The sequence below is a fragment of the Streptomyces sp. NPDC056296 genome, assembly GCF_042268605.1.
Taxonomy (GTDB): domain Bacteria; phylum Actinomycetota; class Actinomycetes; order Streptomycetales; family Streptomycetaceae; genus Streptomyces.
In genome coordinates this window covers 96,447-154,117 of sequence record NZ_JBHJRX010000004.1, presented here as the reverse complement: position 1 = coordinate 154,117, position 57,671 = coordinate 96,447, and the positions used below count along the sequence as shown (strand labels likewise).

At 71.6% G+C, this 57,671-nt stretch carries 43 protein-coding genes and 3 pseudogenes (1 of these 46 only partly in view); 17 read left to right on the top strand and 29 right to left on the bottom strand.

Annotated elements, in window-relative coordinates:
- A protein-coding gene (locus ACFCZF_RS04790) for a DUF2254 domain-containing protein (RefSeq protein ID WP_376670414.1) crosses the window boundary here: on the top strand, window positions 1-381 show its end. The gene continues 951 nt to the left of window position 1, outside the view; the window shows 381 of its 1,332 coding nt (coding positions 952-1,332); its start codon lies beyond the left edge, outside the window; its stop codon occupies window positions 379-381.
- 69 nt (window positions 382-450) lie between these two features.
- Here the strand turns inward: ACFCZF_RS04790 and ACFCZF_RS04785 are convergent.
- Window positions 451-1,979 (bottom strand): annotated as a pseudogene (locus ACFCZF_RS04785) (aldehyde dehydrogenase family protein); the annotation flags it as partial.
- A 293-nt stretch (window positions 1,980-2,272) separates the two neighbouring features.
- Window positions 2,273-2,796 (bottom strand): annotated as a pseudogene (locus ACFCZF_RS04780) (succinate--CoA ligase subunit alpha); the annotation flags it as partial.
- A 1-nt stretch (window position 2,797) separates the two neighbouring features.
- Between ACFCZF_RS04780 and ACFCZF_RS04775 the strand changes: the two are divergent.
- Window positions 2,798-3,349, top strand: a pseudogene (locus ACFCZF_RS04775) (MFS transporter); the annotation flags it as partial.
- A gap of 78 nt (window positions 3,350-3,427) precedes the next feature.
- Here the strand turns inward: ACFCZF_RS04775 and ACFCZF_RS04770 are convergent.
- The 19 genes from ACFCZF_RS04770 to ACFCZF_RS04680 all read right to left on the bottom strand — a co-directional run bounded on the left by ACFCZF_RS04770 (window position 3,428) and on the right by ACFCZF_RS04680 (window position 27,371).
- A complete protein-coding gene (locus ACFCZF_RS04770; RefSeq protein WP_376670413.1) occupies window positions 3,428-4,657 on the bottom strand; it encodes a sugar phosphate isomerase/epimerase family protein in 1,230 nt (409 codons plus the stop codon).
- A 114-nt stretch (window positions 4,658-4,771) separates the two neighbouring features.
- The gene (locus tag ACFCZF_RS04765; protein WP_376670412.1) at window positions 4,772-6,169 is read right to left on the bottom strand and encodes a nucleotide pyrophosphatase/phosphodiesterase family protein; all 1,398 of its coding nucleotides are present in this window, start codon (window positions 6,167-6,169) and stop codon (window positions 4,772-4,774) included.
- A complete protein-coding gene (gene eboE, locus ACFCZF_RS04760) occupies window positions 6,166-7,338 on the bottom strand; it encodes a metabolite traffic protein EboE (RefSeq protein WP_376670411.1) in 1,173 nt (390 codons plus the stop codon). Before eboE ends, ACFCZF_RS04765 begins: the two co-directional genes overlap by 4 nt.
- Window positions 7,339-7,341: 3 nt before the next feature.
- Window positions 7,342-8,190 carry a TatD family hydrolase gene (locus ACFCZF_RS04755; RefSeq protein WP_376670410.1) on the bottom strand — a complete coding sequence of 283 codons (849 nt, stop codon included), beginning with the start codon at window positions 8,188-8,190 and terminating at the stop codon, window positions 7,342-7,344.
- The gene (locus tag ACFCZF_RS04750) at window positions 8,190-8,957 is read right to left on the bottom strand and encodes an EboA domain-containing protein (RefSeq protein WP_376670409.1); all 768 of its coding nucleotides are present in this window, start codon (window positions 8,955-8,957) and stop codon (window positions 8,190-8,192) included. The genes ACFCZF_RS04755 and ACFCZF_RS04750 overlap by 1 nt, the downstream gene beginning before the upstream one ends.
- 14 nt (window positions 8,958-8,971) lie before the next feature.
- Window positions 8,972-9,958 (bottom strand): sugar phosphate isomerase/epimerase family protein, encoded by a 987-nt coding sequence (locus ACFCZF_RS04745; protein ID WP_376670408.1) that lies wholly within the window; start codon window positions 9,956-9,958, stop codon window positions 8,972-8,974.
- Entirely contained in the window at window positions 9,955-11,115 is a 1,161-nt protein-coding gene (locus tag ACFCZF_RS04740; RefSeq protein WP_376670407.1) for an SCO3242 family prenyltransferase, read from the bottom strand. The genes ACFCZF_RS04745 and ACFCZF_RS04740 overlap by 4 nt, the downstream gene beginning before the upstream one ends.
- Complete coding sequence (locus ACFCZF_RS04735) at window positions 11,112-12,296, bottom strand: inositol-3-phosphate synthase (protein WP_376670406.1); 1,185 nt, start codon at window positions 12,294-12,296, stop codon at window positions 11,112-11,114. Before ACFCZF_RS04735 ends, ACFCZF_RS04740 begins: the two co-directional genes overlap by 4 nt.
- A gap of 109 nt (window positions 12,297-12,405) precedes the next feature.
- Complete coding sequence (locus ACFCZF_RS04730) at window positions 12,406-16,047, bottom strand: ThuA domain-containing protein (RefSeq protein ID WP_376670447.1); 3,642 nt, start codon at window positions 16,045-16,047, stop codon at window positions 12,406-12,408.
- A 359-nt stretch (window positions 16,048-16,406) separates the two neighbouring features.
- Window positions 16,407-17,405: a sugar phosphate isomerase/epimerase family protein gene (locus tag ACFCZF_RS04725; protein WP_376670405.1), complete on the bottom strand. Its 999-nt coding sequence runs from the start codon at window positions 17,403-17,405 to the stop codon at window positions 16,407-16,409.
- 16 nt (window positions 17,406-17,421) lie between these two features.
- The gene (locus ACFCZF_RS04720; RefSeq protein WP_376670404.1) at window positions 17,422-18,699 is read right to left on the bottom strand and encodes a Gfo/Idh/MocA family protein; all 1,278 of its coding nucleotides are present in this window, start codon (window positions 18,697-18,699) and stop codon (window positions 17,422-17,424) included.
- Window positions 18,700-18,787: 88 nt separating this feature from the next.
- Entirely contained in the window at window positions 18,788-19,831 is a 1,044-nt protein-coding gene (locus tag ACFCZF_RS04715; protein ID WP_376670403.1) for a substrate-binding domain-containing protein, read from the bottom strand.
- A 17-nt stretch (window positions 19,832-19,848) separates the two neighbouring features.
- Complete coding sequence (locus ACFCZF_RS04710) at window positions 19,849-20,868, bottom strand: ABC transporter permease (protein WP_375905028.1); 1,020 nt, start codon at window positions 20,866-20,868, stop codon at window positions 19,849-19,851.
- Complete coding sequence (locus ACFCZF_RS04705) at window positions 20,865-22,382, bottom strand: sugar ABC transporter ATP-binding protein (RefSeq protein WP_375905031.1); 1,518 nt, start codon at window positions 22,380-22,382, stop codon at window positions 20,865-20,867. The genes ACFCZF_RS04710 and ACFCZF_RS04705 overlap by 4 nt, the downstream gene beginning before the upstream one ends.
- Window positions 22,383-22,595: 213 nt before the next feature.
- Complete coding sequence (locus tag ACFCZF_RS04700; RefSeq protein ID WP_376670402.1) at window positions 22,596-23,777, bottom strand: ROK family protein; 1,182 nt, start codon at window positions 23,775-23,777, stop codon at window positions 22,596-22,598.
- A gap of 239 nt (window positions 23,778-24,016) precedes the next feature.
- Window positions 24,017-24,694 (bottom strand): GntR family transcriptional regulator, encoded by a 678-nt coding sequence (locus ACFCZF_RS04695; RefSeq protein WP_376670401.1) that lies wholly within the window; start codon window positions 24,692-24,694, stop codon window positions 24,017-24,019.
- A 130-nt stretch (window positions 24,695-24,824) separates the two neighbouring features.
- The gene (locus ACFCZF_RS04690; RefSeq protein WP_376670400.1) at window positions 24,825-25,772 is read right to left on the bottom strand and encodes a beta-ketoacyl-ACP synthase III; all 948 of its coding nucleotides are present in this window, start codon (window positions 25,770-25,772) and stop codon (window positions 24,825-24,827) included.
- 146 nt (window positions 25,773-25,918) lie between these two features.
- Window positions 25,919-26,062, bottom strand: coding sequence for a hypothetical protein (locus ACFCZF_RS04685; RefSeq protein ID WP_376670399.1), 144 nt, complete (start codon window positions 26,060-26,062; stop codon window positions 25,919-25,921).
- Complete coding sequence (locus ACFCZF_RS04680) at window positions 26,031-27,371, bottom strand: OFA family MFS transporter (protein ID WP_376670398.1); 1,341 nt, start codon at window positions 27,369-27,371, stop codon at window positions 26,031-26,033. The genes ACFCZF_RS04685 and ACFCZF_RS04680 overlap by 32 nt, the downstream gene beginning before the upstream one ends.
- A 155-nt stretch (window positions 27,372-27,526) precedes the next feature.
- On the opposite strand from ACFCZF_RS04680, the gene ACFCZF_RS04675 reads away from it, so the two are divergent.
- The 4 genes from ACFCZF_RS04675 (at window position 27,527) to ACFCZF_RS04660 (ending at window position 32,386) form a co-directional block, all read left to right on the top strand.
- Window positions 27,527-28,474, top strand: coding sequence for a 2-dehydropantoate 2-reductase (locus ACFCZF_RS04675; protein ID WP_376670397.1), 948 nt, complete (start codon window positions 27,527-27,529; stop codon window positions 28,472-28,474).
- Window positions 28,471-29,331 carry a 2Fe-2S iron-sulfur cluster-binding protein gene (locus ACFCZF_RS04670; protein WP_376670396.1) on the top strand — a complete coding sequence of 287 codons (861 nt, stop codon included), beginning with the start codon at window positions 28,471-28,473 and terminating at the stop codon, window positions 29,329-29,331. Before ACFCZF_RS04675 ends, ACFCZF_RS04670 begins: the two co-directional genes overlap by 4 nt.
- 20 nt (window positions 29,332-29,351) lie before the next feature.
- Window positions 29,352-30,200, top strand: a complete 849-nt coding sequence (gene fdhD / locus ACFCZF_RS04665) for a formate dehydrogenase accessory sulfurtransferase FdhD (protein WP_376670395.1) — start codon at window positions 29,352-29,354, stop codon at window positions 30,198-30,200.
- Window positions 30,201-30,460: 260 nt separating this feature from the next.
- Window positions 30,461-32,386, top strand: coding sequence for an exo-alpha-sialidase (locus ACFCZF_RS04660; protein WP_376670394.1), 1,926 nt, complete (start codon window positions 30,461-30,463; stop codon window positions 32,384-32,386).
- Between the two features lie 16 nt (window positions 32,387-32,402).
- Here ACFCZF_RS04660 and ACFCZF_RS04655 read toward each other — a convergent pair whose 3' ends face one another.
- The gene (locus tag ACFCZF_RS04655; protein WP_376670446.1) at window positions 32,403-33,470 is read right to left on the bottom strand and encodes a bile acid:sodium symporter family protein; all 1,068 of its coding nucleotides are present in this window, start codon (window positions 33,468-33,470) and stop codon (window positions 32,403-32,405) included.
- Between the two features lie 181 nt (window positions 33,471-33,651).
- Between ACFCZF_RS04655 and ACFCZF_RS04650 the strand changes: the two genes are divergently transcribed.
- The 3 genes from ACFCZF_RS04650 (at window position 33,652) to ACFCZF_RS04640 (ending at window position 37,532) form a co-directional block, all read left to right on the top strand.
- On the top strand, window positions 33,652-34,533 hold the full coding sequence (locus ACFCZF_RS04650) for a LysR substrate-binding domain-containing protein (protein WP_376670393.1): 882 nt from the start codon (window positions 33,652-33,654) through the stop codon (window positions 34,531-34,533).
- A 252-nt stretch (window positions 34,534-34,785) separates the two neighbouring features.
- Complete coding sequence (locus ACFCZF_RS04645) at window positions 34,786-36,612, top strand: AMP-dependent synthetase/ligase (protein ID WP_376670392.1); 1,827 nt, start codon at window positions 34,786-34,788, stop codon at window positions 36,610-36,612.
- Between the two features lie 83 nt (window positions 36,613-36,695).
- Window positions 36,696-37,532 (top strand): aldo/keto reductase, encoded by an 837-nt coding sequence (locus ACFCZF_RS04640; protein WP_376670391.1) that lies wholly within the window; start codon window positions 36,696-36,698, stop codon window positions 37,530-37,532.
- Between the two features lie 51 nt (window positions 37,533-37,583).
- On the opposite strand, the gene ACFCZF_RS04635 is transcribed toward ACFCZF_RS04640, so the two are convergent.
- Window positions 37,584-38,516: a class I SAM-dependent methyltransferase gene (locus ACFCZF_RS04635; RefSeq protein WP_376670390.1), complete on the bottom strand. Its 933-nt coding sequence runs from the start codon at window positions 38,514-38,516 to the stop codon at window positions 37,584-37,586.
- 151 nt (window positions 38,517-38,667) lie between these two features.
- A complete protein-coding gene (locus ACFCZF_RS04630; protein ID WP_376670389.1) occupies window positions 38,668-40,398 on the bottom strand; it encodes a glycoside hydrolase family 6 protein in 1,731 nt (576 codons plus the stop codon).
- A 512-nt stretch (window positions 40,399-40,910) separates the two neighbouring features.
- Here ACFCZF_RS04630 and ACFCZF_RS04625 point away from each other — a divergent pair.
- The gene (locus ACFCZF_RS04625) at window positions 40,911-43,832 is read left to right on the top strand and encodes a glycoside hydrolase family 48 protein (RefSeq protein WP_376670388.1); all 2,922 of its coding nucleotides are present in this window, start codon (window positions 40,911-40,913) and stop codon (window positions 43,830-43,832) included.
- A 286-nt stretch (window positions 43,833-44,118) separates the two neighbouring features.
- On the opposite strand, the gene ACFCZF_RS04620 is transcribed toward ACFCZF_RS04625, so the two are convergent.
- From ACFCZF_RS04620 to ACFCZF_RS04610, 3 genes are all read right to left on the bottom strand, one after another.
- On the bottom strand, window positions 44,119-45,996 hold the full coding sequence (locus tag ACFCZF_RS04620; protein ID WP_376670387.1) for a rhamnogalacturonan lyase: 1,878 nt from the start codon (window positions 45,994-45,996) through the stop codon (window positions 44,119-44,121).
- 86 nt (window positions 45,997-46,082) lie between these two features.
- Window positions 46,083-46,823, bottom strand: coding sequence for a class I SAM-dependent methyltransferase (locus tag ACFCZF_RS04615; protein WP_376670386.1), 741 nt, complete (start codon window positions 46,821-46,823; stop codon window positions 46,083-46,085).
- 5 nt (window positions 46,824-46,828) lie between these two features.
- A complete protein-coding gene (locus ACFCZF_RS04610; protein WP_375905089.1) occupies window positions 46,829-47,134 on the bottom strand; it encodes a 4a-hydroxytetrahydrobiopterin dehydratase in 306 nt (101 codons plus the stop codon).
- Between the two features lie 146 nt (window positions 47,135-47,280).
- On the opposite strand from ACFCZF_RS04610, the gene ACFCZF_RS04605 reads away from it, so the two are divergent.
- A complete protein-coding gene (locus tag ACFCZF_RS04605) occupies window positions 47,281-48,096 on the top strand; it encodes a helix-turn-helix domain-containing protein (protein ID WP_376670385.1) in 816 nt (271 codons plus the stop codon).
- Here the strand turns inward: ACFCZF_RS04605 and ACFCZF_RS04600 are convergent.
- Window positions 48,078-48,503 carry a hypothetical protein gene (locus ACFCZF_RS04600; protein WP_376670384.1) on the bottom strand — a complete coding sequence of 142 codons (426 nt, stop codon included), beginning with the start codon at window positions 48,501-48,503 and terminating at the stop codon, window positions 48,078-48,080. The two genes, ACFCZF_RS04605 and ACFCZF_RS04600, sit on opposite strands and share 19 nt — an antisense overlap.
- A 217-nt stretch (window positions 48,504-48,720) precedes the next feature.
- Between ACFCZF_RS04600 and ACFCZF_RS04595 the strand changes: the two genes are divergently transcribed.
- From ACFCZF_RS04595 to narI, 6 genes are all read left to right on the top strand, one after another.
- Window positions 48,721-49,584 (top strand): helix-turn-helix domain-containing protein, encoded by an 864-nt coding sequence (locus tag ACFCZF_RS04595; protein WP_375905097.1) that lies wholly within the window; start codon window positions 48,721-48,723, stop codon window positions 49,582-49,584.
- Window positions 49,585-49,661: 77 nt separating this feature from the next.
- On the top strand, window positions 49,662-50,477 hold the full coding sequence (locus ACFCZF_RS04590) for an SAM-dependent methyltransferase (RefSeq protein WP_376670383.1): 816 nt from the start codon (window positions 49,662-49,664) through the stop codon (window positions 50,475-50,477).
- 105 nt (window positions 50,478-50,582) lie between these two features.
- A complete protein-coding gene (locus ACFCZF_RS04585) occupies window positions 50,583-54,278 on the top strand; it encodes a nitrate reductase subunit alpha (RefSeq protein WP_376670382.1) in 3,696 nt (1,231 codons plus the stop codon).
- The gene (narH, locus tag ACFCZF_RS04580; RefSeq protein WP_376670381.1) at window positions 54,278-55,873 is read left to right on the top strand and encodes a nitrate reductase subunit beta; all 1,596 of its coding nucleotides are present in this window, start codon (window positions 54,278-54,280) and stop codon (window positions 55,871-55,873) included. Before ACFCZF_RS04585 ends, narH begins: the two co-directional genes overlap by 1 nt.
- 4 nt (window positions 55,874-55,877) lie before the next feature.
- Window positions 55,878-56,372 carry a nitrate reductase molybdenum cofactor assembly chaperone gene (gene narJ / locus ACFCZF_RS04575; protein WP_217253969.1) on the top strand — a complete coding sequence of 165 codons (495 nt, stop codon included), beginning with the start codon at window positions 55,878-55,880 and terminating at the stop codon, window positions 56,370-56,372.
- Window positions 56,369-57,091, top strand: coding sequence for a respiratory nitrate reductase subunit gamma (gene narI, locus ACFCZF_RS04570; protein ID WP_376670380.1), 723 nt, complete (start codon window positions 56,369-56,371; stop codon window positions 57,089-57,091). Before narJ ends, narI begins: the two co-directional genes overlap by 4 nt.
- A gap of 21 nt (window positions 57,092-57,112) precedes the next feature.
- Here the strand turns inward: narI and ACFCZF_RS04565 are convergent, their stop codons facing one another.
- A complete protein-coding gene (locus tag ACFCZF_RS04565) occupies window positions 57,113-57,538 on the bottom strand; it encodes an OsmC family protein (protein ID WP_043377849.1) in 426 nt (141 codons plus the stop codon).
- Window positions 57,539-57,671 lie beyond the last annotated feature (133 nt).

The following is a 57,671-nucleotide window of genomic DNA, read 5'->3' as shown; positions in this document are numbered from 1 at the left end:
AGCGCGGTCAACGACCCGACGACGGCCGTGCAGGCCCTGGACCGCGTCGTGCAGATCCTGGCCACCCTGTCCCGGCGGCCGCTGGACGCCGTCGTGCACCGGGACCGGCGCGGGGCGGTCCGGCTGGTGCAGCCCGTGCCGGGCTGGACCGAGCTGGTGGATCTGGGGTTCGCCGAGATCCGCGCCTGCGGCGCGGGAATGCCGCAGGTCACACGGCGCATGCTGGCCGGTCTTGACGACCTGCTGCTGCTCGCCCCGCCGGACCGGCGCGAGCCGCTGCTGCGCCACCGCGAACTGCTGCGGCAGGCCGTCGAGCGGTCCGCACCGACTCCGGCGGACCGGGCCTTCGGCCTTCAGCCGGACCGACAGGGCATCGGCTGACCGTCGGACGCCTCGTACGCGCGGCTCACGGCCGTCACGGCGGCGCGGATGTGACGGCCGTGACAGCCGTTACGGCATGAGGTGGTGGTCCGGGAAGTTTCCGGGCAGCCGCTCCCCCGCCGGGCCCCGCGTCACGGCGCGCACCAGCAACTCGCCGCCGACGAAGGCCCCGCGCCAGGACGCGCCGTGCCCGCCGAACAGCTCGTCACGGTCGCCGCGGGAGCGTGGCACACCGTGGCCGACCTTGAACGCGCGGATCTGCGGCGCCAGCCTGGCGTACGTCGCCGGGTCGTCCGTGGACAGCGTGGCCACCAGCGCGCCGTTGGAGGCGTTCATCGCGGCGAGCAGCTCTGCCTCGGTGTCGACCAGGACGATGGTGTCGACCGGGCCGAACGGTTCCGCGTGGTGCAGCGGCGAGGACCTAGGCGGGTCCAGGAGCGTGACCGGTTGGACGTAGGCCGAGGTGTCCTGGCCGGGCAGGAACCGCGCGTCGGCCGTGCTGCCGCGGTGCAGGGGTGCGGCGCCGCGCTCGACGGCCTCGGCGACCTGGGCCCGCAGTTCCTCGGCCTTCGCCGAGTTGATCACCGGCCCGAAGTCGAGCGCGGGGTACGGGTCGTCCGGTGCCCCGACGGCGAGCGGATGGCCGACTCGGAGGGTGCGGACCGCCGGGAGGTACGCCGCGAGGAACGCGTCGAACAGCCGGCGCTGGACGACGAAGCGCGGATAGGCCGTGCAGCGCTGCTTGCCGTAGTCGAAGAGCCTCGGGACCACCGCCGTGAGTGCGTCCCAGTCCGTGAAGTTCCAGATGCCCCAGGTGTTGAGTCCTTCCTGTTCGAGAATGTGCCGCTTGCCCAGGTCGGCGACGGCGGTGGCGACTGCGGCTCCGGTGTCGCGGCCGCCGACGAAGGAGACGCAGCCGATCTCGGGCGCCCGCACCAGCGCCTGGGAGAGCTCGCCTCCGCTGCCGCTGACGAGGGTGACGGGAACTCCCTCGCGGGCGGCGAGTGCGCAGGCCAGGGTCAGACAAGCGACACCGCCGTCGGTCGGGGTCTTGGCGATGACCGCGTTGCCTGCCAGTGCCTGTACCAGCAATGCGTGAACGAGCACGCTCATCGGGTAGTTCCAGCTCGCGATGTTGGACACCGGCCCGTCCAGCGGGGCCCTGCCTTTGGCCATCTCTTCGATGCCGTCGACGTACCAGCGCACGCCGTCGACGGCCCGGTCGACGTCGGCCTGCGCGAGCCGCCAGGGCTTGCCGATCTCCCAGACGAGCAGCAGCGCGAGCAGTTCGCGGTGCTGGGCGAGGGCGTCGAGGGTGGCCGCGACGCGGGCGCGGCGTTCGGTCAGGGGGACGTGGCGCCAGGCACGGTGCTGGTCGAGGGAAGCGCGTACGGCTTCGTGGGCCGTCGCGCCGTCCAGCCGGGCGGGCCGGTGATAGGGGTGCCGTCGACGGGGCTGGTGGCGGGCAGCACACGGCCGTCCGCCCGCCAGCTCCCGCCCCAGAGGTTGAGGACACGGTCGTCGTGGAACGCCTCGGGAGCGACGGTCTGGCAGCGCTGCCAGGCGTCGGTCCAGGAGGTGCCGGACTTGAGGACGAGGGCGGATGCGGCTGCGGCTGCGGCTGCGGCTGCGGCGGGTGTCGTGCCCGTGGTCGATGTCGTGCCCGTGGTCGATGTCGTGCCCGCGGCCGATGCCGTGCCCGCGTGGGCTGTCGCGCCTGCGGGGACAGTCACGTCCGCCACCGGAGTCGTCACTGCGGAGGCTGACACACCCGCGACGGGAGTCGTGCCAGCGGAGGCTGCCGCGCCAGCGGAGGCTGCCGCACCCGCGACGGGAGTCGCACCGGCGACGGGAGTCGTGCCAGCGACCGGAGTCGTGCCAGCGGTGGATGTCATGCGGGCGCTCCGTCCCGTGCTCCGCTCCCGAGTGCGGCGACGACGTGCCGTGCCGTCTCGGTCGGTGTGCTCCCGACCCGCACCCCGGCGGCCTCCAGCGCGTCCTTCTTCGCCTGCGCGGTGCCCGAGGAGCCGGACACGATCGCGCCGGCGTGGCCCATGGTCCGTCCCTCGGGCGCCGTGAAGCCGGCGATGTAGCCGACGACCGGCTTGGTGACGTGGTCGCGGATGTAGGCCGCCGCGCGCTCCTCCGCGTCGCCGCCGATCTCGCCGATGAGGACCATCAGTTCGGTCTCGGGGTCGTCCTGAACGCCGCGAGGCAGTCGATGTGGCTGGTGCCGACGACCGGGTCGCCGCCGATGCCGACGCAGGTCGAGAAGCCGATGTCGCGCAGCTCGTACATGAGTTGATAGGTGAGCGTGCCCGATTTGGAGACCAGTCCGATGCGGCCGGGCTTGGTGATGTCGGGCGGGATGATGCCCGCGTTGGACTGGCCCGGCGTGATCACGCCGGGGCAGTTGGTGAACATCTTCGGCATCGCCTTCCAGGTCGACATCGGTGAGGAGGCGGGCTTCGCGGCCGGGATCGTGGCCGCCGCGATGTCGCTGAAGGCGATCGTCAACGGCACCGGGCGCGGGGTCATCGGCTGGCTCTCCGACCTCTACGGCCGCAAGCAGTGCCTGCTCTACGTGTGCGCGATCCTGGGCCTCGCCCAGTTCGGCATCATCTGGTCGGCCGAGATCAAGAACCTGCCACTGTTCCTGATCTTCTCCGCCGTCTCCGGTTTCGGCGGCGGTGCCATCTTCCCGATGTTCGCGGCACTGACGGCGGACTACTTCGGCGAGAACAACAACGCCACCAACTACGGAATGGTCTACAGCTCCAAGCTCGTCTCCGGTCTGGGCGCGGGCATGGGCTCCGTGGTCGTCGCCGCCTGGGGCTACAACGGCGCCTTCACCCTGGCGGGCTGCATCTCGATCCTCGCCGGTTTCATGGCGCTGTTCCTGCGTCCTCCGGGTCGCCCGAAGAGCAAGCGCGTCACGCCCAATCCCCGGCCGCTGGGTGAGGGGTGACCTGACCGACCTTCCTCGCACGGACCGGGCGACCCCTCCCGCAGCACGCGGAAAGGGCCGCCCGGTCCGTGTCGCGGGTCAGCGGCGCCGCTTGCGCAGGGCCGCCAGGTTGTCGTAGCTGATCTTGGCCTCCCGCAGGGACTGCGCCGGGTCGGTGGCGCTCGGGGAGTTGTCGTCCTCGATCATCGGGTTGTGGTAGTTCCGTTGCCCGACCCGCGAGAAGAACGACGTGTAGTCGATGACGCCGGTTCCGAAGGGCACCATGTCGTAGCCCATGCCGTTGGTGGTGCTGACGACGCCGTCCTTGGCGTGGAACAGCGGGTAGCGCTTGTTGTTGCGGGCGACGAGCCCGGCCGGGTCGAAGACCTGCTTACGGGTCGAGCCGTCGTGTGCGGTGTACGTGTGGAACTTGTACTGGGCGACGTGCGCCCAGAAGATGTCCATCTCCAGCCATACGAGCCTCGGGTCGGTCCTCTTCAGGAAGTACTCGAGCTTCCGGATGCCCGAGCTGCGGGTCGGCCGGCCCTGGTCGTCCAGCGGGCCGCCGTCGAGCAGGAAGCCGTAGGCGCTGTCGTGGTTGTGCGTGTAGAGCTTGACGCCCTCGCGGCGGGCGATCGCGCCGAGGGCGTTCCACTTGTCGGCGGCCACGTCCCAGTCGGCGCGGTAGGAGCTGCCGGTGGGGTCGCCACCGGTGCCCATGTGGTCGAGGCCGAGGATGTTGGCGATCTCCAGGTGCTTCTTGAAGGTGTCCTTGTCCGCCGTGGTCAGCGGCCAGGAGGACGGGATGAAGCCGTGGTTGCCCTGGGCGCGCAGGCCGTAGTCGTCGAGCCAGCAGCGCAGCAGCCTGGCGCCCTCGACGGTTTCCAGGTTCGCGCCGCCGGGCGCGTTGGCGTGCTGGCGGTACCCGGCGAACTCCACCTGCCGGTAGCCGTGGCGCGCCAGCTGCTTGAACACCTCGCGGAAGCCGGAGGGCAGGTCGGTGGCGAGGGGGTCGCGGCCGGTGGCGTCCCGGACGGTGTACAGGATGATGCCGCGCTTGTCCGCCGGGACGAGGACGTGCCCGCCGTGACCGTGGCCATGCCCGTGACCGTGGCCATGCCCGTGTCCGTGGTCTCTGCCCCGGTCCTGGGCGTGGGCGGGGGCGGCGCCGAAGACGGGGGCCGCGACGGCTCCGGCGGCCACGGCGGTGCACGTGCTGAGGAAGCGGCGCCGGTCCACGCCGAGGGTGCGGCGCAGGCCTTCGCCCGGGCCGTCGACGGCCGGGTCCGTGGTGGCGTCGGTGCGGGACGGGTCGGAGAACAGGGTCACGGGTGCCTGCCTTCTGGGTCGTGGCCTGCCCGGATGCGGCTGGGGCGGGCCGTTGTCAGTGCCGTGTGTTTCACTCTCAGTAGCTGGATCTCGGGGGCCGCACGTGGTGCCTCGTCAGCCGAGTCCGGCGAGCTGGAGCAGGAGTTGTTTCACATCGGTGGCCGCGACGCGGTCTCCGACAGCGCGGGGGGTGGAGCAGATGAGGAGCGGACCGTCGTCGTCGCTCGCTGGGAGGCGGCCGTGGCTGCCTCGAATAGGTGAGGGGTCCAGGGGCACGACCGCCATGCGGTAGCGCATGCCGAGCTTCTTGCGGGCCAGGGCGGTGGCCGCCTTGACCTTGACGTAGGGGTCGAGGGGATCCATGAACAGCTCGACCGGGTCGTAGCCGGGTTTGCGGTGGATCTCGACGAGCTGCGCGAAGTCGGGCGCGCGGTCGTCGTCGAGCCAGTAGTAGTACGTGAACCAGGCGTCCGGCTCCGCCACGGCGACGAGCTCGCCGGCGCGCGGATGGTCGAGGTGGTGGGCCTTCTTGCCCTCGTCGTCGAGGAGTTGCTCGATGCCGGGCAGTCCGTCGAGGGCGGCGCGGGTGGCGTCGAGGTCCTCGGGGCGGCGCACGTAGACGTGGGCGATCTGGTGGTCCGCGACCGCGAAGGCGCGGGAGGCCATCGGGTCGAGGTACTCCATGCCGTCCTGCGTGTGCACCTCCAGCAGGCCGGCGCGGCGCAGGGCGCGGTTGATGTCGACGGGCCGGTTCACGCGGGTGATGCCGTACTCGGACAGCGCGACGACGGTGCGGCCCTCGGCGCGGGCGTCGTCGAGGAGCGGTGCCAGCGCCGCGTCCAGGTCGGCGGCGGCCTTCAGCGACCACGGGTCGTCGGGGCCGAAGCGCTGCAGGTCGTAGTCGAGATGAGGGAGGTAGCAGAGCGTCAGGTCGGGGTGCCGGGTGGCCATGACGTGCCGGGTCGCGTCGATGATCCACTGGCTGGAGACCAGGTCGGCGCCGGGTCCCCAGAAGTGGAAGAGCGGGAAGGTGCCGAGCTTGTCGGTGAGTTCGTCGTGCAGGGCCGGGGGCCGGGTGTAGCAGTCGGGTTCCTTGCGGCCGTCCGCGTAGTAGACGGGACGGGGGGTGACGGTGAAGTCGGTGTCGGCGCCCATGGCGTACCACCAGCAGATGTTGGCGACGGTGTAGCCGGGGTGGGCGCGGCGGGCGGCGTCCCAGAGCTTGTCGCCGGCGACGAGTCCGTTGTGCTGGCGCCACAGCAGGACGTCACCGAGTTCGCGGAAGTACCAGCCGTTGCCGACGATGCCGTGCTCGGACGGGTGGGTGCCGGTGAGGAAGGTGGACTGGGCCGCGCAGGTGACGGCGGGCAGGACGGTGCCCAGCGGCGCGCGAAAGCCGGACTGGCCGAGCTGCTTGAGGTGGGGCATGTGGTCGAGGAGACGGGGGGTGAGGCCGACGACGTCCAGGACGAGGAGAGGGGTCGGTCCGTCGGAGTGGGTCGGTGGGGTCATGGCAGTTCCTTCAGGCCGAGGTCCGTCAACAGGTCGCGGGCGAGGGTGAGCTCGGCGGCGATGCCGTCGGTGAGCTGGGCGCGGGCGCGGGGCCGCAGCTCGGGCGGGAGGGCCTGCCAGGTGTAGGTCTCGACCTCCAGATGGCGGGTGAGCGGGTGCGGGCCGCCGACCAGCCGGGTCAGCGCTGCCTTGAGCACGGGGAGGGTGGAGGTGAGGGGCGCGGCGGGGGCCGCGTGGAGAGGGACGTGGAAGTGGGCGCGCCAGGGTGTGGTGCCGGGCAGGGCGCCGCCGTCCGCCAGGGCCTCCTCGAGGTCGTCGGTGCCGTGCAGGCCGGCGGAGGTGGCGGCGCGGGTCTGGTGCAGGAAACGGGGTTCGGCGAAGGCGGCGAGAGCTTCGCGGACCTCGGGGAGAGAGGGCTGTTCGGCGTGCAGGGCGGCGGAGAGCTGGGACTTGACGATGGGGACGCGGGCGTCGGTGAGGGCGTCCAGGGCGGTGTGCGGGTCTTCGAAGGAGGTGGCGAGGTGGCAGGTGTCGACGCAGATGCCGATGCGGTCGTGGGCGATCGCGGTCAGCGGGGCGATGGCGTCGTGGGTGGTCTCCACGACACACCCGGGTTCGGGTTCGAGGCCGACGCGGATGGAGCGGCCGGTCAGTTCCTGGAGGGCGTCGAGGCGTTCGGCGAGGGTGACCAGGGCGGTGCGGGCCTTGTCGGCGCGGGTGTCGTCGTACGCGGTGCGCCAGGCGAGCGGCAGTGTGGAGATGGTGCCGTCCGTGACGTCGTCGGGCAGGAGGCCGGCGAGGACTCGGGCCAGGGACGTGGTGTGGTCGAGGCGTTCGGGGTCGGCCCAGTCCGGTGTGTAGACGCGGTACTTGACCTCCTCGGCGCCGAAGCCCTCATAGGGGAAGCCGTTGAGGGTGACGACCTCCAGGCCGCGACGGTCGAGTTCGGTGCGCAGCCCGCGCAGTGCGGCGGGGTCGGTGACCAGGGCGTGGGCGGCGTCGCGGGCGAGCCACAGCCCGATGCCGAGGCGGTCGCGGCCCAGCCGGCGGCGGACCGGCTCGCAGTGGTCGCGGAGCTGGGCGAGGACGCCGTCGAGGGTCTCGGCGGGGTGGACGTTGGTGCAGTAGGCGAGGTGGACGGTGGAGCCGTCGGGGTGCCGGAAGCGCATGGCTCACTCCCCGCCGCGCAGGATGGAGTTGCCCTCGTGCGTGGCGTCGGCCGAGGTCACGTCGAGGACCAGCCGCCCGCTGAGTCCGTAGAAGGCGACGGGGTTGCGCCACAGCACCAGGTCCACGTCGTCCTCGGTGAAGCCCTCGTCGAGCATCAGGTCGCCGACCTTGCGGGTCTTGAGCGGGTCGCTCTTTCCCCAGTCGGCGGCGGAGTTCACCAGGACCTGTTCCGGGCCGTACTCGCGCAGGAGGGCGACCATCCGCGCCTCGTCCATCTTGGTGTCCGGATAGACGGAGAAGCCGAGCCAGGCGCCGCTGTCCTTGGCCTCCTTGACGGTGGTCTCGTTGAGGTGGTCGACCAGTACGCGGTCCGTGGGCAGCGCGGACTCGCGGACCGCGTCCAGGGTGCGTCGCAGGCCGGCCAGCTTGTCGCGGTGCGGGGTGTGCACGAGGGCGGGCAGGCCGTGTTCGGCGGCGAGCTGGAGCTGGGTGGCCAGGGCGGTGTCCTCGGCCGGGGTCATCGAGTCGTATCCGATCTCGCCGACGGCCACGACCCGGTCCTTGACGAGGTAGCGGGGCAGTTCGTCGAGGACGGGCAGGCACCGGGGGTCGTTCGCCTCCTTGGGGTTGAGGGCGATGGTGCAGTGGTGGGCGATGCCGTACTGGGCGGCGCGGAAGGGCTCCCAGCCGAGCAGGGCGTCGAAGTAGTCGCGGAAGGAGGCGGGAGAGGTGCGGGGCTGGCCGAGCCAGAAGGAGGGCTCGACGACGGCACGCACACCGGCGGCGTACATGGCCTGGTAGTCGTCGGTGGTCCGGGACGTCATGTGGATGTGGGGGTCGAAGATGCGCATCAGGACTCCTTGCCGTGGGGGTCGGCCGTGCCGTGCGAGGAGCGCGCGGGCTCGGTCAGGGCCAGGACGCGGTGCAGGTCTTCGGGGACCGGACGGCCCGCGGCGGTGCGTTCGGCGGCGTAGTCGGCGAGCATGCGGGCGAGTTCGGCGTCGGCGCGGGCCCGCCGGTCGAGGTCCGCCACGTGGTCGACGGGGACGCCGGTGAACAGGCACTTCAGCACGGCGTGCCGCCACTGGTGCGGGTCCAGGTGCCGGGCGGCGTACGGGCCGAGGGCGGCGGCGACCAGCCGGGTGTCGTTGGTGCGCAGGGCGTCCTCGACGAGCGGGAGGGCGTCGGGGCCGGGCACGAGGTGGGGCAGCGCGTGCAGGACGGCGCGGCGTTCGTCGGCGGTGCCCTGGGAGTAGACCCGGGTCAGCGCCTCCGGGTCGGCGTGGGCCGCGTGCAGGACGAGGACGCGGGCGGCGTCGGCGTGGGCGGGGCCGCAGCGGCGGCCTGCCTCGGCCAGGCGCAGCTCCCAGACGGAGATGGGGCCGTGGCCGCCGGGGTGGCTGGCGGCCTCGTCCAGGGCCTGGTCCAGCCAGGCCCGGGCGGCTCCGCCGAGCTCGGCGGTGAGGGTGGCGCGCAGGTCGGCCGGCGAGATGTGGGCGGGGGTGGTGCCCTGGGAGTCCCGTCCGGCGGGGGTGGTGCCCTGGGGGTCCCCTCCGGCGGGGGCGCCGTCCGCGTCCTGGGTGCTCGGGGTGACGTGGGTGGCGTGTGGCTGCGTCATGGGTGTGGCTCCCTTCAGTGGGTGGCGGAGGGCTCGCCGGAGCGGTTCGTGAGGCGGGGCGCGGACGCTGCCGCGGCCCCGCGGAGGAAGGGGAGGGAGCGTTCGGCGAAGTGGGGGCCCGCGTGGGAGTGGCGCGGCAGTTCGACGACGGTCAGGCCCTGGTAGCCGGTGGCGGCGAGGGCCTCCAGGACGGGCGGGAAGTCGATCTCGCCGTCACCGAAGGGGAGGTGTTCGTGCACGCCGCGGCGCATGTCCTCGATCTGTACGTGGCGCAGCCAGGGGGCGGCGGCGCGCACGCAGTCGGCGGGAGGGAGGGGTTCGAGGCACTGGCAGTGGCCGATGTCCAGGGTGAGGCCGAGGTGCTCCCGGTCGCCGAGGATGCCGCGCAGCCGGTGGAAGTCGGCGAGGGTGGCGAGGAGGTGGCCCGGTTCGGGCTCGACGGCCAGCGGGACGCCCTCGGTGGCGGCGGCGTCCAGGACCGGGGAGAGGGACTCGGCCAGCCGCTTCCACGCCGTGTCCTCGTCCGTCCCGGCCGGGGTGATGCCGCTGAAGCAGTGCACGGCGTGGGCCCCCAGGTCGGCGGCGACCCGGACGGCGCGGACGAGGAGGTCGGCGCGGCGGGCCCGGTCGTCCGGGTCCGGGTCGAGGAGGGAGGGGCCGTGCTTGCGACGCGGGTCGAGCACATAGCGGGCGCCCGTCTCCACGGTGACGCCCAGCCCGAGCGCGTCCAGCCGGTGGGCGACCCGGCGGGTGCGGGCGGCCAGGTCGTCGGCGAGCGGGTCGAGGTGCATGTGGTCGAGGGTCAGGCCGACGCCGTCGTAGCCCAGGTCGGCGAGGAGGGCGAGGGCGTCGTCGAGGCGGAGGTCGGCGAGGCCGTTGGTGCCGTAGCCGAAGCGGAGAGGGGACGGCGTGGCACCGTCACGGGCCGGCCGCGGGCTCGCGGTCACGGCCGCGTGGCCGTCCGTGCCCGCGTTCGGCTCCTGGTGCGGGTTCCGGCTCATGTGATGCTCACCTTCCTCATGGCCGCCCTTCTCGCGAACATCCGGCCGGCCGGAGCCAGGGCCGCGACCAGCAGGGACGTGGCGGTCGCGCCGGAGCGGGCGGCGAGCGCGGCCTGGAGCGGGATGGTGGCCCTGATGCCGCCGCCGACGGCCCGCTGGGTGAGCGGGGGTGAGGGGTTGAGCGCGGCGTGGAAGTAGGGACGGGCGGCCGTGGCGGCGTAGGCGGCGCCCAGGGCGGTGGCGAGGGCAGCGGTGCCCCGGGGCCGCCGGCCCTCAGCGGGGCTGGAGCCCGGCAGGCCGGGGGCGGCTGCTGCCCACCGGCCTGCCGGGAGTCGGGTGCGGCGGTGGGTGACCAGCCGCGTCAGCGCCCCCGTCGTCGCGAGGGCCGCCAGCGGGGCCAGGACCGAGCCGCCGGTGGTCTCGCGGCGGGAGACGGCCGTGACCGCGAGGGTGTGGCTGCCGAGCAGTGCGGCGGAGGGCAGTGCGGCCCGGGTGCCGCCGCCGGTGGCGGCCGCGCCCAGGAGCAGGTCCAGTCCGCGGGCGGCGGCCATGGCCGCGGGACCGGCCGGCGTGTGTTTCAGCGCCAGGTCGTAGGCCCAGACGGTCGCCGCCAGCGGAGCGGCCACCGCGAGGGCGGGTCGCCCGGCACGGGCGGCGAGCAGCAGACCGGCGCCGGTGAGGCCGCAGGCCGCGGTGAGGGCGGCGGCGGGGCGGATACGGCCGGACGGAAGGGGGCGATGCGGGCGTTCCACGGCGTCCTCTTCGCGGTCCGCCCAGTCGTTCAGGGCCATGCCGGCCTCGTACAGGCACAGGGAGGAACCGATGGCGAGCAGGGTGCGGGGGCCTGGGCGTACGCCGGCCGCCGCGGCGCCGGCCAGGGCGTCACCGGGGACGGTGAACAGGGCAGGCAGACGGAGCAGTTCGGCCCAGGCTCCGGCGTCGCCGGGGCGGGGGCGGGGGCGGGGGCGGGGGCGGGGCGGGCGGGTCGCATCACCGTCGCCGGGCGGCGTCGCGAGGTCGGCGCCCCGGCCATCGGCGGGCGGCGCGGCGGCGTCGGCGCCTTGGCCGTCCGTCGGCACACCGGGCACTGCGAGCACCCCGGACGAGGTGGACGACCCGGACGACCCGGATGCGTCCCGCGCCCTGGCGCGGCTCATCGCCGCGTCCCGTGCTCGACGCCGTCGCCCCCGTCGTCCCGCAACCGCCCCGCGAAGCCCACCAGCTCCGCGTACTGCTCGCCCAGTGACGACGGACCGTCGCCCACCGGGTCCTTGAAGTAGAAGCCCAGTTCGCCCAGCGGGCCGGACAGGCCCCTTTCCCGGGCGCGGGCGACCAGCCGCGCCAAGTCGAGGACGAGCGGCGCGGCGAGCGCCGAGTCGCAGCCCTGCCAGGTGGTCTGGAGGACCATGCGGGCGCCGAGGAAGCCGTCGAAGGCGATGTGGTCCCAGGCGGTCTTCCAGTCGCCGAGCGCGGGCACGTCGTCGATGTGGACCTCGCCTTGGGGCGCGGCGCCGAGGGTGTCGGCGAGGACGCGTTCCTTGCCCGCGTTCTTGGCGGCGGCCGCCGCGGGGTCGGCGAGGGCGGCGCCGTCGCCACCGCCCAGGAGGTTGGTGCCGGACCAGGCGCGCACGGTGAGGGCGCGTTGCAGGAACATCGGTCCGAGTACCGAGCGCAGGAGGGTTTGCCCGGTCTTGCCGTCACGGCCCGCGTAGGGCAGGCCCGAGGAGTCGGCGAGCGGGGCCAGCGCCGGATGGTGCAGGCCCGTGGAGGGGGTGAAGTTGACGTAGGGGCAGCCGGCGCGCAGGGCGGCGGCCGCGTAGAGGGAGCTGGGCGGCAGCGTGCCGTCGGTGGGGGCGGGTTCGGTGGAGGCGACGTTGACCACGACGGCGCCCGCGAGGCCCTGGCGTCGCACGAAGTCGCGGATGTCGTCCGCGAACACGTCGATCCACTCGTCCTGGGTGCGGTCCGGGCCGCCGTCCGTGCCCCCGGGGAGGGGACCACCGGGCCTGATCTCCTGGTCGGCGGCGACGAGTTCGGCGTGTACGGCGGACGGCAGGCCGTGCGGCAGGACGCCACCGGCGGCGAGGTGCTCGGCACGCTTGGGCAGCGGGCAGTCGACGGTGTCGTGACCGCCGAAGACGAGGGACGACAACGATGGCAGACCGCACGAGGCGAAGGGAGCGGTCTCGGTGACCATCCCGGTCGGCGGATGGAGCCCGGCGGCGACGGCCGCGCAGCCCGCGACGGCGGTGGTGGCCACGGAACCGCGCGCACCGATGAGCCAGACACCGAGGCGGGGGGCCGAGGAGGGGGTGGGCAGGGACGGTTCGGCGGACATGGGCAGCCTCCTTGTCGTATGCGAACCGGGTGCGATACCGGAAGCGGGGCCCGGGCGGTGCCCGGGGAGACGGCGGGCGGAGGTCCGGCGTCCTCCGCCCGCCGCCGTTCTAGTCGCCCTTGGCGGGCAGTTCCTTCAGCTGGATGTCGCGGAAGGAGACCTGGTCGTCGGCGCCGTGGTTCTGGAGGCCGATGTAGCCGTCGGTCAGGCTCCGCTCGGGGTCCTTGTTGGTGAAGTCGTTGATCTTGACTCCGTTGAGGAACACCTGGAGGCGTTCGCCCCGGACCTTGATCTCGTAGGAGTTCCACTGGCCGGGCGGCCGCAGGACCTGGTCACGGGCCTTGGTGTTCGCCGACTTGAAGGAGTAGACGGAGCCCGTGGTGCGGTCCGGCGCGTCCGTGGCGTCGATCTGGATCTCGTAGCCCTTGTTCACCGCGGACCAGGGGTCGTCGGAGGCCGGGAAGCCCACGAAGATCCCGGAGTTGTCGTCGCCCCGCATCTTCCAGTCGAGCTTGAGGGAGTACGACTTGAGCTCCTTGGCCTGGTACCAGAGCAGGCCCATGCCGCCGTTGGACTCCAGCGTGCCGTCCTTGACGTCGAACGTGCCGGGGCCGGCCTGCTTCCAGCCGTCCCGGGTCTGGCCGTTGAAGATGTCCCGGTAGCCCTTGTCCGGCTTGCAGTCCGCCTTGACCTGGCCGGTGGCGTACTGCATGCCGCCGAGCAGGTGGGTGCGGAAGGCCTCGTCGGCGTAGGACTCCTTGGTGTGACCGCCGCCGGTGTAGAAGGAGCGGCCGCCGCCGTAGCTCTGGCACCAGGCGATCGGGTGGTCGCCCTTCATGTTCCCGCCGTCGTAGGTGGTCTCGTCGAGGGTGGCGAGGATCTTGGCCTGCTCACGCGGGTTGGTGCGGTAGTTGTACCACTCGTCGGTGCGCTCCCACGCGTCGTCCAGGTGCGCGGTCGACGGGTGGTCGTGGTCCTCGACGCGCACGGTGGCCTTCTGGATGGCCGGGTGCGAGTCGAAGTGGGCGCCGACGAGGCCGCCGTAGAACTCCCAGTCGTACTCGGTGTCGGCGGCGGCGTGGATGCCCATGTAGCCGCCGCCGTTCTTGACGTAGTTCTCGAACGCCTTCTGCTGGTCGGCGTTGAGGACGTCACCGGTGGTGGACATGAAGGCCACCGCGTCGTACTTGGCGAGATTGGCCGTGGTGAACTGCCCGGCCTCCTCGGTCGCGGTGACGGAGATGCCGGCCGGACCGCCGAGCTCCTTCAGCGCGGCGACACCCTCCGGGATGGAGTCGTGCCGGAAGCCCGCCGTCTTGGAGAAGACCAGGACCTTCTTGCCCTTCTTGAACGGCTCCTTGGAGAACTCGAAGTCGTCCACGTCGAACAGCGCGCCGTCGCCGCCCCGGAAGACCAGGTAGATCTCCGTGGTGCGCTTCGGCAGCGAGCGCAGCGGCACGTCGACGTTCTGGAACGTCTCCCAGCTGCCGGTCGGCGGGATGTACGCCGAGCCGTGCAGCTTGCCGGTGGGCGAGCCGGTGCGCAGCTCGACGAAGCCGCCGGCACCGCCGGACGAGGCCCGGACGGTCAGCTTCTTCTGCCCGTCGAACTTGTACGGGCTGAAGGAGATCCAGTCGCCGTCGTTGATGTCACCGACGGTCTTGCCGCCGTTGGCGCCTGTCTTGTCGTACGTCTTGACGCCCGACTGGGTGGTGAAGTGCTCGGCCTGGCGGTGCGGCGGCTGGATCACGGTGCGCGCGGTGCCGGTCAGTGCCTCCTGGCCGTTCGCCCCGCCGTCGGTGTAGCTGGCGCCGACGACGCCGTAGATGTTGGCGTTGGGGTCGTGGCCGCCGTCACCCGGGGGCGGGTTGAGGGTGCCCTCACAGCCCATCTCGCTGGTCAGCTCGTGGGCGTGGGAGTCGTGGCCGAGGCTGTAGGCGACCTTGACCTTGGAGCAGTCGATCGTCTCCTCGGGGTCGGTGACCTTCACCTTGAAGGGGATGGGCTCCCCCATCGGCAGCAGGGTGCCGTTGCCCGGCGTCTCGATGGTCACCTTGGGCTCGGTGTTGCCGACCACGACCCGGACGCTGGCGTTGCCGGTGTTACCCTCGGGGTCCTTCGCGGTGAAGGTCGCGGTGTAGGTGCCGACCTTCTTGTACTTGTGGGTGGGGGTGAGTCCCTCCCCCTTGGTGCCGTCGCCGAAGTCCCAACTGTAGGTGAGGTGCGGGGAGTCGGCGTCCTTGGCGGAGGCGGTGAACTTGACCTTCAGGCCGGCCGCACCGGACGTCTTGTTCGCGCTCACCTCGGCGATCGGGGAGAAGCCGTCCTCGGCGTTCTCGATCCGGTACAGCGCGGAGTTCTCGTCGCCCTGGAACCAGGAGACTCCGTAGTCCAGCACGTAGAGCGCGCCGTCGGGGCCGAACTCCATGTCCATGATCTGGGTGCCGGTCCACGGGAAGTCGTTGATCTTCGCGACCGTGCCGTCGGCGTTCTGCTCGATCCGCTTGATCCAGCGGCGGCCGAACTCACCCGCGAAGAAGTCGCCGTCGAACTCCTCGGGGAACTTCACGGAGGATTCGAGTTCCGGGTCGTAGCGGTAGACCGGGCCGGCCATCGGGGACTCGGAGCCGGTGCCGAACTCGGGCACGGAGTCGCCGTCGTACGGGATCCAGGCGGCCTGCGCGGGCGGCAGGTCGGTGAGGCCGGTGTTGTACGGCGAGGTGTTCTTCGGCGCGGCGCAGTCGAACTTCTCACCGGGTGTCTTGGTCGCGAAGTCCCAGTCGGTGTAGGCGTCGTTGTCGCCGGTGCAGAACGGCCAGCCGAAGTTGGCGGGCTTGGTGACCTTGGCGAACTCGACCTGGCCCGCGGGGCCCCGGTTCGGGTCGGCGGCACCGGCGTCGGGGCCGTAGTCACCGACGTAGATCGTGCCGGTCTTGTCGTCGACGCTCATCCGGAACGGGTTGCGGAAGCCCATCGCGTAGATCTCGGGACGGGTCTTGTCGGTGCCCGGCGGGAAGAGGTTGCCCTCCGGGACGGTGTACGAGCCGTCCTCGGCGACCTTGATGCGCAGGATCTTGCCGCGCAGGTCGTTGGTGTTGCCGGAACTGCGGCGGGCGTCGAACGCCGGGTTACGGTCGGGGCGCTCGTCGATCGGCGTGTAGCCCTCGGAGTCGAAGGGGTTGGTGTCGTCGCCGGTGGACAGGTACAGGTTGCCTTCGGCGTCGAAGTCGATGTCGCCGCCGACGTGGCAGCACATGCCGCGCGAGGCCGCGACGTCCAGGACCTTCTTCTCGCTGGCGAGGTCGAGCGTGCCGTTGGTGTTGAGCACGAAGCGAGAGAGGCGGTTGACACCCTCGAACTTCTTGAAGTCCTCGGCGGTCCCGGTCAGTGGGGCGTCGCCCGCGGGCGTGTCCAGCGGCGGGGCGTAGTAGAGGTAGATCGCCCGGTTGTTCTCGAAGTCCGGGTCGATGCCGACGCCCTGCAGGCCCTCCTCGTCGTGGCTGTAGACGTCGAGCTTGCCGGCGACCTTGGTGACGCCGCCCTGGTCGGTGAGGCGCAGTGTGCCGTCGCGCGAGGTGTGCAGGACGCTGCGGTCCGGGAGTACGGCGAGCGACATCGGCTCGCCCATCTCGGGTTCGCCCTTGGCGAGCGGTACCTGCTGGAACTGCCCCTCGGCGGCTGCCGGTCCGTCGTGCTCCGGGTGGCCGGGGTGGGCGCCGGCGACGGTCGCCGGGGTGCCCACGGCCAGCATCAGGCCGGTGAACAGGGCGAGGGTGGTGCGAAGCCTCGTGGGTTTGGACTTTCTGGTTCTGCCTCTGTGCACGAAGTCCCTCCGGGAACGGGATGGGCCGTACGGGTGGGTGCGAAGACGTGCCGTGCGAGCGCCGGGGTGCACCGTCACCCCGGAGGTGTGGATGTCCTGAACACTTCAGGGACGGTAACCGCGTTCTTCCTGGGCCAACACCCCTTGGATCAGAACCGGTTGAACTTTTCCCCAATACAGGACAAAGCAGGATTCGGGCAGGCCGGACCGGGGACCGGCGGACATTCCGGCCCCCGTCCCCGACCTGCCGCCGGGCGCGCGCGGATCAGCTGCCGACGCGCCGCGGCTCAGCTGTTGAACGCGGCGTCGAAGGACGCGCTGGGCGGCTCGAAGTCGAAGGCCTTGAGGCGGGTGAGGGCCTCGGGGGCACCCTGGAGCCGGTCCATGCCGGCGTCCTCCCACTCGACGGACACGGGGCCCTGGTAGTCGATGGAGCGCAGCATCCGGAAGACGTCCTCCCAGGGCACGTCACCGTGGCCGGCCGACACGAAGTCCCAGCCGCGGCGCGGGTCGCCCCACGGCAGGTGGGAGCCGAGCCGCCCATTGCGCCCGTCGAGGCGCTTGCGGGCCTCCTTGCAGTCGACGTGGTAGATCCGGTCGCGGAAGTCCCACAGGAAACCGACCGGGTCGAGGTCCTGCCACACGAAGTGGGACGGGTCGAAGTTGAGGCCGAAGGCGGGCCGGTGGCCGACCGCCTCCAGGGCGCGCTGGGTGGTCCAGTAGTCGTAGGCGATCTCGCTGGGGTGGACCTCGTGAGCGAACCGCACGCCCTCGGCGTCGAAGACGTCGAGGATCGGGTTCCAGCGGTCCGCGAAGTCCTGGTAGCCGCGCTCGATCATCGACTCGGGCGCGGGCGGGAACATGGCGACCAGATGCCAGATCGCCGACCCGGTGAAGCCGATGACGGTGTCCACGCCGAGGCGCGCCGCGGCCCGTGCGGTGTCCTTGATCTCGGCGGCGGCGCGCTGCCGCACACCCTCCGCGTCGCCGTCGCCCCAGATGCGGTCGGGCAGGATGGCCCGGTGGCGTTCGTCGATGATGGCGTCGCAGACGGCCTGGCCGACGAGGTGGTTGGAGATCGCCCAGCACTTCAGCCCGTACTTGTCGAGCAGCTGGTGGCGGGAGTCCACGTAGGAGGGATCCGCGAGAGCCTTGTCGACCTCGAAGTGGTCGCCCCAGCAGGCGAGTTCCAGCCCCTCGTAGCCGAAGTCGCGGGCGAGGCGGCAGACCTCCTCCAGGGGGAGGTCCGCCCACTGGCCGGTGAAGAGAGTGAAGTTGCGCGGCATGTCGCTGCCAGCCTCCTCAGGGGGTGATCGGGGTGTAGACGGAGTTCTTCTCGGCGCTCTCCTCCACCGCCGCCAGCACGCGCTGCACCTGCAGCCCGTCGGCGAAGGAGGGCTCGGGCCGGCGGCCCTCCGCGACGGCGTGGACGAGGTCGCGCACCTGGTGCACGAAGGTGTGCTCGTAGCCGAGTCCATGGCCCGGCGGCCACCAGGCGTCCAGGTAGGGGTGCTCGGGTTCGGTGACGAGGATGCGGCGGAATCCGGCGTGCTCCCCCGGCTCCGTACCGTCGTGGTACGACAGCTCGTTGAGCCGCTCCAGGTCGAAGGCGAGGGAGCCGCGCTCGCCGTTGAGTTCGATGCGCAGGGCGTTCTTGCGGCCGGTGGCGTACCGGGTGGCCTCGAAGGAGACGAGGGCGCCGGAGGTGAGGCGGCCGGTGAAGACGGCGGCGTCGTCCACGGTGACCTGGCCCGTGACACCGTCCACCGAGCCCGCCGACAGACCGCGGGCGGCTCCGTCGGGCAGCGGGCGTTCCCGTACGAAGGTCTCGGTGAGGGCGGAGACGCCCGCGATCCGCTCCCCCGTCAGGTACTGCGCGAGGTCGACGATGTGCGCACCGAGGTCGCCTAGGGCTCCCGAACCGGCCAGCTCCTTGCGCAGCCGCCAGGTCAGCGGCGCCTTCGGGTCCACCAGCCAGTCCTGGAGGTACGTCACCCGCACGTGCCGCAGCCGGCCGACGCGGCCCTCTGCCACCATCCGCCGGGCCAGCGCGGTGGCCGGCACCCGGCGGTAGTTGAAACCGACCATCGCGAGCTGCCCGCGCGCGGCCGCCCGGTCGGCGGCGAGGGTCATCGCCTCCGCCTCCGCGACGGTGTTGGCCAGCGGCTTCTCGCACAGGACGTGCTTCCCGGCGGCGAGCGCGGCCAGCGCGATCTCGGCGTGGCTGTCGCCGGGGGTGCAGATGTCGACGAGGTCGATGTCGTCCCGTTCCAGCAGGGCCCGCCAGTCGGTCTCGGTGCTCGCCCAGCCGTGCCGGTCGGCCGCGGTGCGGACGGCGTCGGCGTCCCGGCCGCAGATCGCGGCCAGTACCGGGTTGAGCGGCAGGTCGAAGACCCGGCCGGCGGTGCGCCAGCCCTGGGAGTGTGCGGCACCCATGAAGGCGTAGCCGACCATGCCGACGCGCAGCGGCGGTCTGGTCGCGGATGCCCCCGTCGCCCTGGTCCCGGTCCCGCTGTCGGTCCCGGTTCCGGCGGCTGATGCCTCCGCCCCGGCCCCCTCGGGCTGCTGCGGCTGTCCCATGCGGATGTCCTCCTCGTCGTGATGGCGCGGTGGGGGGTGGGCCCCGCCCGGCGGCCGGCTGGTCAGGCCGGCCGTGGGGCGGCGGCCCTCACTTGAAGCCCGTGGACATGTACTGGTCGACGTTCTCCTTGTCGACCACGGCCGAGTAGCAGGTGACGGTCGAGGGGATCTCGAACTCGGCGAGGCCGCTGATGCCCTTGCCCTGGCCGAGGGCGCGGGCCAGGTCGATCGCGGAGGCGGCCATGGTCGGCGGGTAGAGCACGGTCGCCTTCAGTACGCCGCTGTCCGCCTTGATGGCCTGGAAGGCGGAGAGCGCGCCCGCGCCGCCGACCATCAGGAAGTCGTCGCGCCCGGCCTGCTCGATGGCGCGCAGCGCGCCCACGCCCTGGTCGTCGTCGTGGTTCCACAGGGCGTCGAAGTCCGACTGAGCCTGGAGCAGCTGGGCCATCTTGGCCTGGCCGGACTCGACGGTGAACTCGGCGGCCTGGCGGGCCACCTTCTTGATGTTCGGGTAGTTCTTCAGGCCGTCGTCGAAGCCCTGGGTGCGCTGCTTGGTCAGCTCCAGGTTGTCCAGCCCGGCCAGCTCGATGACCTTGGCGTCCTGGGTGTCCTTGAGCTTCTCGCCGATGTAGTGGGCGGCGTTGAGGCCCATGCCGTAGTTGTCGCCGCCGACCCAGCAGCGGTAGGCCTGAGGGCTGTTGAAGATCCGGTCGAGGTTGATGACCGGGATACCGGCCCGCATCGCCTTCAGGCCGACCTGGGTGAGCGCCTTGCCGTCGGCCGGCAGCACCACCAGGACGTCGACCTTCTTGTTGATGAGGGTCTCGATCTGGCCGATCTGCTGCGCGGTGTCGTTGGAGCCCTCGGTGACCTCCAGGGTGACTTCCGAGTACTTCTCCGCGCGCTTCTGGGCCTGGTCGTTGACGGCGTTGAGCCAGCCGTGGTCGGCCTGCGGCCCGGCGTAGCCGATGGTGACCGGCTTGCCCGGCTTGTCGTCAGCGGCCGGCTGCGTGTCCGCGGCCTTGTCCTCGCCGTCGTCGGGGTCGTTGCTGGTGCACCCGGTGAGGACGGCACCGGCGGACACGGCGGCGGCTCCGAAGAGCAGTCCTCTGCGGCTCGTGAGTTGCGTCATGACGGTGAACCCTTTCCTCAATGCGTGCTTGCGGCACGGCGCTGGACCAGCACGGCAGCGACGATGATCGCGCCCTTGGCGATCTGCTGGACGTCGGTCTGCAGGTTGTTCAGGGCGAAGATGTTGGTGATGGTGGTGAAGATCAGGACGCCCAGCACGGAGCCGAGGATGTGGCCGCGCCCGCCGGTCAGGAGCGTGCCGCCGATGATCGCGGCGGCGATGGCGTCGAGTTCGTAGAGATTGCCGTTGGTGTTCTGGCCGGAGCCGGCCAGGACGATCAGCAGGAAGGCGGCGATGCCGCAGCACAGGCCGGACAGCAGGTAGAGGTAAAGCCGCTGGCGGCGGACGTCGATGCCGGCGAGGCGAGCGGCCTCCGCGTTGCCGCCGACTGCGACGGTGCGGCGGCCGAAGGTGGTCCGGTTGAGCACCAGCCAGCCGATGACGGTGACGGCCGCGAACACCAGGACCAGGGGCGGGATGCCGAGGATGTAGGCGTCGCGCTCGCCGAGGTCCAGGACGCTGGGGACCGTGACGACCTGGGTGCGGCCGTCGGTGATCTGGAGCGCGAGGCCGCGCGCCGAGGCCAGCATGGCGAGGGTGGCGATGAACGGCACCATCTGGCCGAACGCGATGAGCACCCCGTTGACCAGTCCGCAGCCCACGCCGACCACGACCGCCGTGAAGAGGATGCCGACGAAGCCGTACTCCTGGGTGGCGACCGTGGTCGCCCACACCGAGGCCAGGGCGACGATGGCGCCGACCGACAGGTCGATGCCGCCGGAGACGATGACGAAGGTCATGCCGACGGTGACGACGCCGATCACGGACGCCTGGGTGAGCACCAGCTGGAGGTTGCGGGTGTCGAGGAACGCGTCGGGCTGGGTGATGCCGCCGATCAGGACCAGTGCGGCGAGCACCCCGAGCAGGGTGAGGGTGCGGACGTCGGCGCGGCCCAACTGGACCCGCCAGGCGGGCGGACCGTCCACCGGTGCCGCCTTGCCGGTGCCGTCCCGGGGCGGGGACACGTGCTGCGTCATGACGCCGGGCTTCCTTCCATCACGAGGTCGAGTACGCGGTGTTCGTCGAGTTCACGGGCGGGGGCCTCGTGCACGACACGGCCCTCGCGCAGCACCAGCACGCGGTCGGCGAGGCCCAGTACCTCGGGCACCTCGCTGGAGACCAGCAGGACGGCGAGGCCCTCGTCGGCGAGGCGGCGGATGACCGCGTAGAGCTCGGCGCGGGCGCCGACGTCGACGCCGCGGGTGGGTTCGTCGAGCAGCAGGACCTTGCAGCCGCGCAGCAGCCAGCGGGCGAGGACCGCCTTCTGCTGGTTGCCGCCGGACAGGGTGCGCACGGGCGCGGAGGGGTTGTCGGGCCGCAGGGACAGCTCGCGGGTCGCCGCGCGGGCCGCGCCCAGTTCGGCGCCGCGGTCGATCCAGCCGCCGCGCGAGAAGCGGGACATGGCGGAGACCGACACGTTGCGGGTGACGGACTCCAGCATCAGCAGGGCCTGCGCCTTGCGTTCCTCGGGGGCGAGCCCGAGCCCGGCGCGCACCGCGGCGCGCACGCTCCCGGGGCGCAGCGGGCTCCCGTCGACGAGGACCTGGCCGGCGCTCGGCTTGCGGGCCCCGTAGACCGTCTCCAGGATCTCGGAGCGGCCGGAGCCGACGAGGCCGGCGAGGCCTACGATCTCTCCGGGGCGGATCTCCAGGTCGAGGGGGGCGAACTCGCCCTCCCGGGCCAGTCCCCGCACGCTCAGGACGGGCTCGCCCCCGGGTGATCCGGCCGGCCGGTCCGGGAAGACGTACTCGACGTTGCGCCCGGTCATCAGCGCCACCACCTCGCGGGTCGGCGTCGACTCGGCGGGCAGCCCGCCGGCGACGGCCCGGCCGTCCTTGAGGACGGTGACCCGGTCGCCGATGCGGCGGATCTCCTCCAGGCGGTGCGAGATGTAGACGACGGCGACGCCGTCGGCGGTGAGGTCGGCGACGATACGGAAGAGGTTGTCGACCTCGTCCGGGTCGAGCGCGGCGGACGGCTCGTCCATCACGATCAGCCGTACGTCGTGCGAGAGCGCCCGCGCCATGGACACGATCTGCTGCTGTGCCGCGGAGAGCTCGCCGACCAGCCGGCCGGGATCGACCTCCGGGTGGCCGAGTCGCTTGAGGAGCTGCGCTGTTGACGCCTTGGCCGCTCCGCCCCGTACGACGAAGCCGGCGGCGGTCGGCTCGTGGCCGAGGTGGACGTTCTCGGCGACCGACAGGTCCTCCACCAGGTCGAGTTCCTGGTAGATGGTGGCGATGCCGAGCCGCATGGCCGCGATGGGCGAGCGCAGGGTGACGTCCTCGCCCCGCCAGCGGATGGTGCCGGTGTCGGGCTGGTGGGCGCCGGCCAGCACCTTGATGAGGGTGGACTTCCCGGCGCCGTTCTGGCCGAGCAGGCAGTGCACCTCGCCGGCCTGGACGTCGAGGTCGACGCCGTCCAGGGCCCGGACTCCGGGGAACGACTTGGTGATGCCGGACATGCTGAGCAGCGGTGGTTCTGGTGCCATGTGAGGTCCCCTCGGCGGGCATGCGGGCCGGTGTCAGGGCAGAACGGAGCAGGGCAGAACGGAGCAGGGCAGGGCGGTACAGGGCAGTACAGGGCTGAGCAAGGCAGTACAGGGCGGCAAGGCAGTACAGGGCGCTGTGCTGATGGAGCTCGGAACCCGGATGGTGCCTACGCGAGTGAAGAAAGACGGTGCTACGCGGGTGACGGGTGGTGCCTACGCGGGTGAGAACAGGTGGTCGCTGATCAGCCGGGCCGCGCCGATGACTCCGGCGGTGGGACCCAACTCCCCCAGCACGATGGGCAGGTTGCCGGTCGCCAGCGGCAGTGACTGGCGGTAGACCTGGGTGCGGATCGCGGCGAGCAGGTTGTGGCCGAGGCCGGTCACCCCGCCGCCGATCACCACCAGGCCCGGGTTGAAGAAGCTGACCAGGCCGGCGATGACCTGGCCGGTGCTGCGGCCGCCCTCCCGGATCAGGTCGAGCGCGGTGGCGTCGCCCGCGGCGGCCGCGGCGGCGACGTCGGCGGCGCTGAGGCCCCCGTTCGCCTCCAGACGGCTCGCGAGCTCGGCCGACAGGCCCTGCTGGGCGGCCTCCGTGGCGTCGCGGGCCAGTGCCGCGCCGCTGAAGTGGGCCTCCAAGCAGCCCCGGTTGCCGCAGGCGCACGGGCGCCCTTCGGGCACGGCCTGGATGTGCCCGATGTCGCCCGCACTGCCCGTCGTCCCGCGGTAGACGTCACCGCCGACGACGATGCCGCAGCCGATGCCGGTACCGATCTTGACGACGAGGAAGTCGTGCACGGTGCGGGCGACGCCCGCGTGCTGCTCCCCCAGTGCCATCAGGTTCACGTCGTTGTCGACCATGACCGGGCAGCCGAGTTCCTGGCTGAGCGCCTCCCGTACGGGGAAGCCGTCCCAGCCCGGCATGATCGGCGGCGCCACCGGCACACCCTCGGGGAAGCGGACCGGCCCCGGGACGCCGATGCCGGCGCCGTCGAAGCCCTCCGCGAGCCCTGATGCCCGCAACTTGGCGGCCATGGCCAGTACTTGCTCGAAGACCGCGACCGGTCCCTCGCGTACGTCCATGGGCTGGTTGATGTGCCCCAGGATCTCCAGTTCGGCGTTGGTGACGGCGACGTCGACCGAGGTCGCGCCGATGTCGACGCCGAGGAAGCGCAGTTCGGGGTTGAGGCGGATGTTGTGGCTGCGGCGCCCGCCGCGCGAGGCGGCGAGCCCGTCGGCCACGACCAGTTCCGTCTCCAGCAGCCGGTCCACCTCGACGGCCAGCTTCGACCGGGAGAGGTCGACCTGGTCGCCGAGCTGGGCACGGGAGTTGGGCCCTCCGTCACGCAACAGCTGGAGCAGTCGCGCTTGGTGAGCGTTCGCGGGTCGTGCCGTCATGCGTCTCACGAGCCCCTCCCCGCCTCGATCGGCCTTGTGTGTGCCGGTTCCCGGCCACGTCCGTGGCTTGCTTTCGGAGGGAACGTAGCAGTGGGCGCCGGGCGTGGGAAGAAGTCACGCACGAATTACTGCGAACTTTCTCCACTGAGTGGACAAAGAAGTGCGGAGTGCTCGGCTCCGCGACACCTGACAAGGCCGCCCGGGCATCGCGCCGGGCGGCCTGCGAACAGCCTCTGACCTTACGATTTCTCGCGCGCGTGGTACGAGCGCCGGGTATGTTCGGTGTGCTCGCGCATCAGCCGGGTCGCCGCCTGCTCGTCCCGGCCGGTGATGGCGGCGATCAGGCCGCGGTGCTCGATCCAGGACTGCCGGCCGCGCTGCCGTGCGATCGGCGTGTAGTACCAGCGGACCCGGCGGTCGACCTGTGCGGCGAGTTCGGCGAGGACGGCGTTGCCGGCCAGCTCCATGATCTTCGCGTGGAAACGGGCGTTGATGGCGACGGCGGCGTCCACGTCGTCGGCGGCGACCGCCCGCTCCCCCTCCTCGCACAGCTCCTCCAGGGCGGCCACGCCCGCGCTTGAGGCGTTGGCCGCGGCGAGCCGGGCCGCCTCGGCCTCCAGGAGCGTGCGCACCGTCAGGAGCTGGTCGGCCTCCTCCTCCGTCGGCTCGTGCACGAACGCGCCCTGCGCGGGACGCAGATCGACCCAGCCCTCGGTGTTGAGCCGCTGCAGGGCCTCCCGCACGGGCTGCCTCGACACACCGAGGTGACCGGCGAGTTCGCTCTCGACGAGGTGCTGGCCGGGCTGGAGAGCCCGGGTGGTGATCAGTTCGAGCAGCGCCTCGTAGACGCGGTCACGCAGCGGGCCGGGCCGTTCGAGCTTGGGCACCGCGCCCTGCGGCAGTCCTGCGGACAACATCGGTCCCCCTCGAAAGCGGCACGAAGACAGCGGCACGAAGACAGCAGTACGACGACAGCGATACGACCGGTACGCCGAGTATCGATTGTCTTTCGTCTACAGTCTACGGCGCCCAGCCCGCCAGGAGCGTTCAGGGACAGCGGACGACCTGCCCGGCGTAGGAGAGGTTCCCGCCGAAGCCGAAGAGCAGCACCGGGTCCCCGGTGGTGATCTCGCCGCGTTCCACCAGCTTGGAGAGCGCGAGCGGGATGCTCGCCGCCGAGGTGTTGCCGGACTCGACGACATCACGGGCGACGACGGCGTTGACGGCGCCGATCTTCGCGGCGAGGGGTTCGATGATGCGCAGGTTCGCCTGGTGCAGGACGACCGCGGCGAGGTCGGCCGGTGCCAGCCCGGACCGCTCGCAGGCCTGGCGCGCGATGGCGGGCAGCCGGGTGGTCGCCCAGCGGTAGACGCTCTGCCCCTCCTGCGCGAAACGGGGCGGCGTGCCCTCGATACGGACCGCGTCCCCCATCTCGGGCACCGACCCCCACAGCACGGGGCCGATCCCCGCCGCCTCGCCGGATGCGCAGGCCTCCACGACGGCGGCCCCCGCCCCGTCACCGACGAGCACGCAGGTGGTGCGGTCGGTCCAGTCGGCCACCTCGGACATTTTGTCCGCGCCGATGACCAGGGCCCTGCTCGACGAGCCGGCCCGCACGGCGTGGTCGGCGGTGGCCAGGGCGTGGGTGAAGCCGGCGCACACGACGTTGAGGTCCAGCGCGGCGGGCCCGGGGATGCCGAGGCGGGCCGCCACGCGGGCGGCCATGTTCGGGGAGCGGTCGATCGCGGTGGAGGTGGCGACCACGACCATGTCCACGTCCGCGGGCGTCAGCCCGGCCGACGCGAGCGCCTTCGCGGCGGCGTGCCCGGCCAGCTCGTCGACCGGCTCGTCGGGCCCGGCGATACGGCGGGAGTGAATACCGACCCGGCTCCTGATCCACTCGTCGCTGGTGTCGACCATTTCCGCCAGATCCTCGTTGGTGAGGACCCGGGCGGGCTGGTAATGGCCGAGGGCGCTGATGCGGGAGCCGTGCATGGGTGGAGTCCTCGATGCCTCGGGTACGGGATCCACCAGTGTGATCAGTGACCGACGGGTACGACGGCAGGTGATACGACAGGAAACGGGCGCCCGGCTTGTCGGCTTCGGTCAGCATCCCGGGCGCCCCCGCCCGCGTCCTGCCCTCAGCCGGTGAACAGCTGGGTCGCCTTCCGGACGAGTTCGTACAGTCCGTAGGCGAGCGGTGCGCCCACCCACAACCAGGCGAAGGCGATCAGCGGGCGCCGGTCGGGCAGGTCAGGCGGACTCTGGCTGCTGTCGTCGGACATCGTTGCCCTCCTTCGGTGCCGGGGCGGCGGATACGTGGTGGCGGGCGTGGACCGGACGGACGAGTTCGTTGGCGACGAAGCCGACGACCAGCAGCCCGATCATGATGACGAAGGACGTTCCGTACAGGGCGGAGCCGTGCCGTCCGGCCTCCTCCTGCCGGTCGGCGATCCAGTTCACGATCAGCGGCCCGAGGACGCCGGCCGTCGACCAGGCGGTGAGCAGCCGCCCGTGGATCGCACCGACCTGGTAGGTGCCGAAGAGGTCCTTGAGGTAGGCGGGGATCGTGGCGAAGCCACCGCCGTAGAAGGACAGGACCACCAGGGCGCACAGGACGAACAGCGGCTTGGAGGAGTCGCCGAACAGGGCGATCAGCGTGTACATCAGCGCGCCGACGCCGAGGTACACGCGGTAGATGTTCTTGCGCCCGATCAGGTCGGAGGTCGAGGACCAGCCGATCCGGCCCGCCATGTTGGCCGCCGAGAGCAGGGCGACGAATCCCGCGGCGGCGGTCACCGACACCGGCGTCGAGGTGTCGGCGAAGAAGTCCGTGATCATCGGCGCGGCCTTCTCCAGGATGCCGATGCCGGCCGTGACGTTCATGCAGAGCACGATCCAGAGCAGCCAGAACTGGGGAGTGCGCATGGCACCGCGCGCCGAGACCTGGACCCCTTCGAGCGCGACCGCCCCGCCGTCCGCCCGTTCCTTCGGGCGTGGCACCCGTACCAGCAGGACGCCCAGCAGCATGAAGACGGCGTACGTCAGTCCGTGCACGAGGAAGGCCAGCGCGATCCCCGAGCTGTCGGTGCCGAAGGACTCCAGCATCTGCGCCGACCAGGGCGAGGCGATGAGCGCGCCGCCGCCGAAGCCCATGATGGCGATGCCGGTGGCCATGCCGGGGCGGTCCGGGAACCACTTGATCAGCGTGGAGACGGGCGAGATGTAGCCGATGCCGAGGCCGATCCCGCCGACGAAGCCGTAGCCGAGGACGATCAGCCAGTACTGCTCCACGGCCGCGCCGAGCGCGGAGAGCAGGAAGCCGGACGAGAAGCAGACCAGGGCGACGGTCATCGCCCAGCGCGGTCCGTGGCGCTCCACGAGCGTGCCGCCGAACGCTGCGGAGAGCCCGAGCATGACGATGCCGAGCTGGAAGGGGAGCGCGCTCTGCGTGCCGCTGAGGCCGAGCGCGGACTCGAGGGGCGGTTTGAACACGGACCAGGCGTACGCCTGGCCGATGGAGAGGTGGACCGAGAGGGCGGCGGGGGGAACGAGCCAGCGGCTCCAGCCCGGGGGTGCGACGGGGGGACTCATGAGTCCCCAACCGTAGGCAGCGGGAAAGCGGTTGAGAAGGCAGTTGAGCAGACAACCACCGTCCTTGCACAGTAGCGCCGCAGCCGACGGAAGGTCGGAATCGGGTTCGGTCGGCAGTTCCTCGGTATCCCTCGACCGAACGGAGCTCCCTCGCCATGAAAGTCGCAGTCCTCGGCGCCGGGGCGATCGGCGCCTACGTCGGCGCCGCGCTCCACCGTGCGGGCGCCGACGTGCATCTCATCGCCCGTGGACCGCATCTGGCGGCCATGAGGCGGTACGGGGTACGGGTGCGCAGCCCGCGCGGCGACTTCACCGCGCACACCCGCGCCACCGACGACCCGGCCGAAGTCGGCCCGGTCGACTACGTGTTCCTGGGCCTGAAGGCCAACTCGTACGCGGCGTGCGGGCCGCTGATCGAGCCGCTGCCGCACGACACCACGGCGGTGGTGGCCGCCCAGAACGGCATCCCCTGGTGGTACTTCCACCGGCACGGCGGCCCGTACGACGGACGCCGTCTTCAGAGCGTGGACCCGTCCGGCGCGGTCAGTGCGGTGCTCGCGCCCGAACGGGCCGTCGGCTGCGTCGTCTACGCGGCCACCGAACTCGAACAGCCGGGTGTGGTCCGGCACCTGGAAGGCACCCGGTTCTCGATCGGCGAGCCCGGCCGCGATGTCTCGGCCCGGTGCCTGGCGCTCAGCGAGGCGATGCGGTCGGGCGGCCTACTGCTCGGCGGCGCGGCGGGAGGCTTCGTACGCCCCGACGAACTCGACATCCCCCTCACCTTCGAGGGCACCCGACAGGCCGGCCCGACGCTCGGCTCCGGAGTCGTCATGGCCTTCGACGACACCGTCCCGCTGCTGCGCGTCGCGGAGTTCTTCCGCGACGAGTCGTGCGGGCAGTGCGTGCCGTGCCGGGTCGGGACCGTGCGCCAGGAGGAGGCGCTGCGCCGGATCGTGGAGCACACGGGTGCCGCCGCGGCCGACGACATCACCCTGCTGCGCGAGGTCGGCCGCGCGATGCGGGACGCCTCGATCTGCGGTCTCGGGCAGACCGCGTGGAACGCCGTGGAATCCGCCATCGACCGTCTGGGGGCCTACGAATGACCGCGATACCGCTCGGAGTGCCGCGCCGGCTGGTGGAGTTCACCCTCGACGGTCAGGACGCCCGGGTCCCCGAGGGGTCGACGATCCTCGACGCCTGCCGGGCCGCCGGGAAGGACGTCCCGACCCTGTGCGAGGGCGACACCCTCACCCCGAAGAACGCCTGCCGGGTCTGCGTGGTGGAGGTCGAGGGCGCCCGGACCCTCGCGCCCGCCTGCTCACGCGGGGCCGAGCCGGGCATGGTGGTGCGCACGGACACCGAGCGCGCCCGGCACAGCCGCAAGGTCGTCCTCGAACTGCTCGCGTCCTCGGTCGACCTCTCCACGACCCCCGCGGTCGCGCGGTGGATCAAGGAGTACGAGGCGAAGCCCGACCGCTTCGGCCCGGACGCCGCCCGCGTCGACGAGGAACCCAGGATCGACAACGACCTGTACGTACGCGACTACGGCAAGTGCATCCTCTGCTACAAGTGTGTGGACGCCTGCGGCGAGCAGTGGCAGAACACGTTCGCGATCTCCGTCTCCGGCCGCGGCTTCGACGCCCGGATCTCGGTCGAGCAGGACGCCCCGCTGACCGACTCGGCGTGCGTCTACTGCGGCAACTGCATCGAGGTCTGCCCCACGGGCGCCCTGTCGTTCAGGTCGGAGTTCGACATGCGCGCGGCGGGCACCTGGGACGAGGGTCGGCAGACGGAGACGACCACGGTGTGCGCGTACTGCGGAGTGGGCTGCAACCTCACCCTCCACGTGCAGGAGAATGAGATCGTGAAGGTCACCTCGCCGCACGACAACCCGGTGACCCACGGCAACCTCTGCATCAAGGGCCGCTTCGGCTACCAGCACGTACAGAACCGGGACTGACCGGCACAAGGGGCACGGACATGGGACGAGTCACGGAACGACGCAAGGTGATCCGCATACGGGACGGCGCGGTCTCCACCCGCCCGGACACGCTCGTCGCCGAGGAACCGCTGGAGATCCGGCTGAACGGCAAGCCCCTCGCGATCACGATGCGCACTCCGGGCGACGACTTCGCGCTCGCGGCCGGCTTCCTGGTCAGCGAGGGGGTGCTCGCCGAGCGGGGTGACCTGCAGAACATCGTCTACTGCGCGGGCGCCACGGCCGACGGAGCCAACACCTACAACGTCGTCGACGTGCGGACGACCCCGGACGTGCCGGTCCCGGACATCACGCTGGAGCGGAACGTCTACACGACCTCGTCCTGCGGCCTGTGCGGCAAGGCCAGCCTGGACGCGGTGCGTACAACGGCCCGCTGGCCCATCTCCGACACTCCCCCGGTCCGCGTCACCCCGGAGCTGCTGGCGGGCCTGCCCGACCGGCTGCGCGCCGCCCAGCGGGTCTTCGACCGGACCGGCGGCCTGCACGCGGCGGCCCTGTTCACCGAGGACGGCGAGCTGGTGGACGTACGGGAGGACGTGGGCCGGCACAACGCCGTCGACAAGCTGGTCGGCCGCGCCCTGCAGAACGGGGACCTGCCGCTGTCCCGGTCGGTCCTGCTGGTGTCGGGCCGGGCCTCCTTCGAGCTGGCGCAGAAGGCCGTGATGGCGGGCATCCCGGTGCTGGCCGCGGTGTCGGCGCCGTCCTCGCTCGCGGTGGACCTGGCCGCCGAGACGGGGCTGACGCTGGTGGGCTTCCTGCGCGGCAGCTCCATGAACGTGTACGCGGGTGAGGACCGCGTCGCCCTGCGGGCCGCGGCCGCCCGGGGCTGACCCGGTTCCCGCGGCACGGCGGCGGGGCCCCGACCGGCGGGGAGCGCCCCCTGCGCCGCAGGGGCCCCGCCTCGACTGACCCGCCTCGACTGACCCGCCTCGACTGACCCGCCTCGACTGCCTTCTCCCCGGCGTCTTCTGAGGCGCCGTCGGGCGACACGCGCGTGGACCACACGGGGCGTATCGGGCGGGGAACGTCCTGATGTACTGATGTCCTGATGACCGGCTCCCGACCAGCCGCCTGAAGGGCAGACCGTTCCATGCCGTCACCTCCCCGCACGCTTCCGCGCTCCCCCCTGCTCGCCCTCGCCTCCCTCTTCGCCCTGGCCGCCTCCACGCTCCCCGCCCACGCCGAATCCGGGAGCCGGGCGCCGGAGTTCGAGCAGCAGGTCCTCTTCAGGGCGGACCAGGACCCGGGCGGCTACGCCTGCTTCCGCATCCCGGCGATCGTGCGGACGACGGACGACACCCTGCTGGCCTTCGCCGAGGGCCGCGTCCTCAACTGCGGGGACGCCGGTGACATCGACATCGTCGTCAAGCGCTCCACCGACGGCGGACGCACCTGGGGACCGCTCCAGGTGGTCAACGACGGCGGCGGCGACACACACGGCAACCCCGCCCCGGTCGTGGACCGCACCACCGGCCGGATCCTGCTGGTCGAGACGTACAACGCCGGCCGTACGGACGCCGCCGGCTGCGCGGTGCCCTGTGCCCGCGTTCCCCACCTCCAGTACAGCGACGACGACGGCCGCACCTGGTCCGCGCCCCGCGACCTGAGCGCCGACATCCTGCCGCCCGACTGGAACTCCTGGTACGCGACCGGCCCCGTGCACGGCATCCAGCTCACCGGCGGCAGCCACCCCGGCCGGCTCGTCGTCGGCGTCAACGCCGAGACCTGGGACGGCGAGCGAAGCGAGATGGGGGTCCCCCCGGCCGGAGGCTGGGGGAGGGTCACCGCCAACCACGCGGCGCTCGTGGTCAGCGACGACGGGGGCGAGCACTGGAAGGTCGGGGCCACCGACACCTGGCCCGTCGCCGCCGACGGCACGTTCCGGCAGAAGCCGTCCGAGGTCACCCTCGCCGAACGCGCCGACGGATCGCTCCTGGTCAGCGGCCGGGAGGAGAACGGCACCGACCTCGGCCACCGCACCGTGGCCGTCAGCCGCGACGGCGGCGACAGTTTCGCCGCGCCCTTCCAGGCCCTCCCGGACCTGTACACCCCACAGGTGCAGGGTGCCGTACTCCGCCTCGGCGACCGGATGCTGCTGTCCGCCCCCGCCGACCCCGACCGCCGCCGGACGATGACGGTCCGCTCCTCCTACGACGGCGGCGCGACCTGGGACAGCGCGGACCGCGGCACGGTCGTCACCCGGGACTGGTCCGGCTACTCCGACATGGTGGCCGTCGACGACGAGGCGGTGGGCCTGCTGTACGAGGCCGGGGCCGTGGACGCCCGCGACGAGATCCGCTTCGCCCGCTTCACCGAGGACTGGCTCCAGCCGCGCCGGGCCGCCGACCCCACCACCCCCGACCGCGCCGCGGGTGCCGCGCCCGCGGCCGTGCTCGGCGGCGCCGGTACGACGGAGGGCGCGGTGGGCGGCACGGTGGGCGGCGCGCTCTCCTTCGACGGGGCCGACGACGCGGTGCGGCTGCCCTACGACGAGCGGCTTCCGCTCGGGGCCGGGGACTTCACGGCGTCGCTGTGGTTCCGGTACTCGGCGGACGACGGGGAGCAGCCGCTGCTGTGGATGGGCGGGGTCGGCACCACGCAGCCCCAGGTGTGGCTGCGCGCCGAGCCCGGCAACGGCCGCGTCCAGGGACTGATCACCACGCGCGAGGGCGGGGCGGCCCCGCGCTCTGCGTGGGTGCGCACCGACCGCGCCCACAACGACGGCCGCTGGCACCACCTCGCGCTGCGGCGCGGCGGGGGCCGGCTCACGCTGTTCGTCGACGGTACGACGGTCGACGCGGCGGACGTGCCGGGCTCGGTCAGCCGGAACTCGCCGTTCGGCGTGCACATCGGGGAGCGCGTGGACGGGCGGGCCCGTTTCACCGGCGCGATCGACGAGGTGCACGTCTGGAACCGGGCACTGACCGACGAGGAGATCGCCGCCGGAAACCCGCCGTCGGCCCTCGGGAACACCGTGCTGCACCTGCCCATGGACAGCGTGGCGGCGGGCGGCTGAGAGGCCCCTCGCCGACTCAGCGCCGCCCGGTGCCGACCCCGGTGCGCGCCGGGGCGGCGGACTTCTCGGACGCCTCGGCCTCCTCGGACTGCCCCGACTGCCCCGACTGCTCCGACTGCTCCGACTGCTCCGAGTCGACCGCCTCCGGGTCGTGCGACCGGCGCTTGGCGATGACCGCGCACACCATCAGCTGCATCTGGTGGAAGAGCATCAGCGGCAGCACGGCCAGCGAGGCCTGGGCGCCGAACAGGACGCTCGCCATCGGCAGCCCGGCGGCGAGGGACTTCTTCGACCCGGCGAACTGGATGGCGATCCGGTCCTCCCGGCCGAAGCGCAGCGCCTTCGCCCCGTACCAGGTCAGCAGCAGCATCACGGCGAGCAGCACGGCCTCGACGGCAAGCAGCCCGGCCAGCCGGACCGGGCTGACCTGATGCCAGACGCCCTGGACCATGCCCTCGCTGAACGCCGTGTAGACGACGAGGAGGATCGAGCCGCGGTCGACGAGCCCGAGGACCTTCTTGTGCCGGGCGACGAAGCCCCCGATCCAGCGGCGCAGTACCTGCCCGGCGACGAACGGCACCAGCAGTTGCAGCACGATCTTGACGACCGAGTCGGTGGAGAACCCGCCCCCGCCACTGCCCAGCAGGGCGGCGGCCAGCAGGGGCGTGACGACGATGCCCACCAGCGAGGAGAAGGAACCCGCGCAGATCGCGGCGGGCACGTTGCCGCGGGCGATGGAGGTGAAGGCGATCGACGACTGGATGGTCGACGGCACCAGGGTGAGGAAGAGCAGCCCCTGGTAGAGGGGGTCGGTCAGGAAGACCGGGACGAGTCCGCGCGAGGCGAGGCCGAGCAGCGGGAAGACGACGAAAGTGCAGGCGAGCACGGTGACATGGAGCCGCCAGTGCCGCAGGCCGTCCATCGCCTCACGGGTGGAGAGCCGGGCGCCGTAGAGGAAGAAGAGGAAGGCGATCGCCGCGGTGGAGGCACCGGAGGCGACATCCGCGCCCGTGCCGCGGGCCGGCAGCAGCGCCGCGAGACCCACCGTCCCGAGCAGCAGCAGGATGTACGGGTCGATCGGCATCCAACGCGGCCATCGCAGGCGTTTCACGGTGCTCCACTTGCTCGTTCGCTGTCTTGTTCACTGTCGTCCGAAGGTCGGGGACGTGGTCACGGGTCCCCGCTCCATCGTGCTCCCTCACCGCGCGATCGGGAATCCGGTATACCGCTCTGACTGTCATCACGTCCCGCGATAGGCTGGAGAGGTGTATGACCCTTCCCACCTGCGCACCTTCCTGTCGGTGGCCCAGACGCTGAGCTTCACGCAGGCCGCCCGGCGGCTCGGGCTGCGCCAGTCGACCGTGAGCCAGCACGTGCGGCGGCTGGAGGACGCCACCGGCCGGCAGCTGTTCAGCCGTGACACGCACTCCGTGGAGCTGACGGAGGACGGCGAGGCCATGCTCGGGTTCGCGCGCCGGATCCTGGAGGTGCACGAGCAGGCGACGGTCTTCTTCACCGGCACCCGGCTGCGCGGGCGGCTGCGCTTCGGGGCGTCCGAGGACTTCGTGCTGACCCGGCTGCCGGAGATCCTGGAGGGCTTCCGGCACGACCACCCCGAGGTGGACCTGGAGCTGACGGTGGAGCTGTCGGGCACACTGCACGAGCAGCTGGCCGCCGGGAAGCTCGACCTGGTGCTGGCCAAGCGACGGCCCGAGGACCCGCGGGGCGAGCCGGTCTGGCGCGACCGGCTGGTGTGGATCGGCGCGGAGCGGCTGCGCGTCGACCCGGACCGTCCGGTGCCGCTCATCGTCTATCCGCCGCCGGGCATCACCCGCGCGCTCGCACTGGAGGCCCTGCAGCGGCAGGGCCGCGACTGGCGTATCGCGTGCACCAGCGGCAGCCTCAACGGCCTGATCGCGGCGGCCCGCGCGGGCCTCGGCGTGATGGCGCACTCGCGCGGGCTCGTCCCACCCGGCCTGGTACGGGTGCCGGAGCGGGCCGGACTGCCCGAACTGGGCCGTGTCGACTTCGTGCTGGTGCACGGCCGGCGCCACTCCTCGGCGCGGGGCGCGGCCGACGCCCTCGCGTCGGCGATCCTGGCGGGCGGCGACCGGCTGCACCGGCCCCGGAGCGCGGGCCTCGGCTAGCCCGGACAGCCGACGGACCCGCTCACCGTGCCGGCGGTAAGCGGGTCGTACAGATTCGGTGGAGATTACGGCACCGAAACTTACTCAACGGTCAGGAATGTGTCCGACCCTTCCCCATGTGAGCGCATTTTCCCTCGCTGACCAGCGCGAACATGAGCCCTGTTCGATTTTGACGCCCCTCCCGTCCCCGCGCCGGGTGGGGTAGCTTTCACCGCGCTGTGCGGGGGCGTCACCAGAAGCGGGGAGCGGGGTTTGCGCGAGTTCACCAGTCCTCCGTCGACGTCGGCACCACCGGTGGGCGGTCTGGCCGACGTCGTCTTCCGGCATGCCCAGGAGGATCCGGGGCACATCGCGCTCGGCCGCAAGGACGACGCCGGGCAGTGGCGGGACGTGACCGCCGGCGCGTTCCGGGACGAGGTGCTGGCCCTCGCCAAGGGGCTGCTCGCCCAGGGCATCCGCTTCGCCGACCGGGTCGCCATCATGTCCCGCACCCGCTACGAGTGGACACTCTTCGACTTCGCCCTGTGGACGATCGGTGCCCAGGTGGTGCCGATCTACCCGACCTCGTCGGCCGAGCAGTGCATGTGGATGCTGTACGACGCCGAGGTGACGGCCGCGGTCGTGGAGCACGAGGACCACGCGATGACGATCGCCACCGTCATCGACCGGCTGCCGCACCTGCGCGGTCTGTGGCAGCTCGACTCCGGCGCCGTCCAGGAGCTGTACGACGCGGGCGCCCACCTGGACGACGAGGTGGTGCACCGGCACCGGAAGGCGGTCACGCCCGACACGCCCGCCACCGTCATCTACACCTCGGGCACCACCGGCCGCCCCAAGGGCTGTGTCATCTCGCACGGCAACTTCATGTACGAGGCGGACACCGTCATCGAGCGCTGGGAGCCGGTGTTCCACTCCAAGAAGGGCGACGAGGCGGCCACCCTGCTCTTCCTGCCGCTCGCCCACGTCTTCGGCCGGATGGTGGAGGTCGCGGCGATCCGGGGCCGGGTCCGCTTCGGTCACCAGCCGCAGCTGAACGCCGCCGTCCTGCTGCCCGACCTGGCGGCCTTCAGACCGACCTTCATCCTGGCCGTGCCGTACATCTTCGAGAAGGTGTTCAACGCGGCCCGGCGCAAGGCCGAGAAGGAGGGGAAGGCCGGTCCCTTCGAGAAGGCCGTCGACGTGGCCGTGAAGTACGCGGAGGCGGTGGAGGCGAAGGCCTGGGGCATCGGCCCCGGCCCGTCGGCGGGACTGCGCATGCAGCACCAGCTCTTCGACAAGCTCGTCTACACGAAGGTGCGGGCCGCGATGGGCGGACGTATCCGCAACGCCATGTCGGGCGGCTCGGCGATGGACCGGCGGCTGGGTCTGTTCTTCGCCGGCGCGGGCGTGCAGATCTACGAGGGCTACGGCCTGACCGAGTCCACGGCCGCCGCCACCGCGAACCCGCCCGAACGCACCCGCTTCGGCACCGTCGGGGTGCCCGTCCCGGGCGTCACCGTGCACATCGCGGACGACGGCGAGATCTGGCTGAACGGCGACAACGTCTTCCAGGGCTACCTGAACAACCCCAAGGCCACCGACGAGACCCTCCAGGACGGCTGGCTGGCCACCGGTGACCTGGGCGCCCTGGACGAGGACGGCTACCTCACCATCACCGGCCGCAAGAAGGAGATCCTGGTGACCTCCGGCGGCAAGAGTGTCTCCCCCGGTCTGCTGGAGGAGCGCGTGAGGGACCATCCGCTGGTCAACCAGTGCATCGTCGTCGGCAACGACCGGCCCTACGTCGCGGCCCTCATCACCCTCGACCAGGAGGCGGTCGAGCACTGGCTGACGATGCGCAACAAGCCACAGATGCCTCCGGCCGAGCTGGTGCACGACACCGATCTGGAGACGGAGGTGCGGCGCGCGGTAGTCGCCGCCAACACGCTGGTGTCGCAGGCCGAGTCGATCCGCACGTTCCGCATCCTCGCCCAGCCGTTCACCGAGGAGCACGGGCTGCTGACGCCCTCGCTGAAGCTGAAGCGCAAGGCCATCGAGAAGGCCTACGGCAGCGAGGTCGAGGCGCTGTATACGGCGTGAGTTCGGCGGTCAGGAATGCGTCGGCGGCCGTGATCGTTGACGATATGAGTACCACCTGACCACAACCGAAGGATCAAGAGCTCGTGAGCAGCAAGGTCCCCCCGATCATCCTGAACAACGGCGTCGAGATGCCCCAGCTGGGCTTCGGCGTCTGGCAGGTGCCGGACGACGAGGCCCGGACGGCCGTCGCCCAGGCGCTGGAGGCCGGGTACCGCAGCATCGACACAGCGGCGATCTACGGCAATGAAGAGGGCACCGGCAGGGCGATCGCCGCCTCCGGCATCGCCCGCGAGGACCTCTTCGTCACCACCAAGCTCTGGAACAAGGACCAGGGGTACGACTCCACCCTCCGCGCCTTCGACACCTCGCTGGCGAAGCTGGGCATGGAGTACGTCGACCTGTACCTGATCCACTGGCCCATGCCGGCCAAGGAGCGGTACGTCGACACGTACAAGGCGTTCGAGAAGCTGCACGCCGACGGACGGATCCGCGCCATCGGCGTCTCCAACTTCTACCCGGAGCACCTGGAGCGGCTGATCGGCGAGACGTCGGTCATTCCGGCCGTCAACCAGATCGAGCTGCACCCGCACCTGCAGCAGCACGCCGCCCGCGAGTACCACGCCGAGCAGGGCATCGCCACCGAGGCGTGGTCCCCGCTCGGCTCCGGCAAGGGCATCCTGGAGATTCCGGCGATCGTGGCGATCGCCCAGAAGCACGGCCGCACCCCGGCCCAGGTCGTGCTGCGCTGGCACCTCCAGACCGGCAACGTGGTGATCCCGAAGTCCGTGACGCCGTCCCGGATCAAGGAGAACATCGACGTGTTCGGCTTCGCCCTGGACATCGAGGACCTCGCGGCGATCAGCGCGCTCAACGAGGACCGGCGCCTCGGCTTCGACCCCGCGGAGTTCAACGGGGAATGAGACGTCGTCTCGTGCGAAGGGGCCCGGTCGGTGCGACCGGGCCCCTTCGGTTCAGGAAGGCCGCTGGGCCGTGTAGACCGTGTGCGCCACCAGCACGAACACGTCCTGGCGCCGGTGCGCGCTCGCCTCGTCCCCGGGGTCGAGCAGTCGGTCGAGCGTGGCCTGGTCCACGGCGTCGAGGCCGTCCCCGACCCGGTCGCGCAGCCGGGACAGGGAGGTGGTGACGTACGCGCGGGCCTCGTCCGTGAGCGGCGCGGGCAGGTCCAGCAGGAAGCTGCGGGTGCCGGTGTGCTTCAGGCCCGCCGCGGTCAGCATCGCGGGCCAGTCCTCGGTCTCGGCCACGGTGCCGGGCAGGCTCGCGCGCATCTCGGCGAACGATTCCTCCTCCACTGTGTGCATCCTGGCCTGCAGCCCGGGACGCCCGACGCCGATGTCGCGGGGCAGGAACCGGGCGGGCAGTCCGCCCTCCAGGACCGCCAGCGTGCCGCCGGGCGCGAGGTGCCCGGCGAGCGCGGTGAGGGCCGCGCGCTGGTCGCCGAGGTGGTGCAGGCTCTGGCTGGCCCACATCAGGTCGGCCGGGTAGTCCAGCTCGCCCAGTGCGCCGGGCAGGTCACCGGTGAGGGTGGAGAAGCGGTCGCCGACACCGAGCCGGGCGGCACGGTCGCGGGCCCGGTCGAGGAGCGGTCCGGCACCGTCGGCGGCGACGACGCGTGCGCCGGGGAAGGTGTCGGCGAACAGGCAGGAGACGACGCCGGGGCCGCTGCCGACGTCGACGACCAGGCCCGGCTCGGTCACCTCCCGCGCCAGCCAGGTCATGGCCTGCCGGTACAGCGGCGTGTACAGCTCCGCCTGCGCCTCCAGCAGGGGGGCCATCTCGGCCCAGTCGAGGTGGTCGTGGTCGTGGTCGTGGTGGTCGTGTCCGTGGCCGTGCTCGGGTACGGGCCGGTCGTGCTTGTGCTGCTGGTGTCGGTGGTCGTGCGCCATGATGGTCAGCCTCCCGTTCGCGATGCCGCCAGCGTGCGACGACTCACCGCGTCGGGGCAAATTCTGTTGCCGTTATTGCAAAAGGCTGGAGCACCACCGGGGCCCGGCCAGAAGGCCGGACCCCGACGGCATCACCTACGCGGGAAGCCGCTCACGAAAGCGGCGGGTAGGCGTTCTTCATCAGCTCCTGGAACTGCGCGGAGAACCAGTGCCCGGACACCGGGGCGTCACCCAGGGCGCCCGACGGGTTGTTGCCGTTGCGCGCGTTGCCCTCGTACGTGGGGTCGCACATCCGGTCGAAGCCCTTGCCCTCGTCGTTCGGGATCTCCTTGCTCGCGCCGTCGGACTCGCCCGGGGGCTTCATCCACACGTACGCGTCGATCCCGGCGGCGGGAGAGGCCTGCGGCCGCTCACCGAGGCCGGCTCCGGACTGGTTGCACCAGTTGCCGAGGTGGATGCGGCGGTCGTAGCGCCCGCCGTTCACATAGGTGTCCACGTTGGTCGTCGCGCCCGGTCCGGTGGGCCGGTCGGCGCCGCCCCAGCCGTTGCGGGAGGTGTCGATCAGCATGCCGAGGTTCTGTTCGAAGCCGATCGAGACCAGCTTGTCGCGCATGGCCTGGGCGTAGGACAGCTCGTCGGTGTACTGGTTCCAGTCGACCCACTTGGACTGGCGCACGGAGGTTCCGTTCACCGAGTCCGTGATCTTGAAGTTCTCCTCCTTCAGGGCGCTGTAGTTGGCGGTGTTGACGATGAAGCCGTGCACGTCGGCGACGGTCGCCCCCTCGGTGGTGGCGGCGGTCTTGAACATCTCGGCGGAGGGGCCGAAGTTGCTGTCCCAGCCGAGCCAGCCGTGGTGGCCGGCGTCGACGTAGTTGTAGACGTTGCCGATGTCGCCGAGCTTGTTCAGGGCGTAGCCGACGCCCTTCTGGTAGTTGCCGTTGGCCTTCATCACGTCGCAGTTCTCCGTGGCGGTCGGCCGCCCGGAGACGTTGGTGACGAGGTTGGGCAGCGAGTCGATCTCGACCGTGGTGACGATGCGGAGGTCCGCGTACTTCGGGTCGGCGAGGATGGCGGAGATCGGGTCGATGTACTCGGTCTTGTACTTGTCGATCTCCGTCGGGCCCAGCTCGCCGTTGGAGGCGAGGGCCGCGCAGTCGCGGCCGGGCAGGTTGTAGATCACGAGCTGGACGGCGAGTTCGCCGGAGCCCTTCTGCGTCAGCGCCTCGTCGAGGTGGTCACGCAGGCCCATGCCGCCGTTCACGCCCTCGATGGCGGCGATCCGGTCGAGCCACACGCCGGTGGGCTGGTCGGCGATGCGGTCGCCGCCGGGTTCGGCGGCGGCCTTGGCGGACCACTCCGGGTTCACGTAGACCTGGGCGCCGTCGTAGGGGTTGTTCACCCGGTCGGAGGGACCACCGGGGTCCGGCGGGTCGGTCGGGCCCGGGGGATCCGTCGGGCCGCCGTCGTCGACGTTGCAGGTCACGCCGTTGAGGGTGAAGGTGGCCGGGATCGCGTTGCTGCCGCTGTAGGTGCCCTGGAAGCCGAAGCTCGCCGAACCACCCGTGGACAGGGTCCCGTTGTAGGACTCGTTGGCCGCGGTGACGGCGGCACCGCTCTGACTGACCTTCGCGTTCCAGCTGTTGGTGACCTTCTGGCTGCCGGCGTACGTCCACCCCAGCGACCAGCCGGAGGTGGCGGCGCCGTTGTTGGTGACGGTCACGGCGGCGGTGAAGCCGCTGCCCCAGTCGTTCTGTACCTCGTAGTCGACGGTGCAGGGGACGGCCGCCGCGCCGGCGTTCGCGGACTGGGCGGCGAAGGCCGTGCCGGAGGCCCCGGCGACCAGCGCCAGGGCGGCGAGCATCGCGGTTCTGCTACGGGTCATGAGTGCGAGTTCCTTCTTTCGTGGGGTGCGGGTGCTGTCGTCCGGGGCCGCGCGCATGCCGGGCGCGGCCCGCTGCCGGACGGCATGGGGGTGCCGTCGCGTTCGGAGGTCAGGAACGGCCCGCGGGCACGGTGGGACCGCCCGGGGGATGCGCGAGCCGGCACGCCGGCCGAAGACGCGTCGGACAGGCCGCGACCGCGGCTAAAAGTCCTGAACGCGGAGGGTGGAGCGGGGGGTGTCGCATGAGCGACTCCTTGCAGTTCGGGCACGCCGTGACGGACGCGTCGACTGATGGAACCGCTCCCACTGGTGCCAGCGAAGGTAGCGCCAAGTGACGGCAAAGAACAGGGGAGTTACTGACTTTCTCTCAGCGGCACCTGTCGAATCTTTTCGACTCGCCACACATCTTGACCGCTCCCGGACCCCTCATCACTATGGGAGCGCTCCCACTGGTTCAAGGCTTGTTGCTCCTCCCCCACACCCTCCCCGAGCCGCAAGGAGGAACCAGCACCATGCATCCCCGACACAGACCCGGACGCCGCACCGCACGGCGGCTGTGGACGGCCGCACTGGCGGCCCTCGCGCTGCCCCTCACCATGATGACCACCGGTTCGACACCCGCTCAGGCAGCGGCACTTCAGTGCAGCGTGGACTACCGGACCAACGACTGGGGCGCGGGCTTCACCGCGGAGCTGACACTCACCAACCGCGGCAGCGACGCCATCGACGGCTGGACGCTCTCATACGACTACGCGGGCGACCAGAAGCTGACCAACGGCTGGAACGGCACCTGGTCCCAGTCGGGCCGGACCGTCACCGTGAAGAACGCCTCGTACAACGCGCGGATCGCCGCCGGGGCCGCCGTCTCCACCGGCGGGCAGTTCACGTACAGCGGCACCAACGCCGCGCCGACGAACTTCGCGGTCAACGGCACCGCCTGCCTGGGCGCGCACCAGCCGCCGATCACCGTGCTGACCAGCCCGGAGGCGGGCGCGGTGTACTCGCAGGGCGAGGCGGTCCCACTGGCGGCCACGGCGGCAGCGGCCGACGGCGCCACGATCAGCAAGGTGGAGTTCTACGACGACACCAGGCTGCTGGCCACCGACACCAGCTCGCCCTACGCGTACTCGGCCTCCGGCTTGACCGTGGGCAGTCATTCTCTGGTGGCCAAGGCGTACGACAGCATGGGCGCCTCCGCGGACTCCACGCCGGTCGGCATCACGGTCGCCTCGGGACCGACCGTGGTGGCGACCCCCGCCCAACTCGGCGTACAGCAGGGCGAGTCGGGGACGTACGAGGTCAAGCTCTCCAAGCAGCCGACAGCGAACGTAGCGGTGACGACGGCCCGCGCGAGCGGCAACACCGGCCTCACCGTCACCGGCGGTGCGAGCCTCACCTTCACCCCTGCGAACTGGAGCACCGCCCAGAAGGTGACCATCGCGGCCGACGCCTCCGGCACCGGCTCGGCGGTCTTCGAGTCGACGGCCCCCGGCCACGGCAAGGCCACCGTCAACGTGACCCAGCTGGCCGCCGCGAAGGACTACGACGCCCGCTTCCTGGAGCTGTACGGGAAGATCACCGACCCGGCGAACGGCTACTTCTCGCCGGAGGGCATCCCGTACCACTCGGTGGAGACGCTGATCGTCGAGGCGCCGGACCACGGGCACGAGACCACGTCCGAGGCGTACAGCTACCTGCTGTGGCTCCAGGCCATGTACGGCAAGGTCACCGGCGACTGGACTCGGTTCAACAACGCCTGGGAGATCATGGAGACGTACATGATCCCCACCCACGCCGACCAGCCGACCAACTCGGCCTACAACGCCTCCAAGCCGGCGACCTACGCACCCGAGCTGGACACGCCGGAGGAGTACCCGGCGCCCCTGGACGGCGCGGTCTCCGTCGGCCCCGACCCGATCGCGGCCGAGTTGAGGTCGGCGTACGGCACGGACGACGTCTACGGCATGCACTGGCTCCAGGACGTCGACAACACCTACGGCTACGGCAACTCGCCCGGTAAGTGCGAGGCGGGTCCGTCGGACACCGGCCCCTCCTACATCAACACCTTCCAGCGCGGGGCGCAGGAGTCGGTGTGGGAGACGGTGCCGCAGCCGACCTGCGACGCGTTCAAGTACGGCGGCCCGAACGGCTACCTGGACCTGTTCACCGGTGACGCGTCCTACGCCAAGCAGTGGAAGTTCACCAACGCCCCGGACGCCGACGCACGGGCCGTGCAGGCCGCGTACTGGGCGGACATCTGGGCCGAGGAACAGGGCAAGGGCGAGGAGATCGCCGGCACCCTGGACAAGGCCGCCAAGATGGGCGACTACCTGCGCTACGCCATGTTCGACAAGTACTTCAAGAAGGTCGGTAACTGCGTGGGGCCGACGAGCTGCCCGGCCGGCACCGGCAAGGACTCCTCGCACTACCTGCTGTCCTGGTACTACGCCTGGGGCGGCGCCGTGGACACCTCGGCGGGCTGGGCCTGGCGCATCGGCTCCAGCCACACCCACGGCGGCTACCAGAACCCGCTGGCGGCGTACGCGCTGAGCACCTACGACGACCTGAAGCCCAAGTCGGCCACAGGCGTCTCGGACTGGGCCAAGTCCCTCGACCGGCAGGTGGAGTTCTACCGCTGGCTGCAGTCCGACGAGGGCGCCATCGCGGGCGGCGCGACCAACAGCTGGGCGGGCCGGTACGCGACACCGCCGGCCGGTACGCCGACCTTCTACGGCATGTACTACGACGAGAAGCCGGTGTACCACGACCCGCCGTCCAACCAGTGGTTCGGCTTCCAGGCGTGGTCCATGGAGCGGGTCGCCGAGTACTACCAGCAGAGCGGCGATGCCGACGCGAAGGAGGTCCTGGACAAGTGGGTCGACTGGGCGCTGTCGGAGACGACGGTCAACCCGGACGGCACGTTCCGGATCCCCGCGACGATGCAGTGGTCGGGGCAGCCGGACACCTGGAACGCCTCCTCCCCGGGTGACAACAGCGAACTGCACGTCACCGTCTCGGACTACACCAACGACGTCGGTGTGGCCGCGGCGTACGCCAAGACCCTGACCTACTACGCCGACCGCTCGGGCGACACGGAGGCGGCCGCGACCGCCAAGGCGCTGCTCGACGGCATGTGGGAGAACAACCAGGACGCGCTCGGCATCGCCGTCCCGGAGACCCGCGCCGACTACAACCGCTTCGACGACCCGGTGCACGTGCCGAACGGCTGGACCGGGACCATGCCGAACGGCGACACGATCGACGCGTCGTCGACCTTCTCCTCGATCCGCTCCTTCTACCAGGACGACCCGGCCTGGTCGAAGATCGAGAGCTATCTCGCGGGCGGCGCCGCGCCCACGTTCACGTACCACCGGTTCTGGGCCCAGGCGGACATAGCCCTCGCCATGGGCTCGTACGCGGAGCTACTCGAATAGTCCCCGCGAAGCGCTCCGCGGGTTGGGCGGGTTCTTCGACTGCGGGCCGTGCGTGGCCGGTCGCGCTCGCGCGACGGTAGCCGCATGTCGCCACAGACCCGCGCTCCTTCGGGGCGCTTGACGGCTCCGTGTGCTCGGTCCTGTCACCGGACGACGGGACCAAACTGCCGGGCGGCCCTCGTCCATGTCGAGGGCCGCCCGGTCCCCATGACCGTTCGGGAGGGCGCGTGCCACCGTGCGCCCTCCCCCGCCGGTGGACGAGGCCGCCTGAAGGGGCGGACGTGGATCAGGGCGTGTACACCGTCGGCCTGGGCGCCGTCGCCATTCCGGCGCCGATGAAGAAGCTCGGGTGCGGCGGCTGGTTGTAAGCCGTGTTCTGCCACGCCAGGGCCGTGCGGTACTGGGTGTCGTGGAGCAGGGTCGTGATGCGGGTGTCCGTGTCGTGCGGGGTGGAGTAGATGCGCAGGGCCGTGTTGTTGGTGCTGCGCCAGATGACCTCCTCGCGCCAGTCGCCGAGGATGTCGCCGGCGAGGACCGGTGTGGCCTTGGTGCCGTTGTTGGAGGCGACGCCGGAGCCGGTGAGGAGGCGGGTGTCGCCGGAGGGGCCGTACTTGTCGACGCGGGTGCCGTCGAGGAGTTCGCGGACGGGGTCGCCGTCCCACCAGGACACGAAGTTGGCGCTGGAGGGCTTGCGGCTGCCGACGACCGTGCCCTTCGGGTCGCGGATGCCGCTCTCGGCCGACGACCAGGACTCGGCGCCCGCGCTGCCGGACCAGATGTCGGCGGAGACGCCCCGCCCGTTGTCGCCGCTCGCGCCGGTGGACCAGATGATCCGGCCCGTGCGCGCGTCCGCCATCCACGACGAGGGCTTCGAGCTGTCCTCGTCGACCTTGAACTCCTCCAGGCCCGGGCGGGACGGGTCGAGGTCGCCGACGTGCATGGCGTCGCCGTGGCCGTTCCTCGTGGTCCACAGGCCGTGGCCGTTGTCGTCGACGGCCATCGCGCCGTAGACGATCTCGTCCCTGCCGTCGCCGTCGACGTCGGCGACGGACAGCTGGTGGTTGCCCTGGCCGTCGTAGCCCTTGCCGGCGTTGGTGGAGGAGTTGGTGTCGAAGGTCCAGCGGCGGGTGAACCGGCCGTCGCGCCAGTCCCAGGCGGCGATCACCGAGCGCGTGTAGTAGCCGCGCGCCATGATCAGGGAGGGGCGGGAGCCGTCCAGGTACGCCGTGCCCGCCAGGAAGCGGTCGACGCGGTTGCCGTAGGAGTCGCCCCAGGAGGAGACGTTGCCCCGGGCGGGGACGTAGTCGACGGTGCCCATCGCCCTGCCGGTCTGCCCGTCGAACATGGTGAGGTACTCGGGGCCGGACAGGATGTAGCCGGAGGAGTTGCGATGGTCCGCCGAGGAGCTGCCGATGACCGCGCCGGTGCCGTCCCGCGTGCCGTCGGCGGTCTTCATGGCGACCTCGGCCTTGCCGTCGCCGTCGTAGTCGTACACCTGGAACTGCGTGTAGTGGGCGCCGGAGCGGATGTTGCGGCCCAGGTCGACGCGCCACAGCCGGGTGCCGTCGAGCTCGACGCCGTCGACGATCGTGTTGCCCGTGTAGCCGGACTGGGAGTTGTCCTTGGCGTTGGTCGGCTGCCACTTGAGGACGATGTCCAGCGCGCCGTCCCCGTCGAGGTCGCCGACGGAGGCGTCGTTGGCCTCGTAGGTGTAGGAGACGCCGTCGGGGGTCGTCCCTCCGGCGGGAGGGGAGATCGGCACGTCCTTGTAGCCGGCCCGGAACTGGATCGCGTGGACCGAGTCGCCCTGTTCCGTGCCGTTCACGACGGCGCGGACGGTGTAGTCGGCGTGGGAGGGGGCGCCCGAGTGGAAGTAGGTGGTGGAGCCGGTGACCGGGGCGGCGTTGACCTTGGTGCCGGCCCGGTAGACGTTGAACGAGACGTTGTCCGGGTCGGTGGCCAGCCAGCGCCAGCCGACCAGGTTGCCGTCGCCGGTGTGGACGCTGACGACGCCCCGGTCGAGGGCCTCGACCTGCCGGGCGGTGGCGGCTTCTGCGGTGTCGGGGGTGAGAGTCGTCAGACCGGTGGCGACAAGGCCTGCGGCGGCCAGGGCCGCGCCCAGGACGAGCGGACGGCGTCTGCGGTTCTTGTGGGGGTGCCTCACGGGACGAACCTCCTGAGGGACGGATGGATTCCGTCTCTCAGTCGCCGCCCGGCGCGGCCGGGTTGCCGCTTCCGGCCCTCGGCTTCCTACGGTTTCACGAACGCTCGCAGGGTGAAGACCGGGTCGGGGCGCGGCCGTTCCTGGTCGGGGAGGGCCGCGAGCCGGGTGGCGAAGTGCTCGGCGCGCGGGTCGCCCGGCGGCAGCGTGACGAACCAGCCGCGCCGCAGGTCGGCGACGGTGCGGCGGGGGCTGCGGCCCTGGCCGTGGCCGGTGAAGCGGGCCTGTCCCGCCGGGAGCAGGCCGTGTGCGCGGGCGTACGACTCGACGAGGCCGGCGGCGTCGTGCGCGGTGCTCGGCGGGCGGGAGGCGAGCACGGCGTCGATGTCGCTGCCCACGTTGTGCGAGGCGCCCTTGTCGACCGTGGTCACGTACACGCCGCCGGACCGCAGGACGCGTGCGCACTCGCCGACGATCGCCCGCACGTTCTCGTCACCGCCGGCGAGATGCAGCAGCCACACGCTGGTGACCGCATCGAACTCCCCGTCATGGAAGGGCAGTCGGCGGCTGTCGGCCAGCACGACGGCGCCGGGCAGCCGGGCGGCGGCGTAGCGGGTCATGGCGGGGGCGAGGTCGGCGCCGGTCACGCGCATGCTCTCCCGGCCGGCGGCGAAGCGCCGGGTGACGATGCCGGTGCCGCAGGCGACGTCGAGCAGGCTGCGCGCCTGCCCGGGTACGAGGCTCAGTACGGCCCGCGCGGCGGCCTCGGCGCGGGGCTCGCCGCCGCGGGAGGCGTCGTACCGTTCCGCTTCCTTGTCGTAGTCGAGCACACCCGTCAGTGTGCCGCATGGCCTGCGGCCAGGTCCTCCACCCTGCGGGCGAGCTCGACGTCCTTCTCGGTGACGGCACCGCCCGCGCTGTGGGTGTGCACGGCCAGGGAGACAGTGTTGTACCCGAGGGTCAGGTCCGAGTGGTGGTCGAGCTCCTCCTGCACCTGGGCGATGTGGACGACCATCGCGGTGGCCGCGAAGTGCGAGGCGAGCCGGTAGGAACGGGTGAGGCGGCCGTCGTCGAGGGACCAGCCCGGCAGCTCGGCCAGCCGCTCCTCGATCTCCTTCTGCGACAGCGGTTCGACGGGCATGGGCTGCGCTCCTGTCCTGGGCGGCGGTTGCCTCTCCAGCCTGCCACAGGGCGGCCGACCGAGCCCTGGTCAGGAGCGCCGTCCGAGCCCTGGTCAGGAGCGCCGCCCGGTCCCGGCGCGAAGGGCCGTCGGCTACCGTTCGGAGTATGACCGCACTCATGTCCGGCACCGCCCCCGCCGCCCAGGGCGTGGGCCCGCTGCTACGGGCCTGGCGGGAGCGGCGGCGGGTCAGCCAGCTGGAGCTGGCGCTGCGCGCCGAATCCTCCGCGCGGCACGTCAGCTTCATCGAGACGGGCCGCTCGCGGCCGAGCGAGGCGATGGTGTTGCGGCTCGCCGAGCACCTGGACGTCCCCGTGCGGGAGCGCAACGCGCTGCTGCTCGCCGCGGGTTACGCCCCGCACTATCCGGAGACGCCGTTGGACGACCCGGCGCTGGACGCGCTGCGCGAGGGCATGGAGCGGCTGATCCGGGGTTACGAGCCGTATCCGGCGCTGGTCGTGGACGCGACGTACCAGGTGCTCGCCGCCAACCGGGGCATCCTGATGCTGATGGACGGCGTACCGGAGCATCTGCTCGAACCGCCGCTGAACGCGATGCGGCTGACCCTGCACCCGGAGGGCCTGGCGCCGCGCATCCGCAACCTGCGCGAGTGGCGCGGGCACCTGCTGGAGCAGATGGAGCGGCAGATCGCCCTGCACCGCTCGGAGCCGCTGCGGGCGCTGTACGAGGAGGTGGCGGCGTATCCGGTGCCGGAGACCGCGCCGGGCGCGGAGCCGGCCGAGCCGGTGCCGTACTTCGCGCTGCCGATGCAGATCGTGCACGAGGGCCGGACCCTGTCCTTCATCTCGTCCATCTCCACCTTCAACACGCCGATGGACGTGACCGTCGCCGAGCTGGCCATCGAGACGCTGCTCCCGGCCGACCCGGCGACGGTCAAGTACCTTCACACACTGCTGCCCTGACGCTGCCTCAGCGCCGCGTACTGCAGCAGCGCGAACCCGGCGACGGTGAGCGCCTGGAGCACCGTCCACACCGCGCCCGCCGTGGTGGGCGTCAGCCACAGGCCGAGGGCGACGAAGCTGACCGCCGCCCAGGCGAGGTTGGCGTCGACGACGGCCCGCACCCCGAGGGCCGGCGGCCGGGGACGCGCGGCCAGCAGGGCCACGCACCCGGCGTACACCGCGAGGAACGCGCCGAGGCCGAGCAACAGCCCCGGGCCGGCGCCGAGGAAGCGCCCCAGCGGCCCGGAGAACGCGAGGTAGGCGACCGCGTTGGCGCCGGTCACCACCGCGTCGAGGGCGAGGAAGCGGCGCAGCATGAGCTGCGGTTCGGCGGTGCGGGCGAGTGCGGCCGGCTGGTTCGTGGTCATGACGAGTCACCCTCCGTCGGGTCGGGACAGGCTGCGTGGAGCCGGGTGCCGGTCCGGAGTACGCCGGACCGGAACCCGGTGACTCCACGATCCCGGCCCGGCCGCGCCCGGTCGATTACCCGGCAGGTAATGACGTTGATCCACGACCGCCCCTGTGAGACTGACAGAGGAACATGACAGACTGCGGTGAGACTTGGGCGCGTTGGGGAGGCGTGGCGTGAGTGAGCGGCGGGCCGCGGCCACCGTGGGCCAGGTGGTCCTGGGCAGACGGCTGCAGGAACTGCGGGAGACGGCGGGCCTCAAGCGCGAGGAGGCCGCCAAGGTGCTCCGGGTGGCCCCGGCGACCGTGCGGCGCATGGAAATGGCCGAGGTCGCGCTGAAGATACCGTATGTCCAGATCCTGCTGACGGCGTACGGGGTGCCCGCGGACGAGGTGTCGGCGTTCGTCTCGCTGGCCGAGGAGGCGAACCAGCCGGGCTGGTGGCAGCGGTACCACGACGTGCTGCCCGACTGGTTCAGCATGTACGTGAGCCTGGAGGGCGCGGCGCGGATCGTCCGCTCCTACGAGCCGCACTTCATACCGGGGCTGCTGCAGACCGAGGACTACGCGCGCTCGGTCCTGGAGGCCGGGACGATCGGCACCGCGGGCCGGGACGCTGTCGAGCGGCATGTGTCCCTGCGTATGGAGCGGCAGCAGCTGCTGGAGGGCGCGAACCCGCCCCACCTGTGGGTGGTCATGGACGAGACGGTGCTGCGGCGCCCGGTGAGCATCGACGGCCGGGTGATGCGCGACCAGGTGGACAAGCTGCTGGAGTTCTCGACCCGGGACCGGGTGACGTTGCAGGTCGCCGAGTTCGAGGACGGGCCGCACCCCGGGACGTACGCGCCGTTCACGCTCTTCCGGTTCGCGGAGCCGGAACTGCCCGACATGGTCTTCACCGAGTATCTGACCGGTGCCCTGTACCTGGACTCCCGCGCGGAGGTCTCCGCCCACCTGGAGGTCCTGGACCACATGACGGCGCGTGCCGCCTCGACCCAGCGCACCGAGAAGGTCATGCGCGAGTACCGCGAGAACTTCTGATCCGGCGCCCCGGGCACACCGGGCCCGAGCACCGACCGCACCCGAACACCCACCAGGTTCCGAGGAGACGACAGCGCATGACCGGATCCGATCCCACCCCCGCCCCCATCGACACCAGCCGGCCGCATCCGGCCCGCGTCTACGACTGGTGGCTGGGCGGCAAGGACAACTACCCGGTGGACGAGGAGCTGGCCCGCAGGATCCTCGCGGCGGACGGGACGGCGGTGCGCGGGGCGCGCGCCAACCGCCGGTTCATGCACCGGGCCGTCCGCACGCTCGCCGAGGCCGGGATCCGCCAGTTCCTGGACATCGGCACCGGCATCCCCACCGAGCCGAACCTGCACCAGGTGGCCCAGGCGGTGGCGCCCGAGGCGCGGGTCGTCTACGCCGACAACGACCCGATCGTGCTCAGGCACGCCCAGGCGCTGCTGCACGGCTCGGCCGAGGGGGCCACCGAGTACGTCCACGCCGACGTCCGCGATCCGGACCTGATCCTGCGGCTGGCGGGCGAGTCCCTGGACTTCGGCCGGCCGGTCGCCCTGTCGCTGGTGGCCCTGACGCACTACCTCGGCGACGCGGTCGACGGCGACGACGTGCACGGCCTGCTGGCGCGGTACGTCGACGCCCTGGCGCCCGGCAGCTACCTGGTCCTGTCGCAGGTCACGCCCGATCTGAACCCGGAGGCGGTGGGCAGGGCCGCCGGTCTGTTCACGCGCAGCGGCACGCCGTTCCACCCGCGCTCGCTGACCGAGTTCGCGCGCTTCTTCGACGGCCTGGAGCTGTTGGGCCCGGGCATCATTCCGGTCACCGGGTGGCGGCCGGACCCGGAGGACGTGGCGGTCCAGGCGGAGGGCATCGTGCCGGTGTACGCGGGGGTGGCGCGCAAGGCCTGACGGGCATCCGAGCCGTCGCCTCCTGACCCGTACGGGCCCCGCGAACGGGTGCGCTCCCGCGCCCGCCCCTAGGTTCGAAGACCCAGGGCGATCAAGGGAGCGCACGTGACCGACACGCGGACACCGCCCACCGAGCCGGGCGCGGCGCTGCTGCGTGCGGGACGGTTCTTCCGGCCCGGCACCGCGGCGCCCGACCTGCACAGCATCGGGCTGGTCGGCGGTCGGGAGGCGGACGCCTTCTACCGGGACCGCTGGAGCCACGACAAGGTCGTGACCTCCACGCACGGCGTGAACTGCACCGGCTCCTGCCGCTGGAACGTGTTCGTCAAGGACGGCATCATCACCTGGGAGACCCAGGCGACGGACTATCCGTCGGTCGGTCCGGACCGCCCGGAGTACGAGCCGCGCGGCTGCCCCCGGGGCGCGGCGTTCTCCTGGTACACGTACTCGCCGACCCGGGTGCGCTACCCGTACGTGCGCGGGGTGCTCCTGGAGATGTACCGGGAGGCGAAGGCGCGGCTGTCGGATCCGGTGCTGGCCTGGGCCGACATCCAGGGCGACCCGGAACGCCGGCTCCGCTACCAGCGGGCGCGGGGCAAGGGCGGCCTGGTCCGGGCGACCTGGGACGAGGCGGTCGAGATGGTCGCCGCGGCCCACGTCCACACCATCCGCACCCAGGGCCCCGACCGCATCGCGGGCTTCTCCCCCATCCCCGCGATGTCGATGGTGTCGCACGCGGCGGGCGCCCGCTTCCACTCCCTCATCGGCGCCCCGATGCTGTCGTTCTACGACTGGTACGCCGACCTGCCCGTGGCGTCCCCGCAGGTCTTCGGCGACCAGACGGACGTGCCGGAGTCGGGCGACTGGTGGGACGCGGCCTATCTGATCATGTGGGGCTCCAACGTCCCGGTGACCCGCACACCGGACGCGCACTGGATGGCGGAGGCCCGCTACCGGGGCCAGAAGGTCGTGGTCGTCTCCCCCGACTACGCCGACAACACCAAGTTCGCCGACCAGTGGCTGCACCCGCACCCGGGCACGGACGGCGCGCTGGCCCTGGCGATGGGGCACGTGGTGCTCAAGGAGTTCTTCGTCGACCACGCGACGCCCTTCTTCGACGACTACGTGCGCCGCTTCACCGACCTGCCGTTCCTGGTGACGCTGACCGAGCGGGACGGGGCGTACGTCCCGGCGAAGTTCCTGCGCGCGGCCGACCTGGGGCAGGAGGGCGAGGACGCCCGCTGGAAGACGGTCGTGCTGGACGATGCGTCGGGCCGCGCGGTCGTCCCCAACGGCTCGCTGGGCTTCCGCTGGAACGAGGCGGACCAGGGGAAGTGGAACCTCGACCTCGGTGACGTACGGCCCCGGCTGAGCCTGCACGGCCACGAGATGGCGTCGGGCGTCGAGGTGCTGCTCCCCCGCTTCGACACCGAGGGCGGGGCGCACGCGCAGGGCCGCGGGGAGGTCGTGAGGCGGGGCGTGCCCGCGACGCGGCTGGGCGGGGCGACCGGGCCGCTGGTGACGACGGTGTTCGACCTGCTGCTGGCCCAGTACGGCGTGGCGCGGCCCGGGGTGCCGGGCGACTGGCCGGATTCGTACGAGGACGCGGACGCGCCCGGCACTCCGGCCTGGCAGGAGACGCACACCTCGGTACCGGCGGCGGCCTGCGTGCGGATCGCCCGGGAGTTCGCGCGGACCGCCGAGCGCTCCAAGGGGCGCTGCATGATCCTGATGGGCGCGGGCACCAACCACTGGTTCCACTCCGAGACGATCTACCGGGCCTTCCTGGCCCTGCTCCAGCTGACCGGCTGCCAGGGCCGCAACGGCGGCGGCTGGGCGCACTACGTGGGCCAGGAGAAGTGCCGTCCGGTGACCGGTTGGGCGTCGCTGGCCGCCGCGTCGGACTGGTCGCGCCCGCCGCGCCAGATGATCGGCACCGCGTACTGGTACCTGAACACCGACCAGTGGCGCTACGACCGGTTCGGCGCCGACGTGCTGGCCTCGCCGCTGGGCGAGGGACGGTTCGAAGGGATGACGGGCGCGGACTGCCTGGCGCTGTCGGCGCGTACGGGGTGGATGCCGTCGTACCCGACCTTCGACCGCAGCCCGCTGGAGCTGGGCGAGGCGTTCGGCGACCCGGTGGCGAACGCGGTGGCCGAACTGCGGGCCGGGACGCTGAAGTTCGCCTGCGAGGATCCGGACGCGCCTCAGAACTGGCCGCGGATCCTGACCTTGTGGCGGGCCAACCTGCTCGGTTCGTCGGCGAAGGGCGCCGAGTACTTCACCAAGCACCTGCTGGGCACGCACTCCTCGCTGCGCGCCGAGGAGGCCGCACCGGACCAGCGGCCCCGGGACGTGGTGTGGCACGACGAGGCGCCCGAGGGGAAGCTCGACCTGCTGCTGTCGCTGGACTTCCGGCACACCTCCTCCACACTGCTGTCCGACGTGGTGCTGCCCGCCGCGACCTGGTACGAGAAGCACGACCTGTCCAGCACGGACATGCACCCCTACGTGCACGCCTTCTCCCCGGCCGTGGACCCGCCGTGGCAGACGCGGACCGACTTCGACACGTTCAAGGTGCTGGCGGAGAAGCTGAGCGAGCTGGCCGTCGGCCACCTCGGCGTGCGCAAGGACCTGATGGCGGCGCCGCTCCAGCACGACACCCCGGGCGAGATCGCCCAGCCGGGCGGGGTCGTACGGGACTGGCGGCGCGGGGAGTGCGCTCCGGAGCCGGGCAAGACCCTGCCGAACCTCACCGTCGTGGAGCGCGACTACACGGCGATCGGCGCGAAGTTCGCGGCGCTGGGCCCGCTGGTGGAGGCCAAGGGCCTGCCCGCCAAGGGCATCACCCTGAAGCCGGACGAGGAGGTGGAGCGGCTGCGGCACATGAACGGCGCGGTGCGCGGCGGCCCGGCCGACGGGCGCCCGGCACTGGACACGGCGGTGAAGGCCGCCAACACCATCCTGGCGCTGTCCGGCACGACCAACGGGCGACTGGCCGTCCAGGGCTTCCACACGCTGGAGGCGAAGACCGGGCAGCGGATGGCCCACCTGGCCGCCGAGCACGAGGGCAAGCGGATCACGTACGCGGACACCCAGGCGGCGCCCGTGCCGGTGATCACCTCGCCGGAGTGGTCGGGCAGCGAGGCCGGCGGGCGCCGCTACACGGCGTTCACGCTCAACACCGAGCACCTCAAGCCCTGGCACACCCTCACCGGCCGCCAGCACTTCTTCCTCGACCACGACTGGATGCACGAGTTGGGCGAGGCACTGCCGGTGTACCGGCCGCCGCTGGACATGAGCCGGCTCTTCGGCGAGCCGCAGCTCGGTCCGGAAGGGCACCGGGAGGTGACGGTCCGCTACCTCACCCCGCACAACAAGTGGTCCATCCACTCCGAGTACCAGGACAACCTGTTCATGCTGGCGCTGTCCCGGGGCGGCCAGACCATCTGGATGTCGACGAAGGACGCGGACGCGATCGGGGTCGCCGACGACGACTGGATCGAGGCGGTCAACCGCAACGGCGTGGTGGTGGCCCGCGCGATCGTCTCGCACCGCATGCCGCCCGGCACGGTCTACATGCACCACGCGCAGGAACGCACGGTGAACGTCCCGCTCGCGGAGACCACCGGCAAGCGCGGCGGCATCCACAACTCGCTCACCCGCCTGATCCTCAAACCGACCCATCTCATCGGCGGCTACGCCCAGTTGTCGTGGGCGTTCAACTACCTGGGCCCGACCGGGAACCAGCGCGACGAGGTGACGGTCATCCGGCGCCGCTCTCAGGAGGTCGAGTACTGATGCGCCCGATGGCCCAGGTCGCCATGGTCATGAACCTCGACAAGTGCATCGGCTGCCACACCTGCTCGGTCACCTGCAAGCAGGCGTGGACCAACCGGCGGGGCATGGAGTATGTCTGGTTCAACAACGTCGAGACCCGCCCCGGCCAGGGCTACCCGCGCCGCTACGAGGACCAGGAGAAGTGGCGGGGCGGCTGGGAACTGAACCGGCGCGGCGCGCTGAAGCTCAAGGCGGGCGGACGGTTCAAGAAGCTCGCCGGGATCTTCTCCAACCCGAGGCTCCCGGAGATCAAGGACTACTACGAGCCCTGGACGTACGATTACAAGAACCTCACCGACGCCCCGCTCGGCAGCGACTACCCCGTCGCCCGGCCCGTCTCCCAGCTCGACGGCAAACCGATGAAGATCGGCTGGTCCTCGAACTGGGACGACGACCTCGGCGGCGCCCCCGCCTACGGCGACCTCGACCCCATGGTGGAACGCACACGCCAACAGGCCTCGGAGAAGGTGCGCTTCGCGTACGAAGAGACCTTCATGTTCTACCTGCCGCGCATCTGCGAGCACTGTCTCAATCCGTCGTGCGTGGCGTCGTGTCCGTCCGGGGCGATGTACAAGCGCGCGGAGGACGGCATCGTCCTGGTCGACCAGGACCGCTGCCGGGGCTGGCGGATGTGCGTGACCGGATGCCCGTACAAGAAGGTGTACTTCAACCACCGCACCGGCAAGGCCGAGAAGTGCACCTTCTGCTATCCGCGCATCGAGGTGGGCCAGCCGACGGTCTGCTCGGAGACCTGCGTGGGACGGCTCAGGTACCTGGGGGTCGTGCTGTACGACGCCGACAAGGTGACCGAGGCGGCCTCCACGCCGAACGAGCAGGAGCTGTACGAGGCACAGCTGGGTGTCTTCCTGGACCCCGAGGACCCCGCGGTGCGGCGGGCGGCGGAGGAGGCGGGGATCCCGTTCGACTGGATCGAGGCGGCCCGGCGCTCCCCCGTGCACGCGCTGGTGAGCAGGTACCGGGTGGCGCTGCCCCTGCATCCGGAGTACCGCACCATGCCGATGGTCTGGTACATCCCGCCGCTTTCACCGGTGGTGGACGCGTTGACGGAGACCGGGCACGACGGCGAGGACCCGGGCAACCTGTTCGGCGCGATCGACACGCTGCGCATCCCGCTGGAGTACCTGGCGGAGCTGTTCACGGCGGGCGACGTCGGCCCCGTGCGGGCGTCGCTGGAGAAGCTGGCCGCGATGCGCGCCCACATGCGGTCGGTCAACCTCGGCGAGGATCCCGACCCGGCCGTCTGCGCGGGCGTCGGCATGCGCGCCCAGGAGATCGAGGACATGTACCGGCTGCTGGCCATCGCCAAGTACGAGGAGCGGTACGTGATCCCGACGGCGGCCGTCGGGGACGCGCACCGGCTGGAGGCGTCGGCCCTGCCGGACACGTGCAGCCTCGACACGGACGGCGGCCCCGGCATGGGCGGCGACGGGCCGTTCGGCCAGGACTCGGGACGCAAGAGGCTTCCGCTGGTGCCGGTGGAGAACTTCCACATCCTGCGCAGGCGGCAGACCACGGACGACGAGAGGGAGGTCTGATCCGATGCCCGGGTTCGAGGTGCTGTACCAGGCGGCGGCGCTCTGTCTGACGTATCCCGACGACGACTTCCGCGCCCGGCTGCCGCTGCTGCGCGAGGCCGCGCCGCAACTGCGCGGCTTCACCGACCACGCGGCGGCGACCGAGCAGGGCGAACTCCAGGCGCACTACGTGGAGGTCTTCGACTTCAAGAACCGGCACAGCCTGTACCTGAGCTGGTGGACCGACGGCGACACCCGCAACCGGGGGATGTCGCTGGTCCGCTTCAAGGAGCTGTACCGGGCGCACGGGCTGGAGTTCACCGACGAGGAACTCCCCGACTTCCTGCCGGCCGTGCTGGAGTTCGCCTCCCGCACCGGGGACATCGGCATGCTCACCGAGCACCGCGAAGCCCTGGACCAGCTCCGCTCCCGGCTGACCGCCTTCGGCACGCCCTACGCGTGCGTCCTGGACGCCGTGTGCGCCACCCTGCCGCCCGCACCCACCGGAGCCCGCCCGTGACCGTCTTCCTCTGGGGCGTGCTGCCCTACGCCGCGTTCGCCCTGCTGGTCGCCGGTCTGATCTGGCGGCACCGCTACGACCGCTTCGGCTGGACGACGCGGTCCTCGCAGGTCTACGAGTCCAAGCTGCTGAACATCGCCTCGCCCGTGTTCCACTACGGCATCCTGTTCGTACTGGTCGGCCATCTCATCGGGCTGTTCGTCCCCGAGTCGTGGACGGACGCGGTGGGCGTGAGCGAGCACGCGTACCACCTGCTGTCGCTGTACGGCGGCACCGCGGCCGGGGTGCTGGCGGTGGCCGGCATCCTGATCCTCATCTACCGGCGGCGCACCAACGCGCCCGTGTTCCGGGCGACGACCGCCAACGACAAGGTCATGTACGTCTTCCTGCTGGGCGCGATCGTGCTCGGCATGGTGGCCAAGCTCGCGCACTCCTCCGGCACCGGCTACGACTACCGGCACACCATCGGGCCCTGGTCGCGCAGCCTGTTCACCCTCCAGCCGAAGACGGAGCTGATGGTGGGAGTGCCGGTGCTGTACCAGGTGCACGCGGTGATCGGGATGGTGCTGATCGCCCTGGTGCCCTACACGCGGCTGGTACACATGTTCAGCGCGCCGGTGCAGTACCTGGTGCGCCCGTACGTGGTCTACCGGTCGCGCGACCCCAGGCAGCTGGGGCCGCGCCCGGACCGGCGGGGCTGGGAGCGCGCGGGCTCCTGAGCCCTTCGGAGACCTTTCCGGCTAGGCCAGCTTCGCCGTGAGGGTGATGGTCGTACCGGTCAGGGCCTGGCTGACCGGGCAGTTCTTCTTGGCGTCCTCGGCGGCGGCGACGAACGCGTCGTTGTCGAGGCCGGGGACGGTGCCCTCCACGGTGAGGTGGATGCCCTTGATGCCCTCACCCGGCTGGAAGGTGACGTCGGCGGAGGTGGTGAGCTTGGTGGGCGGGGTGCCGGCGCCGGCCAGGCCGTGCGACAGCGCCATGGAGAAGCAGCTGGAGTGGGCGGCGGCGATCAGTTCTTCCGGGCTGGTCTTGCCGTTCGCCTGCTCGGCGCGCGACGGCCACGACACCGGCTGCTCGCCGATGCCGGACGAGTCGAAGGTGACGACACCGTTGCCCTCGAGCAGGTTGCCTTCCCAGACGGTGTGTGCGGAGCGCGTGGTTGCCACGGCGGGTCCTCTCGAATTCTCTTGCTGTGGTTGGGCGGTGGGGGGCCGGCGGGCGGGCTCCCCCCCCCCCCCCCACCCCACCCCCGCTCCCCCCCCCCCAAAAGACGGCCCCCAAGAGGGGGACAGGCGAACC

Coding starts and splice junctions, on each gene's coding strand:
- ACFCZF_RS04765 (WP_376670412.1), bottom strand. CDS start 6,169: ATGACCCCACCGACCCACTCCGACGGACCGACCCCTCTCCTCGTCCTG.
- eboE (WP_376670411.1), bottom strand. CDS start 7,338: ATGCGCTTCCGGCACCCCGACGGCTCCACCGTCCACCTCGCCTACTGC.
- ACFCZF_RS04755 (WP_376670410.1), bottom strand. CDS start 8,190: ATGCGCATCTTCGACCCCCACATCCACATGACGTCCCGGACCACCGAC.
- ACFCZF_RS04750 (WP_376670409.1), bottom strand. CDS start 8,957: ATGACGCAGCCACACGCCACCCACGTCACCCCGAGCACCCAGGACGCG.
- ACFCZF_RS04745 (WP_376670408.1), bottom strand. CDS start 9,958: ATGAGCCGGAACCCGCACCAGGAGCCGAACGCGGGCACGGACGGCCAC.
- ACFCZF_RS04740 (WP_376670407.1), bottom strand. CDS start 11,115: ATGAGCCGCGCCAGGGCGCGGGACGCATCCGGGTCGTCCGGGTCGTCC.
- ACFCZF_RS04735 (WP_376670406.1), bottom strand. CDS start 12,296: ATGTCCGCCGAACCGTCCCTGCCCACCCCCTCCTCGGCCCCCCGCCTC.
- ACFCZF_RS04730 (WP_376670447.1), bottom strand. CDS start 16,047: ATGCTGGCCGTGGGCACCCCGGCGACCGTCGCCGGCGCCCACCCCGGC.
- ACFCZF_RS04725 (WP_376670405.1), bottom strand. CDS start 17,405: ATGCCGCGCAACTTCACTCTCTTCACCGGCCAGTGGGCGGACCTCCCC.
- ACFCZF_RS04720 (WP_376670404.1), bottom strand. CDS start 18,699: ATGGGACAGCCGCAGCAGCCCGAGGGGGCCGGGGCGGAGGCATCAGCC.
- ACFCZF_RS04715 (WP_376670403.1), bottom strand. CDS start 19,831: ATGACGCAACTCACGAGCCGCAGAGGACTGCTCTTCGGAGCCGCCGCC.
- ACFCZF_RS04710 (WP_375905028.1), bottom strand. CDS start 20,868: ATGACGCAGCACGTGTCCCCGCCCCGGGACGGCACCGGCAAGGCGGCA.
- ACFCZF_RS04705 (WP_375905031.1), bottom strand. CDS start 22,382: ATGGCACCAGAACCACCGCTGCTCAGCATGTCCGGCATCACCAAGTCG.
- ACFCZF_RS04700 (WP_376670402.1), bottom strand. CDS start 23,777: ATGACGGCACGACCCGCGAACGCTCACCAAGCGCGACTGCTCCAGCTG.
- ACFCZF_RS04695 (WP_376670401.1), bottom strand. CDS start 24,694: ATGTTGTCCGCAGGACTGCCGCAGGGCGCGGTGCCCAAGCTCGAACGG.
- ACFCZF_RS04690 (WP_376670400.1), bottom strand. CDS start 25,772: ATGCACGGCTCCCGCATCAGCGCCCTCGGCCATTACCAGCCCGCCCGG.
- ACFCZF_RS04685 (WP_376670399.1), bottom strand. CDS start 26,062: ATGTCCGACGACAGCAGCCAGAGTCCGCCTGACCTGCCCGACCGGCGC.
- ACFCZF_RS04680 (WP_376670398.1), bottom strand. CDS start 27,371: ATGAGTCCCCCCGTCGCACCCCCGGGCTGGAGCCGCTGGCTCGTTCCC.
- ACFCZF_RS04675 (WP_376670397.1), top strand. CDS start 27,527: ATGAAAGTCGCAGTCCTCGGCGCCGGGGCGATCGGCGCCTACGTCGGC.
- ACFCZF_RS04670 (WP_376670396.1), top strand. CDS start 28,471: ATGACCGCGATACCGCTCGGAGTGCCGCGCCGGCTGGTGGAGTTCACC.
- fdhD (WP_376670395.1), top strand. CDS start 29,352: ATGGGACGAGTCACGGAACGACGCAAGGTGATCCGCATACGGGACGGC.
- ACFCZF_RS04660 (WP_376670394.1), top strand. CDS start 30,461: ATGCCGTCACCTCCCCGCACGCTTCCGCGCTCCCCCCTGCTCGCCCTC.
- ACFCZF_RS04655 (WP_376670446.1), bottom strand. CDS start 33,470: ATGCCGATCGACCCGTACATCCTGCTGCTGCTCGGGACGGTGGGTCTC.
- ACFCZF_RS04635 (WP_376670390.1), bottom strand. CDS start 38,516: ATGGCGCACGACCACCGACACCAGCAGCACAAGCACGACCGGCCCGTA.
- ACFCZF_RS04630 (WP_376670389.1), bottom strand. CDS start 40,398: ATGACCCGTAGCAGAACCGCGATGCTCGCCGCCCTGGCGCTGGTCGCC.
- ACFCZF_RS04625 (WP_376670388.1), top strand. CDS start 40,911: ATGCATCCCCGACACAGACCCGGACGCCGCACCGCACGGCGGCTGTGG.
- ACFCZF_RS04610 (WP_375905089.1), bottom strand. CDS start 47,134: ATGCCCGTCGAACCGCTGTCGCAGAAGGAGATCGAGGAGCGGCTGGCC.
- ACFCZF_RS04605 (WP_376670385.1), top strand. CDS start 47,281: ATGACCGCACTCATGTCCGGCACCGCCCCCGCCGCCCAGGGCGTGGGC.
- ACFCZF_RS04600 (WP_376670384.1), bottom strand. CDS start 48,503: ATGACCACGAACCAGCCGGCCGCACTCGCCCGCACCGCCGAACCGCAG.
- ACFCZF_RS04590 (WP_376670383.1), top strand. CDS start 49,662: ATGACCGGATCCGATCCCACCCCCGCCCCCATCGACACCAGCCGGCCG.
- narH (WP_376670381.1), top strand. CDS start 54,278: ATGCGCCCGATGGCCCAGGTCGCCATGGTCATGAACCTCGACAAGTGC.
- narJ (WP_217253969.1), top strand. CDS start 55,878: ATGCCCGGGTTCGAGGTGCTGTACCAGGCGGCGGCGCTCTGTCTGACG.